This window comes from Pseudomonas sp. NPDC087598 (assembly GCF_044743525.1).
Lineage (GTDB): Bacteria > Pseudomonadota > Gammaproteobacteria > Pseudomonadales > Pseudomonadaceae > Aquipseudomonas.
The window spans coordinates 1-54,965 of sequence record NZ_JBIUWQ010000007.1 but is presented as its reverse complement, the minus strand read 5'-3'; the positions used below and the strand labels follow the sequence as shown (position 1 = coordinate 54,965).

52 protein-coding genes, 3 tRNA genes, 3 pseudogenes and 1 riboswitch (1 of these 59 running past the window's edge) are annotated in these 54,965 nt (G+C 58.6%); of the genes and pseudogenes, 28 read left to right on the top strand and 30 right to left on the bottom strand.

The genetic code is table 11. From position 1 onward, the window contains the following. The 6 genes from ACIOWE_RS06190 to ACIOWE_RS06165 all read right to left on the bottom strand — a co-directional run. On the bottom strand, positions 1–1,461 hold the 5' portion of the coding sequence (locus tag ACIOWE_RS06190; RefSeq protein WP_401388642.1) for an ABC transporter ATP-binding protein. 114 nt of this gene lie to the left of the window's left edge; only the first 1,461 of its 1,575 coding nucleotides appear in the window; its start codon is at positions 1,459–1,461; its stop codon lies off the left edge, out of view. A 9-nt stretch (positions 1,462–1,470) separates the two neighbouring features. Then, positions 1,471–2,493 carry an ABC transporter permease gene (locus tag ACIOWE_RS06185; RefSeq protein WP_401388640.1) on the bottom strand — a complete coding sequence of 341 codons (1,023 nt, stop codon included), beginning with the start codon at positions 2,491–2,493 and terminating at the stop codon, positions 1,471–1,473. After that, positions 2,493–3,554, bottom strand: a complete 1,062-nt coding sequence (locus ACIOWE_RS06180; RefSeq protein WP_401388637.1) for a microcin C ABC transporter permease YejB — start codon at positions 3,552–3,554, stop codon at positions 2,493–2,495. Before ACIOWE_RS06180 ends, ACIOWE_RS06185 begins: the two co-directional genes overlap by 1 nt. Continuing rightward, positions 3,554–5,422, bottom strand: coding sequence for an extracellular solute-binding protein (locus tag ACIOWE_RS06175; protein ID WP_401388634.1), 1,869 nt, complete (start codon positions 5,420–5,422; stop codon positions 3,554–3,556). Before ACIOWE_RS06175 ends, ACIOWE_RS06180 begins: the two co-directional genes overlap by 1 nt. A gap of 133 nt (positions 5,423–5,555) precedes the next feature. Then, entirely contained in the window at positions 5,556–5,837 is a 282-nt protein-coding gene (locus tag ACIOWE_RS06170; protein ID WP_007912303.1) for a peptidylprolyl isomerase, read from the bottom strand. 96 nt (positions 5,838–5,933) lie between these two features. Further along, the gene (locus tag ACIOWE_RS06165; RefSeq protein WP_401388843.1) at positions 5,934–6,803 is read right to left on the bottom strand and encodes an esterase/lipase family protein; all 870 of its coding nucleotides are present in this window, start codon (positions 6,801–6,803) and stop codon (positions 5,934–5,936) included. 335 nt (positions 6,804–7,138) lie between these two features. On the opposite strand from ACIOWE_RS06165, the gene ACIOWE_RS06160 reads away from it, so the two are divergent. Further along, entirely contained in the window at positions 7,139–8,218 is a 1,080-nt protein-coding gene (locus tag ACIOWE_RS06160) for a hypothetical protein (RefSeq protein ID WP_401388631.1), read from the top strand. Positions 8,219–8,273: 55 nt separating this feature from the next. Here the strand turns inward: ACIOWE_RS06160 and ACIOWE_RS06155 are convergent, their stop codons facing one another. Continuing rightward, complete coding sequence (locus ACIOWE_RS06155) at positions 8,274–9,350, bottom strand: 3-deoxy-7-phosphoheptulonate synthase (RefSeq protein WP_401388628.1); 1,077 nt, start codon at positions 9,348–9,350, stop codon at positions 8,274–8,276. Positions 9,351–9,968: 618 nt separating this feature from the next. Between ACIOWE_RS06155 and ACIOWE_RS06150 the strand changes: the two genes are divergently transcribed. The 8 genes and pseudogenes from ACIOWE_RS06150 to ACIOWE_RS06115 all read left to right on the top strand — a co-directional run bounded on the left by ACIOWE_RS06150 (position 9,969) and on the right by ACIOWE_RS06115 (position 14,882). Further along, complete coding sequence (locus ACIOWE_RS06150) at positions 9,969–10,727, top strand: carbon-nitrogen hydrolase family protein (protein WP_401388625.1); 759 nt, start codon at positions 9,969–9,971, stop codon at positions 10,725–10,727. After that, the gene (locus ACIOWE_RS06145) at positions 10,728–11,171 is read left to right on the top strand and encodes a GNAT family N-acetyltransferase (protein ID WP_401388619.1); all 444 of its coding nucleotides are present in this window, start codon (positions 10,728–10,730) and stop codon (positions 11,169–11,171) included. Positions 11,172–11,298: 127 nt separating this feature from the next. Continuing rightward, positions 11,299–11,926, top strand: a pseudogene (gene uvrY, locus ACIOWE_RS06140) (UvrY/SirA/GacA family response regulator transcription factor). Between the two features lie 2 nt (positions 11,927–11,928). Continuing rightward, positions 11,929–13,752 (top strand): excinuclease ABC subunit UvrC, encoded by a 1,824-nt coding sequence (uvrC, locus tag ACIOWE_RS06135; RefSeq protein WP_401388616.1) that lies wholly within the window; start codon positions 11,929–11,931, stop codon positions 13,750–13,752. A gap of 32 nt (positions 13,753–13,784) precedes the next feature. After that, the gene (gene pgsA, locus ACIOWE_RS06130) at positions 13,785–14,345 is read left to right on the top strand and encodes a CDP-diacylglycerol--glycerol-3-phosphate 3-phosphatidyltransferase (RefSeq protein WP_008080159.1); all 561 of its coding nucleotides are present in this window, start codon (positions 13,785–13,787) and stop codon (positions 14,343–14,345) included. Between the two features lie 60 nt (positions 14,346–14,405). Further along, positions 14,406–14,481 (top strand) — tRNA-Gly (locus ACIOWE_RS06125). A gap of 45 nt (positions 14,482–14,526) precedes the next feature. Then, positions 14,527–14,600, top strand: a tRNA-Cys gene (locus ACIOWE_RS06120). A gap of 195 nt (positions 14,601–14,795) precedes the next feature. Next, positions 14,796–14,882, top strand: a tRNA-Leu gene (locus tag ACIOWE_RS06115). An 82-nt stretch (positions 14,883–14,964) separates the two neighbouring features. Here ACIOWE_RS06115 and ACIOWE_RS06110 read toward each other — a convergent pair. Next, positions 14,965–15,084: pseudogene (locus ACIOWE_RS06110) on the bottom strand (integrase); the annotation flags it as partial. Positions 15,085–15,166: 82 nt separating this feature from the next. On the opposite strand from ACIOWE_RS06110, the gene ACIOWE_RS06105 reads away from it, so the two are divergent. Beyond that, positions 15,167–15,562 carry a GFA family protein gene (locus tag ACIOWE_RS06105; protein ID WP_401388614.1) on the top strand — a complete coding sequence of 132 codons (396 nt, stop codon included), beginning with the start codon at positions 15,167–15,169 and terminating at the stop codon, positions 15,560–15,562. A gap of 37 nt (positions 15,563–15,599) precedes the next feature. On the opposite strand, the gene sseB is transcribed toward ACIOWE_RS06105, so the two are convergent. After that, on the bottom strand, positions 15,600–16,400 hold the full coding sequence (gene sseB, locus ACIOWE_RS06100; protein WP_401388611.1) for an enhanced serine sensitivity protein SseB: 801 nt from the start codon (positions 16,398–16,400) through the stop codon (positions 15,600–15,602). A 177-nt stretch (positions 16,401–16,577) separates the two neighbouring features. Between sseB and ACIOWE_RS06095 the strand changes: the two genes are divergently transcribed. Next, on the top strand, positions 16,578–16,877 hold the full coding sequence (locus ACIOWE_RS06095) for a hypothetical protein (protein ID WP_401388608.1): 300 nt from the start codon (positions 16,578–16,580) through the stop codon (positions 16,875–16,877). A gap of 353 nt (positions 16,878–17,230) precedes the next feature. Here the strand turns inward: ACIOWE_RS06095 and ACIOWE_RS06090 are convergent, their stop codons facing one another. Then, positions 17,231–19,357: a TonB-dependent receptor family protein gene (locus tag ACIOWE_RS06090; protein ID WP_401388605.1), complete on the bottom strand. Its 2,127-nt coding sequence runs from the start codon at positions 19,355–19,357 to the stop codon at positions 17,231–17,233. Positions 19,358–19,518: 161 nt separating this feature from the next. Beyond that, the gene (locus tag ACIOWE_RS06085; RefSeq protein ID WP_401388602.1) at positions 19,519–20,343 is read right to left on the bottom strand and encodes a suppressor of fused domain protein; all 825 of its coding nucleotides are present in this window, start codon (positions 20,341–20,343) and stop codon (positions 19,519–19,521) included. 165 nt (positions 20,344–20,508) lie between these two features. Between ACIOWE_RS06085 and ACIOWE_RS06080 the strand changes: the two genes are divergently transcribed. Next, positions 20,509–20,724: a hypothetical protein gene (locus ACIOWE_RS06080; protein WP_401388599.1), complete on the top strand. Its 216-nt coding sequence runs from the start codon at positions 20,509–20,511 to the stop codon at positions 20,722–20,724. Positions 20,725–20,755: 31 nt separating this feature from the next. Here the strand turns inward: ACIOWE_RS06080 and ACIOWE_RS06075 are convergent, their stop codons facing one another. Continuing rightward, a complete protein-coding gene (locus ACIOWE_RS06075) occupies positions 20,756–23,401 on the bottom strand; it encodes an EAL domain-containing protein (protein ID WP_401388596.1) in 2,646 nt (881 codons plus the stop codon). 298 nt (positions 23,402–23,699) lie between these two features. On the opposite strand from ACIOWE_RS06075, the gene ACIOWE_RS06070 reads away from it, so the two are divergent. Together ACIOWE_RS06070 and ACIOWE_RS06065 are read left to right on the top strand one after the other, a co-directional pair. After that, the gene (locus ACIOWE_RS06070; RefSeq protein ID WP_401388593.1) at positions 23,700–25,904 is read left to right on the top strand and encodes an OsmC domain/YcaO domain-containing protein; all 2,205 of its coding nucleotides are present in this window, start codon (positions 23,700–23,702) and stop codon (positions 25,902–25,904) included. 183 nt (positions 25,905–26,087) lie between these two features. Further along, positions 26,088–26,519 carry a hypothetical protein gene (locus ACIOWE_RS06065; protein ID WP_401388590.1) on the top strand — a complete coding sequence of 144 codons (432 nt, stop codon included), beginning with the start codon at positions 26,088–26,090 and terminating at the stop codon, positions 26,517–26,519. A gap of 33 nt (positions 26,520–26,552) precedes the next feature. Here ACIOWE_RS06065 and ACIOWE_RS06060 read toward each other — a convergent pair whose 3' ends face one another. Beyond that, a complete protein-coding gene (locus ACIOWE_RS06060; RefSeq protein WP_401388587.1) occupies positions 26,553–27,011 on the bottom strand; it encodes a GNAT family N-acetyltransferase in 459 nt (152 codons plus the stop codon). An 83-nt stretch (positions 27,012–27,094) separates the two neighbouring features. On the opposite strand from ACIOWE_RS06060, the gene mug reads away from it, so the two are divergent. Further along, positions 27,095–27,607 (top strand): G/U mismatch-specific DNA glycosylase, encoded by a 513-nt coding sequence (gene mug / locus ACIOWE_RS06055; RefSeq protein ID WP_401388585.1) that lies wholly within the window; start codon positions 27,095–27,097, stop codon positions 27,605–27,607. Here mug and ACIOWE_RS06050 read toward each other — a convergent pair. The 4 genes from ACIOWE_RS06050 to ACIOWE_RS06035 form a co-directional block, all read right to left on the bottom strand. Beyond that, positions 27,604–28,098, bottom strand: coding sequence for a PaaI family thioesterase (locus ACIOWE_RS06050; protein ID WP_401388583.1), 495 nt, complete (start codon positions 28,096–28,098; stop codon positions 27,604–27,606). The two genes, mug and ACIOWE_RS06050, sit on opposite strands and share 4 nt — an antisense overlap. Before the next feature lie 8 nt (positions 28,099–28,106). Then, on the bottom strand, positions 28,107–29,264 hold the full coding sequence (locus tag ACIOWE_RS06045; RefSeq protein WP_401388580.1) for a GGDEF domain-containing protein: 1,158 nt from the start codon (positions 29,262–29,264) through the stop codon (positions 28,107–28,109). A gap of 107 nt (positions 29,265–29,371) precedes the next feature. Continuing rightward, entirely contained in the window at positions 29,372–30,400 is a 1,029-nt protein-coding gene (locus ACIOWE_RS06040) for an NAD(P)-dependent alcohol dehydrogenase (protein WP_401388577.1), read from the bottom strand. A gap of 55 nt (positions 30,401–30,455) precedes the next feature. Next, positions 30,456–30,704, bottom strand: coding sequence for a hypothetical protein (locus tag ACIOWE_RS06035; protein WP_201238390.1), 249 nt, complete (start codon positions 30,702–30,704; stop codon positions 30,456–30,458). Between the two features lie 169 nt (positions 30,705–30,873). Between ACIOWE_RS06035 and ACIOWE_RS06030 the strand changes: the two genes are divergently transcribed. Both ACIOWE_RS06030 and ACIOWE_RS06025 read left to right on the top strand, forming a co-directional pair. After that, positions 30,874–31,512, top strand: coding sequence for an ATPase (locus tag ACIOWE_RS06030; protein WP_401388574.1), 639 nt, complete (start codon positions 30,874–30,876; stop codon positions 31,510–31,512). A gap of 86 nt (positions 31,513–31,598) precedes the next feature. Continuing rightward, entirely contained in the window at positions 31,599–31,940 is a 342-nt protein-coding gene (locus ACIOWE_RS06025) for a hypothetical protein (protein ID WP_401388571.1), read from the top strand. 115 nt (positions 31,941–32,055) lie between these two features. Here the strand turns inward: ACIOWE_RS06025 and ACIOWE_RS06020 are convergent, their stop codons facing one another. Both ACIOWE_RS06020 and ACIOWE_RS06015 read right to left on the bottom strand, forming a co-directional pair. After that, on the bottom strand, positions 32,056–33,054 hold the full coding sequence (locus ACIOWE_RS06020) for a zinc-dependent alcohol dehydrogenase family protein (protein ID WP_401388569.1): 999 nt from the start codon (positions 33,052–33,054) through the stop codon (positions 32,056–32,058). Next, complete coding sequence (locus tag ACIOWE_RS06015) at positions 33,051–33,809, bottom strand: phytanoyl-CoA dioxygenase family protein (protein ID WP_401388566.1); 759 nt, start codon at positions 33,807–33,809, stop codon at positions 33,051–33,053. Before ACIOWE_RS06015 ends, ACIOWE_RS06020 begins: the two co-directional genes overlap by 4 nt. Before the next feature lie 106 nt (positions 33,810–33,915). On the opposite strand from ACIOWE_RS06015, the gene ACIOWE_RS06010 reads away from it, so the two are divergent. Continuing rightward, a complete protein-coding gene (locus ACIOWE_RS06010) occupies positions 33,916–34,557 on the top strand; it encodes a LysE family translocator (protein WP_401388564.1) in 642 nt (213 codons plus the stop codon). A gap of 15 nt (positions 34,558–34,572) precedes the next feature. Here the strand turns inward: ACIOWE_RS06010 and ACIOWE_RS06005 are convergent, their stop codons facing one another. From ACIOWE_RS06005 to yghU, 3 genes are all read right to left on the bottom strand, one after another. Then, entirely contained in the window at positions 34,573–35,766 is a 1,194-nt protein-coding gene (locus ACIOWE_RS06005; RefSeq protein WP_401388561.1) for an ATP-binding protein, read from the bottom strand. A gap of 139 nt (positions 35,767–35,905) precedes the next feature. Then, the gene (locus tag ACIOWE_RS06000; protein ID WP_401388558.1) at positions 35,906–38,086 is read right to left on the bottom strand and encodes a TonB-dependent siderophore receptor; all 2,181 of its coding nucleotides are present in this window, start codon (positions 38,084–38,086) and stop codon (positions 35,906–35,908) included. A 278-nt stretch (positions 38,087–38,364) separates the two neighbouring features. Further along, positions 38,365–39,204, bottom strand: a complete 840-nt coding sequence (gene yghU, locus ACIOWE_RS05995; protein WP_401388555.1) for a glutathione-dependent disulfide-bond oxidoreductase — start codon at positions 39,202–39,204, stop codon at positions 38,365–38,367. Positions 39,205–39,349: 145 nt separating this feature from the next. Here yghU and ACIOWE_RS05990 point away from each other — a divergent pair, with 145 nt between their 5' ends. Beyond that, positions 39,350–39,787, top strand: coding sequence for a hypothetical protein (locus ACIOWE_RS05990; RefSeq protein WP_401388552.1), 438 nt, complete (start codon positions 39,350–39,352; stop codon positions 39,785–39,787). A gap of 17 nt (positions 39,788–39,804) precedes the next feature. Here the strand turns inward: ACIOWE_RS05990 and ACIOWE_RS05985 are convergent, their stop codons facing one another. The 3 genes from ACIOWE_RS05985 to ACIOWE_RS05975 are packed head-to-tail and all read right to left on the bottom strand — an operon-like array spanning position 39,805 to position 42,275. Beyond that, the gene (locus ACIOWE_RS05985; RefSeq protein ID WP_401388549.1) at positions 39,805–40,848 is read right to left on the bottom strand and encodes an alpha/beta hydrolase family protein; all 1,044 of its coding nucleotides are present in this window, start codon (positions 40,846–40,848) and stop codon (positions 39,805–39,807) included. A gap of 48 nt (positions 40,849–40,896) precedes the next feature. Further along, positions 40,897–41,307, bottom strand: a complete 411-nt coding sequence (locus ACIOWE_RS05980; protein ID WP_401388546.1) for a hypothetical protein — start codon at positions 41,305–41,307, stop codon at positions 40,897–40,899. Beyond that, positions 41,304–42,275, bottom strand: a complete 972-nt coding sequence (locus ACIOWE_RS05975; RefSeq protein ID WP_401388543.1) for a LysR substrate-binding domain-containing protein — start codon at positions 42,273–42,275, stop codon at positions 41,304–41,306. The genes ACIOWE_RS05980 and ACIOWE_RS05975 overlap by 4 nt, the downstream gene beginning before the upstream one ends. A 127-nt stretch (positions 42,276–42,402) precedes the next feature. Here ACIOWE_RS05975 and ACIOWE_RS05970 point away from each other — a divergent pair, with 127 nt between their 5' ends. Then, a complete protein-coding gene (locus ACIOWE_RS05970) occupies positions 42,403–42,678 on the top strand; it encodes a DUF2798 domain-containing protein (RefSeq protein ID WP_401388540.1) in 276 nt (91 codons plus the stop codon). A 21-nt stretch (positions 42,679–42,699) separates the two neighbouring features. Here ACIOWE_RS05970 and ACIOWE_RS05965 read toward each other — a convergent pair whose 3' ends face one another. Then, a complete protein-coding gene (locus ACIOWE_RS05965) occupies positions 42,700–43,470 on the bottom strand; it encodes an APH(3')-II family aminoglycoside O-phosphotransferase (protein WP_401388537.1) in 771 nt (256 codons plus the stop codon). Positions 43,471–43,668: 198 nt separating this feature from the next. Here ACIOWE_RS05965 and ACIOWE_RS05960 point away from each other — a divergent pair, with 198 nt between their 5' ends. Both ACIOWE_RS05960 and ACIOWE_RS05955 read left to right on the top strand, forming a co-directional pair. Continuing rightward, a complete protein-coding gene (locus ACIOWE_RS05960; protein ID WP_401388534.1) occupies positions 43,669–45,456 on the top strand; it encodes a thiamine pyrophosphate-requiring protein in 1,788 nt (595 codons plus the stop codon). Between the two features lie 122 nt (positions 45,457–45,578). After that, positions 45,579–46,328, top strand: a complete 750-nt coding sequence (locus ACIOWE_RS05955) for a DUF72 domain-containing protein (RefSeq protein WP_401388531.1) — start codon at positions 45,579–45,581, stop codon at positions 46,326–46,328. Here ACIOWE_RS05955 and ACIOWE_RS05950 read toward each other — a convergent pair. The 4 genes and pseudogenes from ACIOWE_RS05950 to ACIOWE_RS05935 all read right to left on the bottom strand — a co-directional run. Continuing rightward, positions 46,288–46,398: pseudogene (locus ACIOWE_RS05950) on the bottom strand (short-chain dehydrogenase); the annotation flags it as partial. The gene ACIOWE_RS05955 and the pseudogene ACIOWE_RS05950 overlap by 41 nt on opposite strands. A gap of 22 nt (positions 46,399–46,420) precedes the next feature. Next, on the bottom strand, positions 46,421–46,984 hold the full coding sequence (mntP, locus tag ACIOWE_RS05945) for a manganese efflux pump MntP (RefSeq protein WP_201238373.1): 564 nt from the start codon (positions 46,982–46,984) through the stop codon (positions 46,421–46,423). 4 nt (positions 46,985–46,988) lie between these two features. Then, a riboswitch (yybP-ykoY riboswitch) is annotated at positions 46,989–47,161 on the bottom strand. A 213-nt stretch (positions 47,162–47,374) separates the two neighbouring features. After that, complete coding sequence (locus tag ACIOWE_RS05940) at positions 47,375–48,754, bottom strand: ATP-binding protein (RefSeq protein ID WP_401388527.1); 1,380 nt, start codon at positions 48,752–48,754, stop codon at positions 47,375–47,377. Next, positions 48,751–49,413, bottom strand: coding sequence for a response regulator (locus ACIOWE_RS05935; protein WP_201238371.1), 663 nt, complete (start codon positions 49,411–49,413; stop codon positions 48,751–48,753). The genes ACIOWE_RS05940 and ACIOWE_RS05935 overlap by 4 nt, the downstream gene beginning before the upstream one ends. Positions 49,414–49,583: 170 nt before the next feature. On the opposite strand from ACIOWE_RS05935, the gene ACIOWE_RS05930 reads away from it, so the two are divergent. The 6 genes from ACIOWE_RS05930 to ACIOWE_RS05905 all read left to right on the top strand — a co-directional run bounded on the left by ACIOWE_RS05930 (position 49,584) and on the right by ACIOWE_RS05905 (position 54,870). Next, positions 49,584–49,850 carry a PepSY domain-containing protein gene (locus ACIOWE_RS05930; protein ID WP_401388523.1) on the top strand — a complete coding sequence of 89 codons (267 nt, stop codon included), beginning with the start codon at positions 49,584–49,586 and terminating at the stop codon, positions 49,848–49,850. Then, complete coding sequence (locus tag ACIOWE_RS05925; protein ID WP_401388520.1) at positions 49,850–50,395, top strand: cytochrome b/b6 domain-containing protein; 546 nt, start codon at positions 49,850–49,852, stop codon at positions 50,393–50,395. The genes ACIOWE_RS05930 and ACIOWE_RS05925 overlap by 1 nt, the downstream gene beginning before the upstream one ends. Before the next feature lie 51 nt (positions 50,396–50,446). Next, positions 50,447–51,742: an exo-alpha-sialidase gene (locus ACIOWE_RS05920; RefSeq protein WP_401388517.1), complete on the top strand. Its 1,296-nt coding sequence runs from the start codon at positions 50,447–50,449 to the stop codon at positions 51,740–51,742. Further along, entirely contained in the window at positions 51,742–52,353 is a 612-nt protein-coding gene (locus ACIOWE_RS05915; protein ID WP_401388514.1) for a hypothetical protein, read from the top strand. The genes ACIOWE_RS05920 and ACIOWE_RS05915 overlap by 1 nt, the downstream gene beginning before the upstream one ends. 21 nt (positions 52,354–52,374) lie before the next feature. Beyond that, positions 52,375–54,402 carry an LTA synthase family protein gene (locus ACIOWE_RS05910; RefSeq protein WP_401388511.1) on the top strand — a complete coding sequence of 676 codons (2,028 nt, stop codon included), beginning with the start codon at positions 52,375–52,377 and terminating at the stop codon, positions 54,400–54,402. 69 nt (positions 54,403–54,471) lie between these two features. Next, entirely contained in the window at positions 54,472–54,870 is a 399-nt protein-coding gene (locus ACIOWE_RS05905; RefSeq protein WP_401388508.1) for a DUF1801 domain-containing protein, read from the top strand. The last annotated feature ends 95 nt before the right edge of the window (positions 54,871–54,965 follow it).

Below are 54,965 nucleotides of genomic sequence, written 5' to 3'. Positions count from 1 at the left end.
GTCGTGCGCCAGGGCGCGGACCACCGCGAGGTCGTGACTGATGAACAAATAGGTCAAACCGTGTTTTTCCTGAAGCTGGCGGAGCAGGGCGACCACCTGTTTCTGCACCGTGCGGTCGAGTGCCGAGGTCGGCTCGTCCAGCAGGATCAGCGCCGGTTTCAGTACCAGCGCCCGGGCGATGGCGATGCGCTGGCGCTGCCCGCCGGAAAACTCGTGCGGGTAGCGATGGCGGCTTTGCGGATCCAGACCCACCTCTTTCAACACGCGGATCACTTGCTCATCGCATTCATCGGCGGTCGATTCGCAATGCACTTCCAGGCCTTCGCTGATGATCTGCGCCACCGACATCCGTGGGCTGAGGCTGCCGAACGGATCTTGAAACACCACCTGCATCTGCCGCCGCCACGGGCGCAACTGTTTCTGGTTGAGACCATCGAGCGCTTCGCCCTGGAAGCGGATGCTGCCTTCGGAATCAAGCAGGCGCAGGATTGCCTGGCCCAGCGTCGACTTGCCTGAACCGGACTCACCGACAATGCCCAGGGTCTTGCCGCGCTGGATGTTCAAGCTGATGCCGTCCACTGCGCGCAGGTATTGTTTGCGCTGAAACAGGCCGCCACCGACAACGAACTCAACCCGCAGATCTTCGACTTCCAGCACGTTTTCACGCTCATCCCGGGGCAGGGCTTCGCCCTCGGGTTCGGCGTTCAGCAGAACGCAGCTGTAAGGATGTTTCGGCTCGGTGAACAAGATTTCGCAAGGCGCTTGCTCGACGATCTCGCCGGCCTTCATTACGCAGACGCGCTGAGCAATGCTGCGCACCAGATTAAGGTCGTGGCTAATCAGCAGCAGCGACATTCCCAAGCGTTGTTGCAAGGATTTGAGCAGCAGCAGGATCTTGCGCTGCACGGTGACATCGAGGGCTGTGGTCGGCTCGTCGGCGATCAACAATTCCGGTTCGCAGGCCAGCGCCATGGCTATCATCACCCTTTGCCGCTGACCGCCAGACAGTTGATGCGGATACGCCTTGAGCCGTTCCTTGGGTTTCTGGATGCCGACGAGGTCGAGCAGTTCAAGAATCCGTTGTTGTGCCGCCTTGCCACCGAGGCCGCGGTGCAGCAACAGGGTTTCACCGATTTGCTTTTCGATGGTGTGCAACGGATTGAGCGAGGTCATCGGCTCTTGAAAGATCATGGCGATGCGATTACCGCGCAGTTCGCGCAAGACCTTGGGGTCAGCCCCGACCAATTCCTGCCCGCGATAGCGAATGCTGCCGGTGGTCTGGGCTTCACTGTCGGGGAGCAATTGCAGAATCGAATGGGCCGTTACCGATTTGCCCGAACCGGACTCGCCGACCAGTGCCAGACACTCGCCGGCGCGGATATCCAGGCACAGGTCGCGGACCACGGTCTGGCCATGGAAGGCAACATTGAGATTTCGGATTTCAATCAGGTTGTCAGTCATGGCCACGCTTCAGGATCGGGGGTCGAAGGCGTCACGTAACGCTTCACCGATGAACACCAGTAAAGAAAGAATCAGCGCCAGGGTGAAAAACGCTGTCAGCCCGAGCCAGGGTGCTTGCAGGTTCTGCTTGCCCTGGCCGATCAGTTCGCCCAGTGAAGCACTGCCGGCGGGCATGCCGAAGCCGAGGAAGTCCAGCGCCGTGAGCGTGGAAATGGCCCCGGTCAGAATGAACGGCAGGTAACTCAGCGTGGTATTCATGGCGTTTGGCAGGATGTGCCGGACAATCACTTTACGGTCAGTCAAACCCAGGGCTCGTGCGGCTTTGACGTATTCCAGATTGCGCCCGCGGAGGAACTCGGCACGCACCACATCGACCAGCGCCAACCAGGAAAACAAGGCCATGATCCCCAGCAGCCACCAGAAATTCGGCTCGACGAAACCGGAGAGAATGATCAGCAGATAGAGCACCGGCAATCCCGACCAGACTTCCAGCAGGCGTTGCCCGATCAGGTCGACCCAGCCCCCGTAATAGCCCTGCAAGGCACCGGCTGCGATGCCGATCAAGGCGCTGACAAACGTCAGCATCAACGCAAACAGAATCGATACCCTCGCACCGAAAATCACCCGCGCCAACACGTCCCGCGACTGATCGTCGGTGCCTAGCCAGTTGACCGAAGTCGGCGGACTCGGTGCCGGTTTGTTGAGGTCATAGTTCGGCGTGTCGTCACTGAACGGAATCGGCGGGAACAGCAGCCAGCCACCGTCCTTGTGGATCAGGTTCTGTACATAGTCACTGCGGTAATCAGCCTGGAACGGCAGTTGCCCGCCGAACTCCTGCTCGGTGTGGCGCTTGAAGACCGGGAAATACCATTGGCCCTGATAGCTGACCACCAACGGTTTGTCATTGGCGATCAACTCGCCACCCAGCGTGACGACGAACAGCCCGATGAACAGCCACAAAGACCACCAGCCACGGCGGTTTTTCTTGAAACGCTCGAAGCGACGACGGCCCAACGGCGAGAGCTTGAACATCAGGCGTTCCTCGCGGCGAAGTCGATGCGCGGATCGACGAGGGTGTAGCACAGGTCGCCGATCAGTTTTATCAGCAAACCGAACAGGGTAAAGATAAACAGCGAACCGAACACCACCGGATAATCGCGCGACACGGCGGCTTCGTAACTCATGCGGCCGAGGCCATCGAGGGAGAAGATCACTTCGATCAGCAGCGAGCCGGCGAAGAACACGCTGATGAACGCCTGGGGTATGCCCGACACCACCAGCAGCATGGCGTTGCGGAATACGTGCCCGTACAGGACGCGACGCTCGCTCAAGCCTTTCGCCCGGGCAGTGACGACGTATTGGCGGGTGATCTCATTGAGAAAAGAGTTTTTGGTGAGGATAGTCAGTGTCGCGAATCCGCCGATGACCAGCGCTGTCACCGGCAAAACCAGATGCCAGAAGTAGTCGGCGATCTTGCCAAGGGTTGACAGTGATTCAAAGTTGTCCGACACCAGGCCGCGCACCGGGAACCAGTTCAGCGAAGTGCCGCCGGCAAACACCACGATCAGAAACATCGCAAACAGGAACGCCGGCATTGCGTAGCCGATGATGATCGCCGTGCTGCTCCAGATATCAAAATGACTGCCGTGATGCACAGCCTTGCGGATACCTAGCGGGATCGACACCAGATAGGTAATCAGCGTCGCCCAGAGACCGAGCGAAATGGTCACCGGCATTTTTTCAAGGATCAGGTCGGTGACCGTCGCGCCACGGAAGAAGCTTTTGCCGAAATCCAGGTGGGCATAGTTCTTGAGCATCAGCCACAGGCGTTCATGGGCCGGTTTATCGAAGCCGTACTGCTTTTCGATGTCCTTGATCAGTTGCGGATCGAGGCCACGGCTGGCGCGGGAGGTGCTGCTCATGGTTTCGCTTGAGCCACCACCGACATTGGTCCCGCCAATGCCTTGCAAGTGTGCGATCGCCTGCTCGACCGGGCCGCCGGGTGCAGCCTGAATGATGACGAAATTGACCAGCAGAATGATCACCAGCGTCGGGATGATCAGCAGCAGGCGCCGCAGTATGTAACCCCACATCAGCGCGGCCCTCCGGGTCTGCCACGGGCGATTTTTTCCGCCGTCATCTGTTGATTGGTCAGCGCCGTGCTACTGATTTCCCACCAGCTCTCGATGGCTTCGTCATTGCTCGCCTGCACCGACGGAATGCCGAAACGGTTCCACCAGACAGTCGAGGTGCCCGGCGGGTAGTAATTGGGAATCCAGTAGTAGTTCCACTGCAGCACCCGGTCCAGCGCGTGAGCGTAGTGCAGCATGTCGGATTGGGTCGAGGCGCGGATCAGGCCATTGATCAAGGTGTCGACCGCCGGGTTTTTCAGCACCATGTAATTGTTGGCGCCCGGGTCATTGGCTGACGCCGATCCGAAGTAGTTGAGCAATTCGCCGCCCGGAGAGGTGGTGACGGGATAACCGGTGACGATCATGTCGTAGTCACGGCTCATCAAGCGGTTGACGTATTGCGAGGAGTCGATGCGGCGGATATTGAGGTCGATGCCGATCTGTTTCAATGTGCGTTTGTATGGCAGCAACAGCCGGTCCATGCCGTTCTGGCTGACCAGAAAGGTGAAGCTCAGCGGCTCGCCCTCGGCATTCACCAATTGATCGCCATCCGGTTTCCAGCCGGCCTGCTCAAGCAGTTCAAGGGCCTGCAACTGTTTGTCGCGGATCAGCCCGCTGCCATCGGTTTTCGGCGCCTCGAAGACTGTTGTGAAGACTTCCTCGGGAATCTGTCCGCGCAGCGGTTCAAGAATTTTCAGCTCTTGCGCATCGGGCAATTGCCGCGCCGCGAGATCGCTGTTGGAAAAATAGCTTTGCTGGCGGATGTACAGGTTGCGCATCATCTGCCGGTTGCTCCACTCGAAATCCCACAGCATCGCCAGTGCCTGGCGTACGCGACGATCCTGGAACATCGGTTTTCGCAGGTTGAACACAAAGCCTTGTGCCGATTGCGGTGCTTCGGTGGCCAAGTGAGCTTTTTGCAGGCGGCCGTCGCTCAGGGCGGGGCTGTCATAGCCGATCGAATAACCGGTGGCGGAAAACTCGCGGTTGTAGTCATAGGCGCCGCCGCGCAGCACTTGTCGCGCAACATCGGTGTCGCCGAAGTATTCGATGCTGAAGTGGTCGAAATTATAGAGGCCACGGCTTACGGGCAAATCCTTGCCCCACCAGTCAGGGTTGCGTTCGAACGTGATGCTGCGCCCCGAATCGACTTTGCCGACGCGATAGGGGCCACTGCCCAGTGGCGGTTCGTAGCCACCGCCGCCAGCGAAATCGCGGCTCTTCCACCAGTGTTCGGGGAATACCGGCAGGGTCGCGATATCGAGTGGCAGGGTGCGGTTTTCGTTGCTTTTGAAATCGAAACGCACGGTCAGCGGCGCTTCCACTTCGACGCCTTTGACGTCGGCAAACTGGGTGCGATAACGCAGGCTGCCCTGGGTCATCAACAGGTCGTAGGTGTAGCGCACATCTTCGGCGGTGATCGGTTTGCCGTCAGCGAAGCGGGCCTTGGGATTGATGAAGAAGCGCAGCGACAGACCGTCGTCCGAGCGCTCCATCTTCTGTGCAACCAGGCCGTAGACGGTGTAAGGCTCGTCCATCGAACGCTGGGCCAGCGGCGAATACAGCATGCCGTCGATCTGGGTGACGCCGATGCCTTTGTCTATATAAGGAAGCAAGTGGTCGAAGTGACCGATTTCGATCGCCGAGCGGCGCATCGTCCCGCCCTTGGGGGCTTGCGGATTGGTGTAGTCGAAGTGACTAAAGCCCGCGGGGTATTTGGCAGGTTCGCCATACACGGTCAACGCATGTTGCGGTGCAGCGTTCACACCGGCGGCACCCGACAGCAGGGCGAGGGCGGTGAGCATCAATGTGGGGAAAACCAGTCGCATTGTCAGCCTTGGAACGGTTCGTCGATATGCGCAAGTTGTACGCGAGAGGCGCGCCTGTCGCCAGTCGTATGTGTTGCTGAAACACAACGGCCCACCGAAAGGCGGGCCGTTGGTACAGCAATCAGGCGACGGATCAGTCCTGACGGCTGGTGACTTCCAGCAGGTGATAACCGAACTGGGTCTTCACCGGGCCTTGCACGACGTTGATTGGCGCGCTGAATACCACGGTGTCGAATTCCTTGACCATCTGGCCAGGACCGAACGAGCCCAGATCGCCACCCTGACGGCTGGATGGGCAGGTGGAGTTGGCCTTGGCGACTTCGGCGAAATCAGCGCCGCCTTCGATCTGGGCCTTGAGTTCGTTGCACTTGTCTTCGCTGGAAACCAGGATGTGGCGGGCAGTGGCTTTAGCCATGGGAAAACTCTCCAATCTATTTCAGTAAAGTGCGGAGCCTACCGGATTCAGTGGGCGAATTCTCGGCAAAGTTCCGTTCGGTTGTCAGCAGCCTGTTCAGAGATTCACTGCGCGCAGGCGAGCGGCATGTTCGACGTAAAGCGCAATGGGGTCGAGCAGGTTGGTGACGGTGCTGGCACTGCGGCGCAAAGTGCTCAGGTGGTCCAGCGGATAGTCGGAACGGATCACCTGGCCCAAATGCGAGCTGAAGCGCCCGACGAAGCCGTCATTCTGATCTCCTTCGGTCATGAAATATTGCGAAAGCGCCTGACAGGCATTTTGAATCGGGTCGAAGGATGGCAGGACTGTTGCCGGCAGGACACCGCTCCAGGAGTAATAGCGCACACCATTGACCTGTGCGGCGCCTTGCCCGCCCCACGTGGGAGGAAGACCCTGAGGAAACCTGTCGTTGAAGGCGCCCACCCCCTCGGTTGTCAATGCATTGAGTGCCGCCAATGCGTTCTGCGGCAGTGCGCCCCCTCCACTGAGCAGAGAAATGAAATCAGCGAACAGCGTCGCCACGTTTTGCGCCACCACTTCCGGCAATCGGCCAGGCACCAGCGCCTTGCGCAGGAAGTCAGCCAGTTCCGAACCGTGGTTGGGGCCGCTGACCGATGTCACCGAGGCTACGGCGTGTGGCGCAAGCGCCGCAGCATAGCGAGCAGTCAATGCACCCTGACTGTGTCCAATGAGGTTGACTTTGCTGGCGCCTGTGCCTCGCAGGACGCTTTCGATTTGCTTCAGTAATTGCTCACCTCTCACTTCGTTGTCGTGAGTGGCGGAGAGGTGGGGAACAAACACTCGGCTGCCTGCTGTTTTCAGGGCGTCCTTGACCTCGTGAAACAGCTCGAAATGGCCGATACGCTCAAATCCGAACAGGCCATGTACCAAAAGCACGGGATAACGAGTTGTAGCATTCCGTTGCATGTTCTTACCTTTTTCGCAGAAGTTCATCGGGGAAATCTGTGGGCCACTCTAAAACACCCGTCCCGCTGATGAAGTACGAAGAGGCTTCACTTGGCCGTTGAATATGGACTAGGGGTTGTACGAATTTTCGGATACATGTGAAGTCCGAATCGGAAGTTCTAGCCGTCTTCCGCCTGATGTGAGTCGATTTTGCGTTGGTTGCCTACTGCGCTCGTAGCCTTTGCGCCATGTCTGCGGCGTATTGGGCTGATATCGAATGCATCACCAATCGCGTTCAATGTGGGTTGTCGACGCCGTCATGAAGGCAGCGTTTTGTCCAAGGAGTGGAGCCACGAATGAACACGCATGAAATCGAGTTTTGCTACCGAATGCGCCACCCTGTCAGTCCATCTACAACCCAACAATTGTTGCCTGCCGCGACACTCGACGCACTGGAAGGCGATGTGCTCGATCCTTCGCTGAGCCAGGTCGTTGTTCGTATTGCCCCTTATACAAATATGGCGTGTGGCGATCGGTTGTTGCTGAGCTGGGAGGGTCTGGATCTCGAGGGCTTTGTTTACCAGCATGAAAAGGTTCGCTATGTCAGCGAGGCTCAGGTTGGCAAAGACGTCATTTTCGTGATCAAAGGCATGCACGTTGCCGCTTTGGACGGCGGCGCTCTGGATATCTACTGGACGCTTGCCAGCGCGGGTCTGGCCGAGCCCGCATTGTCTGCGCCCTTGCAATTGACTGTCGGAGATACGCGTGCGCAGTTGCTTGCTCCGCAAATCGAAGGTGCAGTCGGCGGAACGCTGGATCCGGCGCGGGTGGTGGAAGGTGTACTCATCACGCTCCAGCCGTACGGCAAAATGGCGACAGGTGACCAGGTGTCGTTGATGTGGTCGGGAGAGGCATCGCCGTTGACGTTCAGCGATCGGCTGAAGGTCGAGGCCTTTGCTGTCGCAGAAGTCCTGTCATTCTGGGTGCCTGCCGAGTACGTCGTAGCTCACCTCGATGGCGAGGTGACGGTTCGCTACCGAGTCGAGCAGGCGAATGGTGCGGTTCGCGAGTCCGAGTCTGCGAGAGTCCTCATCACCCCGTTCTTGCAGAGTGAGCTGGACGCTCCCGATGTGCTTGAGGCTGAAGATGGCGTGCTGGTAGCAGAAGATTCAATTGATGGCGTAACCGTGGTGATCGGTAATGCCCGGACGCAGGAGGGTGAGTTGGTTTACCTCAAGTGTGACGGTGATTTCTTCAGTCACAGGGATGATCGCGACATCACTCGGGAAACCGCAGGGAAACCGCTGATTTTTATCGTCCCGCAGCGCTTCTGGCGCGAGCACCAGGGATCGACCGTACGTGTTTCCTACACGGTAGAGCGGTTGGACGATGTCAGTCAGGTGTCTGCGGCGGCACAGGTGCGGGTAGAGGCGTAGGTTGAACCTGGCCCATCCTCCGGTTTTCTTTTGAGCCGGAGGGTGGGCACTGCGATCAGTCTCTGTTACACGCGCCAAGACGTTGCGCTGCCTTGAGCAGAAGTTGCTCCGTTGCGCTGAAACCAAGGCAACCATCGGTAATCGAAACGCCGTAGCGCAGCGATGCACTCAACGGCTGACAGCCTTCGAACAGATGGGACTCCAACATCATGCCGATCAGCGAACGATCACCCTGCAGGCGTTGCTCCAGAACCTCATTGAAGACTGCCGGTTGGCGCAGTGGATCCTTGCCGCTGTTGGCGTGACTGCAATCGACCATGATGCGGCTGGGGATTTTCAGTCGGTTCAGGTCAGCGTTTATTCTCGCCACGCTCTCACGATCATGGTTCGGTCCGTGATGGCCTCCGCGTAATACCAGGTGAGTGTCCGGGTTGCCTGGCGTCTGAATAATCGCCGGGTGTCCCTGGCTATCAACCCCGAAATGCCGATGTGGATGGGCTGCCGAACGCATAGCGTCGACAGCAACGGTCGCTCCGCCGTCAGTACCGTTCTTGAAGCCCACCGGCATGCTCAGGCCGCTGGCCATTTCACGATGTATTTGTGATTCGGTGGTACGTGCACCAATGGCAACCCAACTGAGAAGGTCATCGAAGTAACCTGCTGCCATCGGTTGCAACAGTTCGGTGGCCACTGGCAAGCCGAGGCGGATCATTTCCAGCATCAGCTCGCGGGACAGTGTCAGGCCGCCGGCCATGTCATCACTGCCATCCAGGTGCGGGTCGTAGGCCAGGCCTTTCCAGCCGACAGTGGTGCGCGGTTTTTCGACATAGGCACGCATCACCAGGAGCATCTCCTCGCTGACGGCTTCAGCCAGTCGGGCGAGCTTGCCAGCGTACTCAAGGGCGGACTGAGGATCGTGGATGGAGCAAGGGCCGACGATTACCAGCATGCGCTGGTCTTCACCGTTGAGAATCGCACGGACCGCTTGGCGGTGTGCGGCGACTTGGTGGCTCAAGGCGTTGCTCAGTGGCAACTGCTGTTTGAGTTGCAATGAGCTGGGCAGACGCAGAGTCAGCGCTTCGTTGGCGGAATTCAGGGTGGACAGCGGCAGAGCAGAAACGGACGAGTTCATATTCGGTCTTCCTGGGCAGGCGGCGGGTTGTTCCCGCTCGCTCAGCCCTACTGGGGTGTTCGACAATTGGCCGTATTGGCTACATGGGTGTGTTTGCCACCTGTGGGTGACCGATCGGAGGCGGCAGGCTGTCCCGAGCGGAGGCTGGTAAATCGCCAGGCGCTAAAGCTGTCGTAACGGTAATAAGTGGCGTAGTTCATTGGGTGAATCCTCAAAGTGTCTGGTGTGTTGCGAAAAAGTTTGGGGCCTGAAAAAACAAAACCCCCGGTCGGGAAGCCGACCGGGGGTTGAGAAATCTCTGGTAGGCGACCCGTATTCATGGGCGCCGTGTGGGTATCAGGCGCGCCAGTGGCTAAACCAATACCCAAAATAAAAGCTGACCGGAGCGCAAACGTCGTTCACCCGGGCAGCCGCAACCGAGCGCAGGGCGCTGGCGGTAAGAAGCTGTGCAGGGGCGTTGAACATGGTCTGTCTCCGATGAATGCGCCGAGCTTACTAGAGGCCGATGCGCCTCAGCAATCAGAAATTGCTATCGAATGAGTAACAAAACGCCTATTGCTTGAGCGTAGCAACAGTTGTGACACACTCGGCTCTTTGCCTGATGACCAAGGATGACTCATGTCGACACTGACCATTGCCGCTGCTCAGGCAACTTCCATTGCCGGTGATCTTGCAGCCAACATTGCCCGGCATATGCGCTTCATCGAAGTCGCGGCGGGGCAGGGCGTGCAGTTGCTGGTTTTTCCGGAATTGTCTTTAACCGGCTATGAAGGCGAGGCGGCCGCCGCATTGGCCATCGACCCGCAAGATGCAGTCCTTCAACCACTGCACGATGTCGCCCGTGAGCTCGGCGTAACGACTGTCGTCGGCATGCCAGTTCGGCTAAAAAATCATCCTGGAGTGTTGATTGGTGCTCTGGTCCTGGGGGCTGATGGTTCGCTCGCGGTGTACAGCAAACAGCATTTGCACTCGGGCGAGGAGCTTGTTTTCGCTCCCGGTCTCGGAGGGCCGATCCTGGACATCGGCAATCACAGGGTCGCGCTGGCGGTCTGCGCTGATTTTTCCCACGCCAGTCATGCGGCTGCGGCGGCTGACCAAGGGGTTGACCTGTACGCAGCAGGTGTATTGATCAGCGAGAAAGGTTACGCGGCAGACACCGCGCTGCTTCAGGGTTATGCGCGGCAACACACGATGGCTGTATTGATGGCCAACCACGCAGGTCTTACCGGCGGATGGCAATCGGCAGGGCGCAGCGCGATATGGTCCGAAAGCGGTTCATTGATCGTTTCTGCGCCGGGGGCGGGTGACCTTTTGCTGGTTGCCCAACGCGACGCCGGAGCGTGGCAGGGGCGGGTCGTTCCTGTGATGGTGGGCTGAATGACATTCCAGTTGCGGCAGGCGACGTCAGAGAATCTGACATTTTCACGCAATCTCACTTGTCAAAACATGCTGCGTTACTACATTCACCATGATCTGTTGTGGCAGGACGAAGCATTCGACGTCGCCTGGTCGGGCCGCGAGAGCTGGCTGATATTGCGTGATGATGTGGCGATCGGTTTTTTCAGTCTCAGCCGGGACAGGCGGGCGCTGTACATTCGTGAACTGCAGATTGCTCAAGCCTTTCAGCGACAGGGCGCGGGTTCCTGGGCGATTGATCAGGTTATCGCTATGGCCAATGAGGAGCGGCGGCCGGCTTTGCGCCTGACAGTGTTCGAAAATAATCCGGCGAAACATTTGTATGAAAGAAAAGGGCTACACATACAAGGCGAGGACGAGTGTTTCCTGCGAATGCAGCTGGATATCAGTACACCTGTGCTCTGAAACCCACGGCCGGCAAGCCTTCGATGATGAATTGAAACTTTTTAAATGCTGCTTGCCGCTAGGTCTGTCGGGCACTTTTTGCTAAGGTGTCCGGCATCCCAATAAGACCATATCGCGAGGTGTCTGCTTGATTAGGGTGCTAGTGGTCGATGACCATGATCTGGTTCGTACAGGCATTACACGGATGCTGGCCGATATTGATGGCTTGCAGGTAGTGGGCCAGGCCGAGTCCGGGGAAGAATCCCTGATCAAGGCCCGAGAGTTGAAACCCGATGTGGTCCTGATGGACGTCAAGATGCCTGGCATCGGCGGCCTGGAAGCCACGCGTAAACTGCTGCGCAGCCATCCTGACATCAAGGTGGTCGCGGTTACGGTGTGCGAGGAAGATCCTTTTCCTACGCGCTTGCTGCAGGCCGGCGCCGCGGGTTATCTGACCAAGGGTGCAGGGTTGCCGGAGATGGTGCAGGCCATTCGGCTGGTGTTTGCCGGGCAGCGCTATATCAGCCCGCAGATTGCTCAGCAACTGGCGATCAAGTCCTTTCAGCCGTCCAACCGCGTTGTCCGAGCGAGAAATCCAGATCGCATTGATGATTGTCGGCTGCCAGAAGGTACAGATCATTTCCGACAAGTTGTGTTTGTCGCCAAAAACCGTGAACACCTATCGCTACCGCATTTTCGAGAAGCTTTCGATCAGCAGCGATGTCGAGTTGACACTGTTGGCGGTTCGTCACGGCATGGTTGATGCCAGCCTCTGACCATGACTGAAACATTCGATTCCAGCGCCTTCCTGTCGACTGTCAGCGGGCGCCCCGGCGTGTATCGCATGTTCGACAGCGATGCGCGTCTTTTGTATGTCGGCAAGGCCAAGAACCTCAAGAAACGCCTGGCGAGCTACTTTCGCAAGACCGGGCTGGCGCCGAAAACCGCTGCGTTGGTCGGTCGTATTGTTCAAGTCGAAACGACCATTACCTCCAACGAAACCGAAGCGCTGCTGCTTGAGCAAACGCTGATCAAGGAATGGCGGCCGCCGTACAACATCCTGTTGCGCGACGACAAATCCTATCCTTATGTTTTTCTCTCGGACGGGCAGTTTCCGCGCCTCAGCATCCATCGCGGTGCGAAAAAAGCCAAAGGCAAGTATTTCGGGCCTTATCCGAGCGCGGGTGCCATCCGCGAAAGTCTGAGCCTGCTGCAAAAGACGTTTTTCGTCCGTCAGTGTGAAGACAGTTATTACAAGAATCGAACCCGCCCATGCCTGCAATATCAGATCAAGCGTTGCAAGGCGCCTTGCGTCGGGCTGGTCGAGCCTGAGGTTTATGCCGAAGATGTGCGTCACTCGGTGATGTTTCTAGAAGGACGCAGTCACGCATTGACCAATGAGCTGTCCACGGCGATGGAAGAGGCGGCGATCAACCTGGAGTTCGAGCGCGCCGCCGAGTTGCGGGATCAGATCGCATTGTTGCGCCGCGTTCAGGATCAACAAAGCATGGAGGGCGGCACTGGCGATATCGACGTCATCGCTGCATTCGTCAACCCGGGTGGTGCCTGCGTGCATTTGATCAGTGTCCGTGGTGGACGAGTATTGGGTAGCAAAAACTTCTTTCCGCAAGTCGGCATCGAAGAGGATGTATCGGAAGTCATGGCCGCGTTCCTTGGCCAATACTTCATCAGCAGTCCGGAACGCGATTTGCCGAGCGAACTGATTGTCAACGTCGTGCATGAGGATTTCCCGACGTTGATCGAAGCGATTCATACATTGCGCGGCCGCGAACTGGCCATCAGTCATCGGGTGCGAGGCACGCGTGCGCGTTGGCAGCAACTGGCGGTCACCAATGCGGAACAAGCGTTAGGCGCGCGGCTGGCCAACCGTCAGCACACCGCGGCACGATTTGAAGCCTTGGCTGAAGTATTGAAGCTGGATGAGCCTCCGCAACGACTGGAGTGCTACGACATCAGTCACTCCAGTGGTGAGGCAACGGTCGCGTCCTGCGTGGTGTTTGGCCCGGAAGGCGCCATCAAGTCGGACTACCGCCGCTACAACATCGAGGGTGTCACGGCGGGGGATGACTATGCGGCCATGCATCAGGCCCTGACGCGTCGCTTCAGCAAACTCAAGGATGGCGAGGGCAAGTTGCCGGATATCCTCTTGGTCGACGGCGGCAAGGGTCAGTTGTCGATGGCTCGTGATGTGCTCAACGAACTGGCAGTGCCGGATCTGATCTTGCTGGGTGTTGCCAAGGGCGCGACCCGCAAAGCTGGTTTTGAAACTTTGTATCTGAATGATGCGGCGCACGAGTTCACTTTGCGCGGTGACTCCCCGGCGCTGCACCTGATCCAGCAGATTCGCGATGAGGCCCACCGTTTTGCAATTACCGGACACCGGGCCCGTCGCGGCAAAACCCGTCGGACGTCAACCCTGGAAGGCGTTGCCGGCGTTGGACCGACCCGCCGTCGCGACTTGTTGAAACATTTCGGTGGATTGCAGGAGCTGTCTCGTGCAAGCATCGAAGAGATCGCCAAAGCCCCGGGGATCAGTAAAAAGCTCGCAGAGTCGATTTATGCAAACCTGCATAGCGAGTAGAATGCCCCTTCACCTCGTAGCCAGTTGTGCCGATGAATATCCCTAATCTGATTACCGTTCTACGCGTCCTGCTCATCCCGATCTTCATTTTGCTGTTCTATCTGCCTTATCAGTGGAGCTACATGGCCTCCGCCTCGGTGTTTGCCTTTGCGGCAGCCACGGATTGGCTGGACGGTTATCTTGCCCGCCGTCTCGAACAAAGCACTCCTTTTGGTGCGTTCCTTGATCCGGTTGCCGACAAACTCATGGTTGCGGTTGCTCTGGTATTGCTGGTGCAAGAGCACGGCAATCTCTGGCTCACGTTGCCAGCCGCCGTCATCATCGGTCGCGAGATTGTCGTGTCGGCATTGCGCGAGTGGATGGCCGAACTCGGCGCCCGTGCCCATGTAGCCGTTTCAAACCTCGGAAAGTGGAAAACCGCGGCGCAGATGCTCGCGTTGGTAATTCTCTTGGCCAATCCAAGGGATTTCAGCTTCTGGGTCGTGCTGGGTTACGCCTTGCTGATGGTGTCGGCGGGTCTGACTTTGTGGTCGATGGTTCAATACCTTCGTGCCGCCTGGCCGCATCTGAAAACCGATGTTGAAAAGAAATAAAACTTTTTTGAATCAAAGGGTTGACGGGGCTTCTGAAATCTATAGAATGCGCCACACCAAGCGGGAATAGCTCAGTTGGTAGAGCACGACCTTGCCAAGGTCGGGGTCGCGAGTTCGAGTCTCGTTTCCCGCTCCAAGTTGTATGTGTTTGTTGTTGTGCTACTGACAGCAAATACTTTGAGGCCGAGTAGCAAAATGGTTATGCAGTGGATTGCAAATCCACCTACGCCGGTTCGATTCCGACCTCGGCCTCCACTATAAACAAGCTCCGTAGATCCATGATTTACGGAGCTTTTTTATTTCCAGTGCGCTGCAAGATTTAGTCTTGAAAATCGGCCATTGCGAACTTGCTTCACCGGGGAGTGATGTATATATTTCCCGCACTGCCGTTAGAGCCTGATCCTGTCAGGATTACGACTCGGCAGTTCAACAGAGCAACACCGCGCTACCGCCCGAATGGCGAAACTGGTAGACGCATGGGACTTAAAATCCCCCGCTCGTAAGGGCGTGCCGGTTCGATTCCGGCTTCGGGCACCATCTTGAATCAAGGGTTTGCGGGCGAAAGCTGATGCAAACCCTTGTTTGTTTCTGGTCCGCAATTTTGGACTTGGTCCGCAATTCACTTGGTAGGCATGACCTTTTTACCCTTTCGATTGCGGATGTACTGCTCGGTCATAACCACGGTCGTATGCCCAAGTTGATCTCTGGCTTGCAAGATGTCACCGCTGGATTCCGCCTTTCATTTACCGGCTGTATTGACTCGCGCGCTTTGGCGTACGATGCCGACCTGCGTTCACGCTGTGACAAAACCGGGAGGATGGATGAAAGGAAGCTGCGCCTGTGGAGCTGTAGGTTACGAGATCGACAGCATTGATATGCCAATCAGCCATTGTCATTGCACAACTTGCCGCAAGACCCATGCGGCGGCATATGTCTCCACAGCGGGAGTTCTGAGAAAACACTTCAGGTGGACTCAGGGGCTTGCGGCGCTGAAGGCTTTCGAATCATCTCCGGGGAAGATCCGACATTTCTGCTGCCACTGCGGATCGCATCTCGCGGCTGAGCGAGTCGGCTCAGCCGCAATGATCGTACGAGTGGCCACGTTGGACGAAGACCCTCGCGCCAGAGCTGAGTACCACATCTGGACCGAACATGACGTCGCCTGGCTGGACGGGGAAGGGCTCCCCAGGTACTCACAGTGGCAGCCCGACCGGTAACGGTGACGTTACCGGGGGCCAGGCTACGCGGGCTCCATCAGTCTTTGCCAAAACCAAAGATCGAACGCCACTTGCTCACGTGTTTGCGTTCATAGAACGGCGTCGTCTGTTTAAGGAAATAATCGCTAAGCCCTGATTCGCTTGCAGACACGCGATAGAGGTCTACCGGCTCACCGTCAGGGGCGGTATCGCCTGCGACATTACCTGCCTCGCGCAAGACCCTTTCAATATCGCCGTCAGCCTCAATACCCACGATCAGGTGCGGTTTTTCGTCAACCGAGGTGTCGTGCATCAGCGCAAGAAACGCACGCTTTACGTTGCGATGTCTGGCCAGTAGTTGCGTAAGGGACTGCACCATTTTCGACGGGTACTGGGCCGGTTGCCCGAGCAGCACTTGGGTTTCTTTTTCTACCGTGCGGACTGTCGCCTTTTGGCCAACTTGATCGGACAGCAGATTTTGCACTTCTTCCGGGAAGAACTCTTTTCCATACGGCGATTTCGGATTCAGGAAGAGGTGGGCGCCTTGTGTCATTTCGAACAAGGATCTGGCTGGTAGCTCGATGTAGGACTCCTCGCTTTCTATCGACTTCTGCAGCGTTTGCAGCGATGAAAAAAACGGAATCACAGAAGTCCCGTCCGGTTTTTCCCAATGCGCGATGCTGACTTTGCTGCCCGACTCCAGATCCACTGCGCCGTCCCCAGTGCCAGTCGAGCCGAGAACGTAGATCGCAGAGTTCAGCAAGGTCCGGAAGAACTCAGGCCGATGGGCAGGCTCGTCGGCGGCCAGTCTGAGCGATTGCTCCAGTGGGTTTTCCTGCTGGTGATGCGTGATGTCCATTCGACAACTCCCTAAAATCAGACATGAACGGGAAAGCAACAACGGATCTTTATTCTGCCTGTCGTCGTTCACGAAAAAAACGTATCTTGAGCTTCTGGATAAAGATATTACTAATTGTTGCCGCAGCGCATAGTTGTTTGTTAGATTGCGCGCCTCAAAAATTAGCAGGGACGCGTTATGTTTCTTATCTGGCAAGGCTGGGGCATTCTTTCTATTCTGATTCCATTGGTGGGTCTGATTTCTTTTGCCGGACTTCCTAATGGGATGGGCGTCGGTGTTGGCTTGCTAGTTGCGGCCGCGGCTAACGCCTATATTGGCCACAAACTGAATAATGCACCGGGCAAGACGTACATTGATCCAGCCACTGGCGGCGAAGTCGTATTCCGCAAAAAACACACACTGTTTTTTGTACCGATGCAGTACATGTCGGTGCTGATGGTTTTGGTTGGGCTGTTTGCCTTGCTTAATCTGCACTAAGAGCGACATGTAGAATAATTATTTTATTGTGAGTTTCAGCTCGGTCGTGGACTTGCTGATTGTTTCAATCATTACAAAAGACTCAATCAGCTTACTCCGACATTGACCTGTTCATTGGGCGGGGATATGGAGTTTCCCTCGGAACATGCTATCGACATAAAAGCCGAAGGCCGTGTCGAGGGAAATCACCAGAGCACTTCCGGCCATGAATTTTCGACTGAGTTTGTTTTTTATAACGTCAGGCCAGACGTAACTCAAGGCTACCTGGCTGACTACAAAACCATCAGGTTTTTACTGCTCAAGCAATCGTTTATTCCGTGCAAAGTGCGTATACGGCCTATGCCTACGGTGCCCTAGAGCAAACTCCACGAAACCCCGAGATAAACCCCCATTCCTTCCCCCGGTGTAGACCGCGCGGCATCCAGCCCTTTGTCGTCATACCCCGGAGTCACCGTGGCCGCATAACGTTTGTTGGTCAGATTGCGCAGGTCCAGCCAGGTTTGCCAGTCGCCCTTCGGGGCGTTGTAACCCAGCGTTGCGCCAAACAGCGCATACGGATCGGCGTAGTAGCTATTGGCGTAATCCACGGCAACTTTCGACACCAGTTGCGTATTCACCCCCGCAAAGAACCCTTGCGGCCAGTCGTAGCGCAATTCGCCCTGGTAGTAGTGCATCGGTAACCCCGGCAAGCGGTTGTCACCGAAGCGATCATCATCGCGGTAGTGGAAGTCGCTGAAGGTATACGCCTGACGCAGACTCAACTGGCGGCCGTCATCGGCTGACCAGAGCTTGCTGTTGAGACTGGCTTCGACACCTTGGTGCACGGTGGGGCTGGCGTTGAGCTCATAAGGCGTGACCGCGTTGGCATCCGGCAGCACCGAAAGCAATTCGTGACGCACTTGTGCGTAATACCAGGCCAGGCTCCATTCGCCGAATGCGCTGTCGCCGCGACCGCCAAGTTCTAAGGTGGTGGCGGTCTGGTTTTGCAGTTTGATCGGGTCACGCTGGGTGCCGGTCGCCGCACCGCTGCCGGTCGGGAAGCGTACGTTGGAGCTGTAGATCAGCGACCACGGGTGCGGGGCTTCGACCGAACGGCTGAGGTTGCCGAATACTTGCAGATCAGGCGTTACCTGATAGCGCAGGCCGAGGCGAGGGGCGTAGTCCCAGTCGTTCATGCTGGTTTTGCCACCGCCTTGCGGGTAGGTAACGGCGCTTTCGCGGCGGGTGTAAATGGCGGCGAGACCGGTGGTCAGCCACAGGTCATCGGCGATTTCCAGATCGTTGCCGAAATGCAGGACAGTGTCCGAGCCCTGATAAGTGAAGTTGCGCATATGGGTGCCGGGCGCGTAGCCGGCGGTATTGCCGGTAGGGATGCGCACCAGTTCGCTCGCGCCGTCATTGGGCAAATGTTTGGTCACGCGCAGGCCGACATTGCTGCGGCTTTCCATGCCCCACAAAGTGTCGCGGCGCTTGTAGTCGAAGGTGCCGCTGACATCGGTATAGGCCACCTTCAAGCGATTGGGGCCTTCGCGCAGGTCCATCGGATAGTCGTGATAGACGAGGCCGGTCTGGATGCTCGAATCGTCGTCGATGTAGAACGTGGTCTTGTTGCCGATGAAGGTACTGCCCGGTTGTTTGCGGCTGTCGTCGCGCGATACATAAGCCGGGTTGGCCGCGCGCGGATCGTGTTCGATGGAATGCTTGGTCACGCGTCCGGCGAGGTCGTTGTCGGTCTGGCGATAACGAATATAGAAGCGCGTTTCCAGGTTCGGATTGAAGCGATAACCGAAGTTGGCGATCACGCCCTGGCTCTCGCTGGCGGTGTGATCCTGATAACCGTCGGCGTTCGAATCGGTCAGCGACACGTAGTAATCGAAGTCGCCCAGCACCTGCCCGGAACTGACCTGACGCTGCTGATAACCATGGCTGCCGGTTGCGTAACGCACTTGCAGTTTTGGCGCGTCGTAGCCGGTGTGGCTGACGTAATCAATAGCGCCGCCCAAGGCCAGAGAGCCACGATCAAAGCCGTTGGCACCGCGCAGCACTTCCACATGGTCGATCCACAACGGTTCGAGTAATTCGTAGGGCGTGCCGCCAGGCCCCGTCAGCGGCAAGCCGTCGAGCATCGTGTACAGCCCCGAGGCATGAGCGCCCGGCGCCCGGTTGATGCCCGAGCCGCGAATCGAAATCTTCACCCCTTCATTGCCTGCCGACTGTGCGTAAACCCCGGGCTGATAGGCCAGCACATCCTGATTGCTCGCCACGCGGCCCTGCAACGGCTGGCGCATATCGACCACGTTGGTGCCGCCGGGTACTTGCCCGAGTCGGGACCTGGCGTCCTCGACGGCTGCGTCGGTGCCGCTGCGATCCTCGGCTGAAATCAATACTTGCCCCAGCTCCATGCCTTGAGTCTCGGCCATGGCCGGACAGGCAAGGGCCAGCCCCAACAACGCGGTGGGCAGGGAATTGGGCGCGGGCATCGAGAAACTCCAGACAGACAGGGACGGGCAATGAACATTGCGACGTAATAAAGGACGAAGGAAACACATGGGAATTTGCTTTTATACCGCTAATACCGAGGGGCGCAGTCAACTCACTGCGCGGCGGCAAACGTTCTCTCGCGGCTGAGCAATGCCCCCTGTCACACCACACTGGCGCGATTGAGGCGGCTGATATGCCCGACACCTGCGTCCTTCAAGCGCGCGACCAGATCATTGCGCGCATTTTGCCCACCGGTACGGATGTATTCGAGTTCGGCGGCGGTAATCAATGTCACGCAGACCAGTTTGACCGGTGACAAGGGCATGTCATCGATTCGGGTCGGGAAGTCCGGCTCGGGGGCGCCAATCACCATGCCGGTCATGTCGTCGGCGGTGACGAAATGCGCGGGCAGTTGCTCGCTCATGTAATCCGATTTGCTGAATCCCGGAATTTCGTAAGACATCGAGCCGTATTTCTCCAGCCGATGGATGAGCCCGCCGGCGTGCGCCACCTCGGCCGCGAGGTGCTTCAACAGCTCGAATGCCCAACTGCGTTTGAACGGGTCAACGTCACCCGGAGCGCCGAGTGCATGTTCGGGGATGTCCGATGTTTCGATGAACAGTTCCATCTCGAAACCATTGCCCAAACCTTCGGCGCCATCGAACGGGTCTGACATGCCTTCGGTGGCGAGGATGATCGAGTCACCACGACGTACCACGCGGTAGGCTTGCCGGGTCGATGGCCAGTCGGGACCGCCCATGAAACTCGGGCTGATCATGTAGCCAAGGACGTCTTTTTCGCTGGTGCCGACAGCATTCCAATGCCGGTCCAGAGCTTTCTGGCTGGCTTCTCGCTCGGCCATGTTGGCTTTCTCGGCCTCGCTCAGGTCGTCATAACCGAACGACTCGATAAGTTCTTCGGGTTGTTCCGGGGCTTGGAGGGCGGTTTTTTTCGCTGAAGTGAACAGCTTTTTGAAGAAGTTCATGCGCGTTCCTTGCGGGTCTGGCGTGCGGCATCGGGTGGGTGCCGAATCATACAAAGCGCCGGATGCGGGCGGAAGATCGCGGGTGCAGACTCCACCCGTCGACTGCGCTGAACCTCCAGGTGCGCGCGTCTTTCTATCAAGGGGAGTCCTTTACGAGAAAACTCTATGTTCGATCAGCGCAAGAAAGAATCACTGGCGGCATGGCGCAAACTGGCGACGCAGTCGCAACTGCGGATGGACCCGGAGCAGCAGTACGACGAGTTACTGAAGGCTGCCGATGAAATGGAAGAGCAGGGACTGATCACCAGCGCTGAATGGCGGCAATTGGTACGGGATGCCGGCAGCGTGTTCCGGGGTGAGGCGGATCAGACTCTCAGCTGAAGAATTTCATGAGAATACAGGTTGATCAGCACTACAGACCCTCCAGATTAAGGCCGCTACGGGAGCGGTCTTTTTTCGGTTTTGGCTTTTTCGGCTGCGCGCTTCTCGACGTGTGCAACAGGTGCGCGAACGCCGTTTTGTCGATCGGGCGGCTCATGAAGTAACCCTGTACTTCGTTGCATTGATCCGCGCCGAGAATATCCAGTTGCTCTTCGGTTTCGACGCCTTCAGCGGTGACCGTCAGGCCCATGGCTTTGCCCAGGCCGATGATGGCTTGCACCACCGCGCGGTCATTGACGCCGCTGCTGATCGAAGCGATGAAACGCTTGTCGATCTTGATCCCGTCGAAGGGGTAGGCGCGCAGATAACCCAGCGATGAATAACCGGTCCCGAAGTCATCCATGTTCAGGCGCACGCCGAGTTCTTTCAGGGCGTTCATGGTGGACAGCGCACCGTCGGTATCGTTGAGCATGACGTTTTCGGTGATCTCCAGTTCCAGTCGACTTGCCGGAAAGCGCGTGGCGATCAGCACGTCACGGACATCTTTAACTACGTCGGTCACGGCAAACTGCGCCGGGGAAAGATTGACCGACAGCAGAATATCTTCCGGCCAGGTCAACGCCGTCTCGCAGGCTTCACGCAACACCCAGCGCCCGAGCGGGACGATCAGGTCAGTCTGCTCAGCCAGCGGGATAAACAGGTCCGGCCCGAGCAGGCCCCTGGATGGATGTTGCCAGCGCACCAGCGCCTCGACCGAGACAATCTGCTTGCCGTCGACCTTGTAGCGTGGCTGATAGTGCAGGACGAATTCGTTGTGCTTGAGTGCATGACGCAGATCGTCCTCCAATTCCCGGCGCGTCTGGATTTGGTCGCTCATGTGCGCCTCGAAATAACACCAGGTGTTCTTGCCCTCGGATTTGGCCTGATACAGCGCGATGTCGGCGTAGCGGATCAGCTCGCTGGGGGTGAAACCATGGTGGCGGCTGAGGGCGATGCCGATGCTGGCGCCGATGTGCAGCGGATGATCTTCGAAGATCACCGGTTGGTGCAGGCTGCCGATCAGACGCGTGCAGAACTTGTCGATTTCGTGGTGGCTGTCCATGCCATTGAGCACCACGATGAATTCGTCGCCGCCGAGCCGGGCGACGATGTCGTTGTCGCGAGTGCATTCATGCAAGCGCACGGCAACTTCCTGCAACACCGCATCACCGGCCGGATGCCCGAGAGAGTCGTTGATCGGTTTGAAATTGTCCAGATCGATCATCAGCAGAGACAACGCTGGCGCATGCTCGCGCAGCATCAGCGCATCATCCAGATAGCGCGCCAGTTTGTTGCGGTTGGGCAGGCCAGTCAGGGCGTCGTGCATGGACAGGTGCTGGATCTGCGCATGGGCGGCGACTTCGTCGGTGATATCGCTGGCAGTGCCGCGATAACCGATGACGGCATGCTTGTCGAAGATCGGACGCGCTGAGAGGCGACAGTGACGCTGCTGATCGCAGTGGTCGCGGTAGGTGCAGCGCAGATCGCTGGCCTGGCCTTCTTCGGTGAGCTTTTTCAGCCACAGTTCCAAAGGCGTGGTGTCGCAAAACAGCAGTTGGCCGATGTCTTGTCCGAGCCAAAAGGCTTGCGGATAACCGGTCACTTCACTGAACCGTGCGGACAGGTAAGTCAGCGCCAGATCCCGATCAACCTCCCAGATCCAGTCCGAAGCGGCTTCCGCCACCGCGCGAAAACGTTCTTCACTGGCTTCAAGTCCGCGGTTGGCGCTTTCCAGTGCGAGGTTCGAGTTCTGCATCACTTCAAAGCTTTTGTCTACGTATTGCGATGAGCGCAAGGCGTGGCGGAAGAAGTACGCGGTCAGCAGCATCAGCACCACCATTGTTGCGCCAAGGGGCGGCAACAAGGACCACAACAGCTGTTGCCCCGGCCGTTCCAGATCGGCGATCAGGCTGTAACCGGTGTTGTCCAGCGGTACCCGTGGCCGGGCCGGATCAAGGGTTTCATCCGGCGCGAGGGTCAGGTTGTTCAAGCCATAACCGCTGCCGATCTTGCGCAGCTTGGTCGGCGTGAGTTTTTCGACGAATACCAATACAGAGGTTTTCTGCGCAGGGTCCAGTGGTCGCTCATCATTGGGCAGGATCGCCGCCGCCGAGACCAGCGCCGGCCAGCCCTCGAACAGTGAGTAGCTGCTGACGGCCTGGGTTATGTCGCTCTGGCTTTGCACCTGATCCAGCAGCGACGCGGCGCTGGTCCCAAGAAACGCCGAGATGTCCGTATCGAGCATTTGCCCACGAACCACGGCGTATTTGGTCCGCTCGCGGTCGAGCACAAAAACGCCGTCATAACCGTCCGTGGTGAACAGGGTTTTGCCGACATTTTGCTCGGTATAGGCCCAGTTCGTGTCGACCTGATCGCTCAAGTGTTCATACGCCGTGGTCCAGTTGGCGTAACTGGTGATGTAGTTTTTTGACGTGCTGATGCGATTTTCCACGGCGCGGGCCGAAAAGAACCTGGTTTTGTTGATTTCTTCGTTGTCGAGCCGGTTGGCGATGCCGAGGAGGGCGCCGGTCGCGGCAATTACGCCGGTGACGAAAAGCGCGCCGACAGCGATCGCCAGGCGGCGAGTGACAGCGCTTTGCCGAGGGGGAGCAGGCGCCGCATAACTGGAAATGTCCATTCGCTCGTCCTTGATCCGCAGTCTTCTGAATCTGGAACAGTGGCGCAAGCGCAAGGTTCAGATTCTTTTTCGCGATTGCACTGATCCGAATCTGTAGAAGCGTAGTGAACCCTTCGAGTCTTTGCCTTGGCGTGTTTGCAACAAGTGACGACTGACCCGCAAAACTCGCTGCGGGCATGGATCGGCGGCCCGCAGACCCCGCGGCGCCGGTCAGCGGCGATTCCCGAAAGCACAAGACTTCCCGCTCAAAAACCGGATAATGGCCGCCATTCGTTTAGCCGTATTCTGGTAATCCCGCATGGAAATCAAGGTCAACTTTCTCGACAACCTTCGACTTGAAGCCAAGTTCGACGACTTCACGGTGATCGCCGATCAGCCTATTCGCTACAAGGGCGATGGCTCGGCACCGGGTCCGTTCGATTACTTCCTGGCGTCGTCGGCCTTGTGCGCGGCTTACTTTGTGAAGTTGTACTGCGACACGCGCAACATCCCCACCGAAAACATTCGTCTGTCGCAGAACAACATTGTCGATCCGGAAAACCGCTACAACCAGATCTTCAAGATCCAGGTCGAACTGCCGGCGGACATCTCGGAAAAGGATCGCTTGGGCATCCTGCGCTCCATCGACCGTTGTACAGTGAAGAAGGTTGTGCAGACCGGTCCCGAGTTCATCATCGAAGAAGTCGAAAACCTCGACGCCGACGCTCAGGCCTTGCTGATGCCGCATTCGACATCGGAGGCGGGCACCTACATTGCCGGCAAGGACCTGCCGCTGGAGCAGACCATCGCCAACATGTCGGGAATTCTCGCCGACCTGGGCATGAAGATCGAAATCGCGTCGTGGCGCAACATCGTGCCCAACGTGTGGTCGCTGCATATCCGCGATGCGCACTCGCCAATGTGCTTCACCAACGGCAAGGGCGCGAACAAAGAGGGCGCGCTGGCCTCGGCGCTGGGCGAGTTCATCGAGCGTCTCAACTGCAACTTCTTCTATAACGATCAGTTCTGGGGCGAAGAGATCGCCAACGCAGAGTTCGTGCATTACCCGGACGAGCGCTGGTTCAAGCCTGGGCCGAAAGACGCGCTGCCGAGCGAGATCCTCGACGAATACTGCCTCGGCATTTACAACCGTGACGGCGAGCTGCTCGGCTCGCACCTGTACGACACCAACTCCGGCAACACCCAGCGCGGCATCTGCTCTCTGCCGTTTGTGCGCCAGTCGGACAATGAAGTGGTGTATTTCCCGTCCAACCTGATCGAAAACCTGTTTCTCAGCAACGGCATGAGCGCCGGCAACACGCTGGCCGAAGCCCAGGTGCAGTGCCTGTCGGAAATCTTCGAGCGTGCGGTCAAACGCGAAATCCTCGAAGGAGAAATGGCCCTGCCGGATGTGCCGCAAGCCGTGCTGGAGAAGTACCCGAGCATTCTGGCCGGTATCCAAGGTCTCGAAGAACAGGGCTTCCCGGTACTGGTCAAGGATGCTTCGCTGGGCGGTGAATTCCCGGTGATGTGCGTCACGCTGATGAACCCGCGCACTGGCGGTGTGTTCGCCTCGTTTGGCGCGCATCCAAGCCTGGAAGTGGCGCTGGAGCGCAGCCTGACCGAATTGTTGCAAGGTCGTAGCTTCGAAGGTCTGAACGACTTGCCGCAACCGACCTTCTCGGGTCAGGCCGTAACCGAGCCGAACAACTTCGTCGAGCACTTCATCGACTCCAGCGGTGTGGTGTCGTGGCGTTTCTTCAGTGCCAAAGCGGACTTCGAATTCGTCGAGTGGGACTTCTCCGGTCAAGGCGAAGACTCCAACGCCGAGGAAGCCGCAACCCTGTTCGGCATCCTCGAAGACATGGGCAAAGAAGTCTACATGGCGGTCTATGAGCACATCGGTGCCAAGGCCTGCCGGATTCTGGTGCCGGACTACTCGGAAATCTATCCGGTTGATGACCTGATCTGGGACAACACCAACAAAGCGCTGCAATTTCGCGCCGATATCCTCAACCTGCACAGCCTGAGCAAAGTTGGTCTGCGTAACCTCGCCCAAGGCCTGGAAAACAGCGAGCTGGACGATTACACCGAGATCACCACGCTGATCGGCATCGAGTTCGACGACAACACGCCGTGGGGCAAGCTGACCATTCTCGAACTGCGCCTGCTGATCTACCTCGCCTTGCAGAAGTACGATCAGGCGAAAGACCTGGTCGAAGCCTTCCTGCAATACAACGACAACACCGTCGAGCGCGGCTTGTTCTACCAGGCGGTGAATGTGGTGCTGGAGATGGAACTGGACGAGGATCTGGAACTGGCCGACTACGAAACCAACTTCCGCCGCATGTTCGGCGACGAACGCATGGACGCGGCGATTGGTTCGGTGAACGGCAGCGTGCGTTTCCATGGTTTGACCCCGACCAGCCTGAAACTGGAAGGTCTGGACCGGCATTTGCGCTTGATCGAGAGCTACAAGAAGCTGCATTCGGCGCGGGCTAACGTCGCGGGTTCAATGCAATAAACTGTGGCGAGGGAGTTTGCTCCCGCCGAGGCGCGCAGCAGCCCTTGTTTTAGAAAAAGAGGGCCTGCTGCGCAGTCCAGCGGGAGCAAGCTCCCTCGCCACAATTACGGTGCACGGGCCGGCGGTTCACCGTGTGCGGAAACGTCTGAACAATGGAATGCCCCCTGTGAAGGAGACACACAGATGGTTGGTGAAGTACTGAAGTCGAAGATGGTCAACTTTCTGGTGACCAATGTAGACGTGAACTACGACAGGATCGGCGACCTGTATGACGCTGTCGGCAGCGGCAATGTGAATGTACTGGCCAGCGTGATGAAGTCCTTCGAAAAAGCCTACGGTGGACTCTGGGTCGGCGGCAAAATGCTCCTGACCCAACGAGCGATCCATTTGAATGCCAATGCGTTGAATCGCGTGGTTCAAGACGGGACGCTAGACATTGAAATTCCTCTGGATTTAATCCGTGGTGTGACCAATGAAGGTGGTTTCTTTACCAAGGTCATCCGTCTGAACACCGATGCTGGCTGCGTGAAATTCCGCTGCTACGGTGCAAAAGAAGTGGTCGCGTTGATCGAGAAGACAATCGTCGCGAGAGTGTCGAATCCTGTAGCGGGTTGACCCAAAGCTCCCTCGCCACGGTTCTGCGTGTCGTCACGACCGGCTCAGCGGTTTCTCCATGATGATCGTGCGTTCGGCACCGTGAAACTCATCGCGGACTTTCTCGAAACCCAGTGAGGCATAAAAACTTTCAGCGGTGATGGAGGAGGGCACGCGTAAACGCGGTAATCCTTCCTTTATCGCGACTGATTCCAGGGTGTCCATCAGCATTTTCCCGAGTCCGGCGCCTTGATGAGTCGGAACAACAAACACGCTTCTAACCACATCCCGATCAAGACTGGCTGTTGCAACCACGTGTTGATTGACTGTCGCTACAAACACCCGACGTTGATTCAACAACTGCAGGATCGCCGCAGGAGAGAAGTTTTGCTCCACCCGGTCGATGATTTCTGGCGAGTAGTGTTGGGTGTTGGACTCACGCAGGGTAGCGATAATGATCTCGCTGATTGTCGGGGCATCCTCACGGGTTGCGAGTCGAATCTGTTGACCCATTTGAGATGGTTCCATGCTTTACGCTACCTTCCCTGGCTCTATACGGGGCAATACCCGAGTGAAAATAGCAAAAAAGGAGCGTTATGGCAGACGAAGGGCTTGAGGACATTCTTGTGAATGATCTTTCGGTGATCTTCTGTGGCATCAACCCCGGCCTGCTGGCCGCCGCACAAGGCCATCACTTCGCCGGCCGAGGTAATCGGTTCTGGCGCACGCTGCATCTGGCCGGGTTCACGCATGAAGAATTACGCCCGGAACACGACCGCAGGATTCTGGACTATCAGTGTGGATTGACCGCTGTCGTGGATCGCCCGACGGCGCGAGCGGATCAACTGTCCCTGGACGAATTCAATGCCGCTGCCACAATCTTTGAGCTGAAGATCAGGCGTTACGCCCCCGGGTTTGTTGCTTTCCTGGGCAAAGCGGCGTTTGCCGCGTTGTCCGGTCAACGTGAGGTGCAGTGGGGGCGTCAGGACAGCACCTTCGGCGGGGCGGCGGTGTGGGTGTTACCCAATCCGAGTGGGCGCAATCTGGCGTTCACGCAGGAGCAATTGGTCACGGCGTATCGAGCTCTTCGTTTGGCAGCCAAGCCTTAGCGTCCTTGCGCCGCCGCTGCCAGCTGCGCTGTGTCGACCCGCACAAAAACCGAGTCACCCACCGCTGTCAGCACATCCCCTGCATACACCTCGCAGATCACCCGGGTCTTGCGTCCGACTTCACCTTCGACTTTCGCCTTGAGGGTCAGCGTTACGCCCATCGGCGTCGGTTTGATGAATTTGATGCCGAGATTGCCGGTGACGCAGTCAATGCGGGGCAGGGTGCCGGGCTGGCGATTTTCTGCACGGTAGTGATAAGCCATTGCGGTCCAGTTGGAATGGCAATCGACCAGCATTGCGATCAGGCCGCCGTAAACCAGTTCCGGCCAGCCGCAGTATTGGGCGTCAGGCAGATGTTGCGCGACAACGTGGATGCCGTCTTCGTGCCAGTGGCTTTTGATGTGCAGACCGTGCGGATTGCGGCCGCCACAGCCATAGCAAACGCCTTCAGGCGCGGCGCTGTCTTGCAGTGAGGTGTCGAAGCTGGACATGGGGATGGTCATCCTGGAGTGGTGAGCCCGGTCAGGCGAATGCGGTTGCGCCCGCCGCGTTTGGATTCATAGAGCGCGGCGTCGCCTTGTTCGATCAGTGCGGTGAGACTGGCGGGCGGTGTGGCGAAAACCGTGGCGCCGATGCTCAGCGTCACGGCGTCAGGCGTCGGGAATGTCTGTGAAGACGTGGTCAGGAACTGCTCGCGCAAGGCGTTGCCCAGTTCAACAATGCGTTCATTGGAGGCGTTCGCCAGCAGGATCACGAACTCATCCCCGCCCAGACGCGCCGTCAGCGATTCCCGGGGCAGAAGCGCACGGATCAACTCGCTCAATGCGATCAGCAAACGGTCGCCGGCGGTGTGACCGTACTGATCGTTGACCAGTTTGAAGTTGTCGATATCGATCAATAGTAGGGCGCCAGGTTGTTTCGGCGAGACGCCCTCCAACAGGCGCGGTGCGCGCATTTCCAGGGCGCGGCGGTTGTACAGCGCGGTCAGCGGATCGCGGGCGGCGAGACGGGCAATCTCTTTTTCACGGCGGTAGCGCTCGGTGCCGGTCATCGACAGCGCAATCAGCATGATCGCCATGGCGCCTTCGACCAGCGATATCTGAATGATCTCGCCGCGAAACGCCGCCAGATCAATGAGCGTGCCTGGAATCATCACGGTCAGCGCTTTGAGCACATAGAACATCCCGTGGGCCAGCAAGACGTAGCGCAGTTGCACCGCACCGACGCTCAGCGACTTGCCGTGGGGGCGCAGCAGCAAACTCGCCTTGAGCGTCGACAGCGCCACCAGCAGCGAGTTGGCCGCCAGCATGACCTTCGACCAAAGTGGCCCGTCCGGTAATAACAGCATGACCAGCCAAATGACAAAGATCAGTGACCAGGCGCGAGACAGGCGGGTTTGGGTGAAGCGCGCAACACCCAGCAGAAACAGAAAATGGGCGGTCACCAGCAGACCGTTGGCGAACCAGATGCCGATCAATAGAAAGCCACTGCTGCGCAGCAGGGCCAGGGTTGAACCCACGGTGATCGTGGCGAAACCGGCGCTCCAGAACAGTAGCGAAGGCTCACGAATACTGCGCCACTCGATCGCCAGATACAGCGCGGCGGCGGCTGCGAGTGCGATCGAGATAGTCAACATCGTAGGAGGGTCGAGCGGCATTTCTGGCAGAGCCTGTCTGATTGGCAGTTAGACGGGCGATTGTAAGCGTTCGGGGCGGTTTTGGCAGGAGGGGCGGCGCGTACGGCACTGGCCGACGCGCCGCTGTTTTATTGGCTGGCGTCCAGTACCACGCGGTAGCGCGCCTTGCCGCTACGCAGGTGATCAACCGCCTCGTTGACTTTGCTCATGGGAAACATCTCGACCTGCGGCAGGATCTGGTGTCGCGCACAGAACTCCAGCATGGTCGCCATGGTGCCAGGCGAGCCTACTGGCGAGGCGGACAGCGATTTTTGCTGCGGAATCAGATCGAACACATGCACCGGGATGGCGCTGGGCACAATGCCGACGAAGTGCAACCGGCCGTTGCCGCGCAGGGTGGCGAGCATGGCCGGCCAATCGAGGTCGGCATTGGCGCTGATCAACAGGAAGTCCAGGGTGCCGGCAATCGCCTTCAACGCTTTGCTGTCGGTGGAGGCAACGACGTTATGCGCACCAAGACGTTTGGCTTCGTCCTGCTTGTTCAGTGATGAGGTGAATGCGGTGACTTCGCAGCCCCAGGCATTGAGAAAGCGCAGCGCCAGATGGCCTAGGCCACCGATGCCGACCACGCCGACGCGGTCGGTGGGTTTGACGCCGAACTGCAGTAGCGGGTTGAACACCGTCGAACCTGCACAGAACAGCGGCCCGACCAGCGCCGGATCAAGCTTTTCGGGCACCGGAATCGCCCAGGCCCAGTGCGCGCGCAAACGGTCGGCGAATCCGCCGTTGCTGCCGATGATGGTCGGTTGCGCAGTGCCACACAGTTGTTGTGAGCCGGAGATGCAGGACGAGCAATGCATGCAACTGCCCTTGTACCAACCGATCCCGACCCGCTGACCGAGTTCGAGACCGCGCACCTGTGGACCCATGCGCACGATTTTGCCGACGACTTCGTGACCGGGGACGAACGGATAGCGGCTGATGCCCCAGTCATTGTCGATCAACGACTGATCGGAGTGGCAGACACCGCAGTATTCCACAGCGACTTCGACATCTTCTTCGCCCAATGCGCCTGGGTCATAGCAGTAACGTTCCAGCGGCGCGCCGGCAGCGGTGGCGGCCCAGCCGTTGAAAGTTGTAGGTTCGGTGTTGCTCATGGGACACCTCCGGGTAAACAGACAGGGACATTGGCAGCCCGGAAAGTCTAGTCGGTCATTTGTCTGGCGCGAGCCACGTATCAACGACTCGTCGATCCAGCTCCTCCCAATACGCCATACCCAATACCCGCGTGGTATTCAGGCCGCGCAAGTAACCGCGCAACTCATGGGCAGTGTCCCGAATGAGCTGCGGGTCGGCGTGGTTTCTGTCGAGCAATACACTTTCGTACTGGACCAGGTATTCAGCCACCCGCTCGCGAAAGTCGGGCAGAACGGCGTCTCGGATCAGGTCGAACGTTCTCAAGGAGGGTTCCTCATTCATGTTTTTCTAGTTGTGTTTGAGTGTGTACCAGTCTGCACGTCACGCAACTATCGCTAGAAGTAATAGTGACCATCACGAAACGCAAGTTCTGCTTTCGCGACAATGGGCGGAAAATCGCCTCTATCGAAACGCAGCTCAAGGAATTTGCGCGATGAACATTCTGACTCGACTGGCGCTGGCCGCACTGCTGACAGGCGCTGCTGCTGCACCGACCTACGCAGACGATGCCCGGTCGTGTCATTTTCAAACCATTACTGGCAGCAGTGCCACGTTGCAGCACTCGCAGACCGTCGGCGTGCTGTACAGCGAAACCACTTTGGATAACCTGCAATACCTTGAGCGTTACCACGACATGGCGGTCAACGGCGCGAAAGATGCGCTCGATTCGCGGATTCGCGAAGCCTTCGTCGAAAGCTCCGATCCGGAATTGGCCATCGACTGGCTGGTGAGTTCGTTGCAGCAACAGTTCTTGTCGGTGACCGTCTACGACAGCCTTGATGCGTTGGTCCAGGCCCACCCGGATGTGGTGGTGAAACTCGACACCTTCAATCGCTTGCTGACCCAACGCAATAGTCTGGTCGAAGCGCGTTTCACTGCACGTTTCTACGATGCCGACCTGCAATACATCGGCAAGGCCGAAGGGGCGGTGGAAAAACAGCTGCCATCGGTTTGGGTCCACAACCAGGCAGCGCCGCAAATCGCTGCGCAGATCGAGAAACAACGTGACCTGCAACTCAACGCACTGAAGCAGTTCGACAACTCACTCAAGGCGTTGGTGTCCGCAAGCTGAACACCTAAAACATAAATGGCAGCGGCCGCGCCGTGAAGCTGGACCGTTGCCGGTTGAACCGAACCTTTATTTTCAGGATTACACCGATGCGTCTTTTATTCGTGCCTGCCACGGCTTTTGCTTTTTTGTTGCTCGCCGGTTGCGCCTCCGCGCCGAACGATCCGACCCTGACGTTGCATACCAGCAAAACGCCTGCACAGTACGCCGATTGCGTAGTGCCGAAGTTGCAGGGCAGCGCGCTACACCCGACGGTTTCGCAGACCCAGCGCAGCTACCGGATCGTGGTGCCGAGCAAGGTGTCGGCGGACAACGTGCTGGAAGCCTACAAGGCCGGCAGTGGCGGCAAGGTGTTTCTCTACGAGCGTCACCTGTTGGCCTCGAATTTCCTGCCATCGACTTTTGAACAGGCAGCTCAGGACTGCATCTGATTTCACCCGGTCACCGTATCTGACAGAGCTCCTTTGGTTGGCCGCAACCAACCAATTCTTTGCCCCGTGCCTTCATTCGGTCACGGGGCTTTTTTTTGCTCGCAATCGTTGAGGTTCAGGCGATATCAATCACCACCTTGCCGACGCCCGTGCCTTGCTCGACGGCATCATGGGCCTGACGCGCCTCACTCAGGGTAAAACGCTGCGGATGCATCAATGGCTTGACCTTGCCTTCCTCGATCAGCCGCGTGGCGTAACCGAGAATCTCTGCGTGGTGCTTGCGTCCGGTGCCGGTGAGCATCGGCAGCAACACAAAAATCCCCGACAACGTCGCACTGCGCAGCGAACCGGTAGCGAGGTTGTGGGTGCCGAACGCCGCGCAACTGGTGACATGGCCATACAGGCGAATCGCCGCAAAGGCGTCATCGAGGCTCTTGCCTCCGACCGTGTCATAAATCACATCGAAACCTTTGCCAGCGGTGTACTGGTTTACGTATTGCTCGACCGGTACGTCGCGGTAGTCGATGGCGGTGGCGCCGTAGCCTTCGACAATCGAGCGCTTGCCCGGCGACACCGTGGCGAACACTTCGGCACCCAAGGCCTTGGCGATCTGCACGGCCATGTGACCGACACCGCCGGCACCGCCATGTACCAGCACTTTCTGCCCGGCCTGGACATGGGCGCGATCCACCAGACCTTCCCACGCCGTCAGGAACACCAGCGGTATCGCCGCTGCTTCGCGAAAGCTCAGATTTTTTGGCTTGCGCGAAAGCAGATCGGCATCCACCGCGATGTATTCGGCGAGTGAGCCGGGCAAGCCACGCACGCCTCCGACCATCCCGTAAACCTCATCACCCACGGCCAGATGCTGGATGTCGGCGCCCACGGCCTCGATCACACCGGCCATGTCCGTGCCGAGAATCGCCGGCAGTTCCGGCATGGCGTACGGCGCGTTGCCGGAGCGAATCTTGTAGTCGATCGGGTTTACACCACTGGCGACGACACGTACCAGTACTTCATTGGCTTTTGGTCGCGGGCAACTGATCTGCGCGTCACGAAAGGCGTTAGTGGCGTAGTCATCCAGGATCAACGCACGAATAGTCGATTGGCTCATTGCAACGCCTCGCTGTCATTTTTAAGGAGAGGGCAATGGTGGTGGCTGAGCGCAGGTTTGTCGATCCCCGAAGGTGGACGCGACGTGTAGGCAAAGTCCGAGGGGTGGAAGCGCTCAGTTGTGTCCATGCGGACACTGCGCAGGCTCAGTGTTTCCAGGTGCGATGCGTAGAGAGGCTCCGCCCAGTAACTGATCAGCACCGAGCGCCGACGTGCGCCGCTGGGGTTCAGGCTACCGGCGTGTACCAGATCGACGTCAAACAGCAGGATGTCGCCGGCGCAGCCAGCAAGTTGCACCGTTTGCGATTCGTCATTGAAGTCGAAGGGGGCCTCGTCAGGCTTCTGGCGATGACTGCCGGGGACGATACGCGTGGCGCCGTTATCGGGGCCGTAATCGTCGAAATAGGCGAGAGCGCTGATGCTGTCGCCCGGCCGCTGCGCCGAGAGGTCGCGGTGCAATAACTGAAAACCGCCCCCCGCCAGTGGCTCGCGACCTTCCACTTGCGCGAGAAAAAACCTTTCTGCGATCAGTTCTCCGGCCACCGCCAGTACCTGAGGCAGGCGGCACACGGCCTGAATCGTTGGATCAAGGTCCAGTTGCGAGTGACGCCAGTCCATGCCCCGTGGGACTGGCCATTGCGCTGATGGCTTCACCCCGGCATCGAACGCGGCGCGCAGGGCATCCAGCCATTCGGCGGGAATCGCGCCCCGGAGCAGGGCGTAGCCTTGGCGATGCAGTTGTTCGCGGTCAGTCATGGTTTTCTCGGCAGGGGCGCAGTACAGAAGAAGTTATAGCCGCGAAAAGCGACAGCGTGCCCGGCTCCTGTAATATGCAGCCCATCACTTACCACGAGCATTGAAAATGGATTCTCACTCGATTCTGGCGTTTACCCTGGTCGCTGCAATCGCCATTGCAAGTCCCGGCCCCGCGACGCTGATGGCAATCAATAACAGTCTGGCCCATGGGCAGCGCAGCACGATCTGGTCGTCACTGGGCAATGCCAGTGGTCTGTTTTGCCTGTCGGCCGCGGCCATGCTCGGGTTGGGTGCCTTGCTGGCGAGCTCAGAGTGGCTGTTCAACGCAGTAAAAATCATCGGCGCCGGCTATCTGTTCTATCTCGGGGTCAAGCAGTTGTTCAAGAAAGGCCCGATGCTTGCGGACGGTATTGAGGGCGACGCGAGCAAGCCGCGTCCGACTCGCGGCAAGCTCTACAAGTCAGCCTTTCTGACCGCCGTGACTAATCCCAAGGCTACGATGTTTTTCACCGCACTGTTCCCGCAGTTCATCGATCAGGAGGCAGCCTTGTTGCCGCAATTCCTGATCCTTACCGCGATCTTCATGGCGTTGTCGGTGTCGTCATTGAGCGTCTATGCCGCGCTGGCATCGCGGGCCAAAGGCGTATTGACCCGGCCAGCACTGTCCCGTTGGGTCAGTCGGGTCGTGGGCACGACCTTTATCGGCTTTGGTGCGGCGATCCTGACGATGCGCCGGCAGACGGCTTAACGGCTGGGCGGCAGCTCAGAGCCATTTGAACTGCGCCGGGAACCGCGCCACAAAGCGTGTTCCCGACTCTGCGTCTGAAGTGACGCTCAAGGTGCCGTTGTGCGCCGTAGTGATCTGCGACGCGATGTAAAGCCCCAGACCCAGGCCTTCGCAACGCTGCCCGGCTTCGGACCGGGAAAAAGGCTCGAACAACAGCGGCATCAATTGCGCCGGAATCGGCGTGCCCTGGTTGGTCAGCGAAATGACAATCTCGTCATTCTCGGCGTAGGCCTTGAGGATGATCGGCGCGTGGGTTGAACCATGGGTGGCCGCGTTGCCCAGCAGGTTCGAGAGCAACTGGCTGATGCGCAATGCATCGCAGTAAATACCTGCCGGCACCTCCAGCGAATGAATAAAGGTCGCCTTGGGATGGGACACCTTGATTTCCTCAAGGGTCGACAGCAGCGTGTCCTGCAAGTCATCCACCAGTTTGCGCTGCAGCGGAATCCCGCCACCAAGCCGTCCCCGGGCAAAGTCGAGGATGTTTTCGATCAGCACCCCCATGCGCACCGAGCTGTTGCGGATCGCCGCAATGAAATTGAGCGAGCGCTTGTCTTCGGTTTTGCTCTCCAGCAGGTCGGCACTCATGCGAATGGCGCTCAGCGGGGTGCGCAGGTCATGGCCGAGTACCGCGATGAACTGCTCGCGCAACCGGCCCAGCTCATTGGCACTTTCCAGCTCGGTTTTGGTGGCATGAAGGCGACTTTGCGTGTCGAGGCTCATGGCGATCAGCTGGGCGAAAAGCGTCAGCGTTTTCACGATGGCCGGTTCGTCGAGGTTGGCCGGAACGGAGTCGATCGCACAGAGCGTGCCGAAAAAATCGCCGTTGGCTTTGACGATGGGAATGGAAATGTAGCTCTCCAGCCCATAGGTTTTCGGCGTGTGATGCCGCGAAAACAGCGGATGCTGGCTGGCATGGCCGAAGACCACGGGCTGTTTGTGTTGGCGGATTTCGTGACAGATGGTCGATTCGAGTACCAGTTCGCCACCGGGTTCGAGCCCGAATTCGATTGAGTCGTCGACCGCGCACGCCACCCAGTTCTTTTCGGTGACCCGGGCCACGGCGGCGAAGCGCATGCCGGTCAGGTGCTTGACCATGCTCAGGATCACGGGCACCGCATCAATGCTGCGGATGGCTTCAATGTCTGATGCGAACTCTGGGCTGGTCATGGGCGTGCTTCGAAATGATGTCGGTCGGAGATTATCGTTTCTTGTCGCTCATTGCTAATGGGCCTGTTGCACAAAAGCCAAGGGCGCCGCGGATTTCCCGGGGCGCCCTTGGCCTGTGTTGTCGCGGGTGGTGCGCGGCTTAGAACTTGTATTTGGCGGTCAGCATATAACTGCGCGGATTGCCGTAGTTGTCGTTGGCACCCCAGGTGATGTTGCTGCCGATGGCCGAGTAGTAGACGCGATCAAAGATATTGTTCGCGTTGACTTGCAGGTCGAGGTGTTTGGTGAGTTCGTATCCGGCCATCAGGTCGGTGGTCGCGTAGCTGCCTTGTTCGAGTCGATAGCTGCCGCCATTGGCAAGTGCGACGTCGTTGTACATGCGGCTCTGCCAATAGACGTTGCCGCCGACGCGGAGTTTTTGTAACGGCCCCTGGAAGCGATACACCGTCGAGACTTTGAACAAGTGCTCAGGCGTGTCGGTTTTGAATTGCTGATTATTGTTGGCCGGTTTTTCGTCCTTGATGTAGTGCGCGCGGGTATAGGTATAGCCAGCGCCGAGCTGCCAGTTTTCGGTCAGCGCGCCTTGCAACTCCATGTCGATGCCCTGGCTGCGCACTTTGCCCGAGCCGGTGTAGCAGGTCATGACCGGGCAACCGAACTGGTTTTCCGCCAGGGTTGCGCGGTTGCTCTGGTCCATCTGGAACACGGCCAGACTGGCGTTGAGGGCGCCGTTGAAATATTCGCCCTTGATGCCGACCTCGTAGTTTTCACCGACGATCGGGTCCAGCACTTTGCCGGAGAGATCCTTCGAGGTTTGCGGGGTGAAGATGTCGGTGTAGCTGGCGTAAACGGAATGATGCTCGTCCAGCTTGTAGATCAGGCCGGCGTAACGTGTCAGGTTACGGGTGACCTTGTAGTCGCCGTCGCCGCTGCGGTCATCGTAGTCATACCAGTCCAGGCGACTGCCGAGGATCAGCGTCAGCGGATCGGCCAGGCTCAACCGGGTGGTGAGGTAAGCGGCATCCTGAGTGGCCACGCTGCGCGTCTTGCCGTCACGCACGAAGTCGGGTTTGGGCGCACCGATCGGCCAGGCCGTGGTGTACGGATCGTATTCCTTGGACGTCGCATCGTAGACGCGATGGCTGCCACCGACGACGAGTTCGTGGGTGCGGCCGAAGGCTTCGAACGGACCGCTGGCAAAACCGTCGAAAGCGTTCTGTTTGTCGGTGTTGTGCGATTGGTAAGCGGTGGTTTCCAGCGGGCCGTTATAGCGCGACAGGTACGTGCCGGAGAACTCGCCGTTGAGCGTCGAGGACGAGCCGGCGACGTGCAGTTTCCAGTCGTTGTCGAAGCGATGCTCGACTTCGCCGAAGACCGTGTCGATCTGCAGTTTCTTGTTTTCCCAATCGGTACCGGGGTAAGTGGAGCGGGGCAGATCAAGGTGATGGCCGTTGGTGCCGATTGGCAACCCGCCCCAAAAATAGTTGGTCTGTTCATTTTGCCGGGAGAAACCCAGGGTCGCGGTGGTGCTGTCGCTCAGGTCGGCTTCACCGATGGCGTAGAACAGGCCGTGATCGTTTTGTTCCTTGTCGCGGAAACTGTCGGCGCCCTGATAGGAACCCACCACACGGCCACGCAGCGTGCCACTGTCGTTCAGCGCACCGGAAGCGTCGATCTCGCCGCGATAATCATCCCAACTCCCCGCCGCGCCGGTGAGCGTCACTTGCGGCGTGGCCGTCGGGCGTTTACGCACCATGTTGATGGCGGCTGACGGATTGCCGGCGCCCGTGACAAGGCCGGTAGCACCGCGAACGATTTCAACCCGGTCGAACATCGCCAGATTCGGTTGCACCGCCATCGAATACGGCTGATAGGAGCTGGGCAGTCCGTCGTACATGATGTTGTCGATGTCGAAGCCGCGTGCGCTGTAAGCCTGTCGACCCGGACCGCTGGACTGGTTGAGGAACAGCCCCGGCGTGCCCCGCACCACATCGTTGATGCTGGTCATGCCCTGATCGTCCATGCGTTGCCGGGTGATGACGGTGACGGCTTGCGGCGTTTCGCGCATGGTCAGCGACAGCTTGGTCGCGGTCTGCATGGGGCCGGTGGTGTAGGACTGCGAACCCTCGGTGGTGCTGCTCATCTGGGTGGCACCGATCTCGGTGGCGCCAAGTTCCAGGGTGGCGGGTGGGGCAGCAGTTTCAGGCGATGGCGCTGGAGGCTCATCGGCTGAAACGGACGAGAGGCTGACCATGCCAATGGCGAGCGCCAGAAGGTTGGGTGAGAGGTTCGAACGGCGGTGGCGGGTGTGAAACGACATCAATCTGCTTCCCCAAAAGTAACCAAAACGAATCTGATGCACATGCTTGTAAGAACTATTCGCATTAGCATGTCAGATTGATTTCGGCGAAGAAAGCCATTCGCTTCAATTGGTTAACAAATTTTTCACATTTGTGATGAGGAGACGCGATCCCCACAGCGGCAGAAATTGGCGCTACCAGTGGAAATCAGCAGACTCAGGCGAGGGGGGTAAAATGACTGCGCCCGATCAACAAGAAGTCTGCTCGGGCGCGGTCGGAGGGAGGGAAAACGTGTGGATCAGCTCAGGTCTTCAGCGTCATGCCGTTCAGGCACCTGACTCGCTTCATCACCCCAAGTGCGGTTGACGCGCTGACCACGGATGACCGCCGGACGCTGGGCGATGTCCTCTGCCCAGCGCTGCACATGGGTGTATTCCTCGGCCGCGAGAAACTCTGCCGCCGAATAGACATTGTTACGCACCAACTGCCCGTACCAGGGCCAGACCGCGATATCGGCGATGGTGTAGTGCTCGCCGGCCAGATATGGGGTTTCGGCCAAGCGCCGATCAAGCACATCCAGTTGACGCTTGGCTTCCATGGTGAAGCGATTGATTGCGTACTCAATTTTTTCCGGCGCATAGGCATAGAAATGCCCGAATCCGCCGCCCAGAAACGGTGCCGCGCCCATCTGCCAGAACAACCAGTTGAGCGTCTCGGTGCGTCCTGCCGGATCCTTGGGCAGGAAGGCGCCGAACTTCTCGGCGAGATACAGCAGGATCGAGCCCGACTCGAACACCCGAACCGGCGGCTCGACACTACGGTCCAGCAGTGCAGGGATTTTCGAGTTGGGATTGATCTCGACGAAACCACTGGAGAATTGATCGCCCTCACCAATGCGGATCAGCCACGCGTCGTATTCGGCGGCGCTGTGCCCCAGCGCCAGCAGCTCTTCGAGGAGGATGGTGACTTTCACCCCGTTGGGCGTAGCCAGCGAGTAGAGCTGTAATGGATGTTTGCCGACCGGTAGCGTTTTCTCATGCGTCGGCCCGGCAATCGGCCGGTTGATGCTGGCGAACTGACCACCGGACGGCGCTTCATTTTTCCAGACCTTGGGCGGAACGTAGGGCGCTTTGCTCATGAAACGGACCTCATCGTGACTGGCTGAGAACAGAGGAACACCGTAGGGAAAAATTCCGATTCATGCCAGCACGATTTATCGTTTCGTCTCGATATACACAGGCGTCGAGCCTTTTCTGGTCACGGACAAGTAACCCAGAGTCCAGATGATTTCTTTTGCCATCAAGCGGTTACAATCGCCGCTTTTCACCCTCAAGGATGCTGGCGCTGTCGATTGGAGCGCCGGGCGATTGGATTTACGGATAGAACCAGCAATGCGAAGCAAGCTTCCCCTCAAAGCCATTTCCTTTTTGATCGCCCTCACATTGACGCTGACCGGTTGTGTCGGAGCCTCGGTTTCAACGCTGGAACCGGTGCCGCGGTCTGCGCCGCAAAACAGTAGTGTCGAGACAAAGCGAGAATGGTGCGGGGTCACGCTCTGGGCAGTGGTCGTGCCCGTTCCATTGAAGTTGCCGGTGTGCAAGCTGCAGAACGGGCAGCACCTGTCCGATCCACTTTATGCGTGTGGGCCGTTGATGTTTTGGGGGCCGCTCCTGCATGGTTATGAGGGAAATGCCCTGTGTGGCGTGTTCCCTTATTGGTGATAAACCCCTTACCGATTTCAACCCGCAGCAGAGCGCGCCAGAAACTCGCTGATCAGCGAAATCGTCTGCTGCTGAATTTCAGTTCGGCCGCGTTCACCGTCGCCATCGGTGCAAATGATGCCGTCGCCGGGTGCGTCTTCTTCCAGCATTTCCATCGCGCCAGGCTTGCATGGCGACATGAAACTGAAGTGGCTGGCGTCGCTGATCTCGACGTATTGGCTCGATGATTTTGGCAGTCGTTTGGCCAGATCGGCGGACTCAAGCTGAGCGGGCAGGTCTTGCGACGGCACGCCCGCTGCGATGACCAGCACCGGAACAGGCAGTGCCGCAAGGCTGGTATCTGTGAAACCACGCGACAGACCAAGGTCCAGTGACACCACGGCAGACACGCGTTTGTCACGCAAGTCGGCGGCCAGTCGTGTCTTCGAATCCGCTTGGCTGGCGGGATTCATCTGCTGATAAACGGAGCAACTGGACAATTGCGAATGGACTTTGCAGTCTTCGGCGAAACGCTCGGTATCGAAGCGCGCGCCAGCGATTTCCAGGCTGGTCCAGCCGCCGAGAGAGTGGCCTACGACGGCAATGCGCGATTTCGCGACCATACCGAACTTTTCCGGCTGAGCCGTCACCGCATCGATGGCTCGACTGACATCCGCAGGACGCAGCCATAACTGCGCCGCCGCCTGAGGGCTGCGGTCATGCGTGGTGCTGCCGGGGTGATTGACCGCCGCGACGATATAACCCTGGTGCGCGAGCGCGCTGGCCAGCCATGCCTGGTTGCTCCAGTTGCCGCGGTAACCGTGTGAGAGCACTACCAACGGATGCTCACCGGCAGCCGGTGGCGCATTTTCCGCGACCATTACACCGACAAACGCCGGGTTGTCGGCGACCAGTTTCGGTGCGGCAGTGGTTGCACCGGCTGGATACCAGACGACCATTTCCAACGGACGCTCATTGCTCGCGTCCGGCAGGGTCGAGCGCTGGAAACCGATAGGGGTGTCGTCAGCGAATACGTGGGTGGTCAGGCAGAAAAGAAGCAGAGCGCCGAAAGCATGTTTCATTGTTTTTATCTTCCGTGATGAGCCTCGATTGGCGAGGTGGACTTTGCCTTAATCCGAGCGTTTCAGCGAGTCCGGATTGAACATTAAATTGGCGATTTGGCTGGCATCAGGTTCTTGCTGCCATGTGCCAGAAGCGTTCGCACTTTCGCGCACCATCCATTGTTGCGAGCCGATCCAGGACAGCTCGATACAGGCTCCCGTCAGCTCTGCGTTGTCGATCAGCAAACCGACTTCATCCGCTGGACCGGGACACATGCCGCCGACCGAAAAAGGTACACGCGCAAGTATCAGGTCTTTGAGCATTCCCAGCAGTTCGTCGCGGGAGCAGAAGGGAATGTGACGGTCCCCGCAAACGCCGCCGGCAAAAACCAGATGGCCTGCCGCCGAATCCTCTGTATTTATCGAGGCCAGATGTACCGGAGGCCGACCGGAGCCCTTGGCATAACGTGATTTGCTCACAGCAATTCCTTGTCAGTGGAGGCTTGAAACGGTGCGGCCAAAGCATCTTCCTGCGGCCAGCGCACCTTCAGGTGTTCGATCAGATAGTCCATGAATGCCTTGACCTTCGGAGTGATCGCCGCACGCTCCTGCACACAGGCATAAATGTCCATTCGCTCGACAAAGCCGTGACCTGCGCCGTCATGGTTTTCGAACAGCGGCAGCAGTTGGCCGCTGGCGATGTACGGCGCCGCGACAAACTCGGCCAGTCGCGTGATGCCCGCACCGTTGACCGCCATCTGCGCCAGTGCATCGATGTCATCGCTGATGGTCGTGGCATTGATATTGGCCTCGTAACTCTGGCCGTCCCGAGAAAAAGTCCAACGTAGAAAACGCCCGTCCAATGGGTAACGGAACGCCAGGCACGCATGGTTTTGCAGATCGTCCGGCGATTGCGGCGCGCCTGCGCGCTCCAGATACGCGGGGGCGGCGCACATGACGAAGGGCAGCGAAACGATCCTGCGCGCAACAATGCCATCTTCCAGTTGCGGTTTGATCCGCAGGCTCAAGTCGATACCGTCCTGGATGTGATTGATCTTGCGGTTGGTGTTCGATAGCTCCAGCAGAAGACGCGGGTGCAGCGCCGCGAACCCGGCAATCAATGGCGCGAGCACATGCCGGCCGAATGCAGAAGTGGAGGCGATGCTCAGCCGTCCTTGCAGCTCGGTTTGCTCGTTGCTGATCGAGCTTTGTGCCGACTCCAGATCTGCCGCGATGCGCTTGACCTTGTCGTAGTACACCGCGCCGTTTTCAGTCAGCGCCATGCTCCGCGTGGTGCGTTGCAGGAGTCGCACGCCCAGATGCGTCTCCAGACGATTCAGCGTTTGGCTCACCGCTGCCGCACTGACGCCCAGGGCTTTGGCGGCGCCGACAATGGAACCTGCTTCAACCACTTTGATAAAACTGGCAATTGCCGCTAACAGATTCATCCATAGCCTGCCGAGAACGGTTTGATTCGTAAGTTATGCTTTATAAAGTACCTGCGATTAGCCGTCTAGTTGAGGGGGATTTCGCTTGTTAAGGTGCCCGCTCCCTGTCAATGGATGGAAAAGCCCTATGAATCAAAGTACTGGCAGCGATGCGCTGAGTGTCAGCCGTCGCAAGCTTTCACCGCGTGCCACGCCCTATGTGTTTGCGTTGTACATGGCGACGATCATGGCGTTTCTGATGTCGCTGGTGATCACCGCCGCCAACTTCGGTATTGATAACGACTACTTGAGTAATGCGTTGCACGCCTACAAGTTGGCGATGCCGGTGGCATTCCTGTGCATCCTTGTCGTGCGGCCCGTCGTGATCAAACTGGTGGCGTGGACGGTGCATCCGCATCGTTGAACGCTGAACCCTCGAGACACCTCAGAAAAACTCGTCGAGCAACTGATAAAAGGCTATCCGCTGCTGATCCGGTTCTACGCCATAGGCCTCGAAAAACACCGGCAGCCACTGCTCGCCGAGGTTGTCGGTGATGCTGTGTGCGGCCAAGGCCAGATCCTGATAACGGTCAGAGACGCCAAGTCGCCCGCAGTCGACAAAACCGCTGAACCGGCCATTGTCAGCGAGCAGATTGGGCAGGCACGCATCGCCATGGGTCACCACCAGATCCTCGTGATCAGGACGCTCGGCGAGTAGTTGCTGGAACACCTGTTCAGCGCTGAGACCCAGACGTGAATCGTCGAAATCTTCCTCGTCAATCAGGCCCGCCAGCAGATGCTCGCGGGCGAGAGCGATCTTCGCTTCGAGGCGGTGATCGAAAGGGCAGCTGTTGATCGCAACCGCGTGCAGTGATCGCAGGGCATCGGCCAGAAGCGTGACAATCTGCTCCGGCGCCAGGTGCACGCTGCTGGCCAGATCGCGACCGGGCACAGCCGTCATCAGCAACCAATTGCGCTCATTTTCGGTGGTGGTGTCGAGCACCCGTGGCGCCGGTAGATCCTGTTCGGCCAGCCAGCGCAGTCGCTGAATTTCCCCGGGTAATTCGCCCCAGGTCATCACCTGCTCAGACTTTACAAACAACGGCGCCGAACCCGCAGGCGTCACCCGCAGTACATCGGCGCGAGACTCGCCAATGGTCTGTTGTTCGATTGGTGTATCAGCGAATCGCGGGTGCCATATCGTTGGCAAGTCCATGTTGATTTGTCCCTTGTAAACCGATTGATGATGCGCATTGTGCCCCACCGGTGGTTTTGCGGACAAACACCGGGGCGGTGTGTTGTCCCGGCAAATCAATCGAAACTTCGCCGTCGCCCCGACTGTCCAGACCCTTACACTTCTCGGCGGATGCACTGCCGGGAATGCCCGATGCACCGGTGAAAGGCGAGGAACACGATGACGATGACAGTTGGAGATTTTCTGGTTGAGCGGCTCAGCCAATGGGGCGTCACGCGGATTTTTGGTTATCCGGGGGATGGCATCAATGGCGTGTTTGGCGCGCTCGATCGGGCGAAGGGCAAGATCGAATTCATTCAGGCCCGCCATGAAGAAATGGCCGCGTTCATGGCCTCGGCCCACGCCAAGTTCACCGGTGAACTGGGTGTGTGCATTGCGACTTCAGGGCCGGGCGCGTCGCACCTGATCACCGGGCTCTACGATGCGCGGATGGACCACATGCCGGTGCTGGCGATTGTCGGTCAGCAGGCGCGCACTGCGCTGGGCAGTCACTACCAACAGGAACTGGATCTGGTCTCGATGTTCAAGGATGTCGCCGGCGCCTTCGTGCAGCAGGCTTCGGCGCCGTCGCAAGTGCGCCATTTGCTCGATCGCGCGGTGCGCACGGCGGTCGGCGAACGCCGCGTTACGGCGATCATCCTGCCCAATGATTTGCAGGATCTGCCCTACGAAGCGCCGGCCCGAACCCACGGCACTGCGCATTCCGGTGTCGGTTACAGCAAACCGAGAGTGTTGCCTTACGAGGCGGATTTGCAACGTGCCGCCGAGGTGTTGAATGCCGGTGAAAAAGTCGCGATTCTGGTCGGCGCCGGCGCTTTGCAGGCCACTGATGAAGTGATCGCGGTGGCGGAAAAACTTGGCGCCGGGGTGGCCAAGGCACTGCTCGGTAAAGCCGCGTTGCCCGACGATCTACCGTGGGTCACGGGCAGCATCGGCCTGCTCGGCACCGAACCCAGCTACAAACTGATGACCGAGTGCGACACGTTGTTGATGATCGGCTCGGGTTTCCCGTATGCCGAATTTTTACCCAAGGAAGGCCAGGCGCGGGGCGTGCAGATCGATTTGCAACCCGACATGCTCAGCCTGCGCTATCCGATGGAGGTCAACCTGCAAGGCGACGCGGCGGAAACGCTCGCCGCATTGCTGCCGCTGCTCGAACAGAAAACCTCGGGCAAATGGCGCAAAAAGGTAGAGGGCTGGCGCGGCACCTGGGAAAAAACTCTGGAAAAACGCGCCATGGCCAAGGCAAACCCAATCAACCCACAACGGGTGGTGTATGAGCTGTCACCGCGCCTGCCGGATGCGGCGATCATCACCAGCGATTCGGGCTCGTGCGCCAACTGGTACGCCCGCGACCTGAAAATCCGCCGTGGCATGCAGTGCTCATTGTCCGGCGGCCTGGCCTCGATGGGCGCCGCAGTACCTTATGCGATTGCGGCGAAATTCGCCTACCCCGAGCGTTCGGTGATTGCCTTGGTGGGCGATGGCGCCATGCAAATGAACAACATGGCCGAACTGATCACCGTCGCCAAATACTGGCGCCAGTGGCAAAGCCCGAAATGGATCTGCGCGGTGTTCAACAACGAAGATCTCAATCAGGTCACCTGGGAGCAGCGGGTGATGGAGGGTGATCCCAAGTTCGAAGCGTCGCAGAGCATCCCGGACGTGCCGTATCACCTGTTCGCCATTTCCATCGGCCTGAAGGGTATTTTCGTCGACCGCGAAGAAGACGTCGCGGCTGCCTGGGAGCAGGCACTGGCCTCGGACGTACCGGTGCTGATCGAATTCAAGACCGACCCGAACGTGCCGCCACTGCCGCCGCACATCAAGCTCGAACAGGCTAAGAAATTCGCCACGACGTTGCTCAAGGGCGATCCGGATGAGGCCGGCATCATCGTCCAGGCCGCCAAGCAAGTGCTCAGCTCCGTACTGCCCGGCAAAAAATAACCCTGTAGGTTTCTCGCCAACCGTGTAGGAGCTGCCGCAGGCTGCGATCTTTTGATCTTGAAAAAACAACATCAAAAGATCGCAGCCTGCGGCAGCTCCTACATTGCAATGGAGGCAGACAATTGATTTTCATCGGTTGTGCAGGTTGGAGTCTTGCGCGTGAGCATTGGCCGGTATTCCCGGCTGACGGCACGCATTTGCAGCGTTATGCCACGCAGTTCAACAGCGTCGAAATCAACAGCTCGTTCTATCGCCCGCATCGCCGACAAACCTACGAACGCTGGGCAGATTCGGTGCCGGACGGTTTTGCTTTTTCAGTGAAGATGCCCAAACACATCACCCATGAACGGCGCCTTGCCGGCAGTGAGGCGACGGTGGATGAATTCCTTGGGCAGTGCAGCGGATTAGGCGATCGCCTGGGCTGCCTGCTGGTGCAGTTACCGCCGTCGCTGGCGTTTGATGCCGCTGTTGCCGAAGGTTTTTTCAGCGCATTGCGCCAGCGTTTCGCCGGGCCAGTGGTGCTGGAACCGCGACATGAGTCGTGGGTCAGCGCCGAGCCGCTATTGATCAAGTATCAAGTCAGTCAAGCGGCGGTTGACCCCTCACGTATCAGCAATGACGCTTCACCGAGAGGCTGGCAGGGCACGAAATATTGGCGCTTGCACGGTTCGCCGCGCATCTACCACAGCGCCTACGATTTGCCCTACCTGCAACAACTCGCGCAAGCGTTGCAGGTCGCGACAGAGCAGGGCGTCGCCACTTGGTGCATTTTCGACAACACCGCCAGCGGCGCCGCGATCGGCAACGCGTTGAGCCTGGCAAAAGAGCTGGTTATTGCGACGCCAGATCGCCGTACCAGTACGCCGCTGTAACGCCGCCATCCATCAGGAAATCGCTGCCTGTCACAGGCCCCGATTCATGAATCAACTCAGCCGAGACCGAGCTAGCCAAGGCTCGCGCTGAGTCAGACCGACAGATGCTCATACAGAATCGTCGCACCGACGATCATCAACACCACGCCACCGACGATTTCCGCACGTTTGCCGACCACCGCACCCAGCACGCGGCCGAGCATCACGCCAATGGTCACCATGGTCATGGTTGCCATACCAATCGCGGCGGCCGCCACCCAGATGTTGACGTCGACAAACGCCAGGCCCACGCCAACGGCAAGTGCATCGATGCTGGTGGCAAACGCGGTGACGGCGAGAATCAGAAATGAGTGCTGGCCGGGTTTTTCCTCTTCCTCATCTTCATGCTTCAGACCGTTGTAGATCATGTGCAGACCGAGGATCACCAGCAAGGTGAATGCGATCCAGTGATCCCATTCGGCAACCCAGCGCGTGGCGGCCTGGCCGATAAGCCAGCCGATGATGGGGGTGATGGCTTCGATGACACCGAAGATCAGACCGGTGCGCAGGGCTTCGCTCAGACGTGGTTTGTGCAGGCTGGAGCCTTTGCCGATGGCGGCGGCGAACGCATCCGTGGACATTGCAAGGGCGAGGAATATGAGGGAAACAGGATTCACGGCAACACTTCCAGTCGGGCTATGAGTCAACGACACAACCACACGCCCGACTTTAGGCATGGATGTGTCGTCGGTCTCACCAACCAAAAGGTGTTCGTACCACGGCAGGTTGCCGAGAATGTTGATACGAACGCTTCCGAGTGACTCGGAAACAGGCTACTCCCCAACGAGGACGGCGATCTTAAGCGGACAGAAATGAAAATTTTGTCAAAACACCCTGAATTGAAAAATCAGGTCAAAAGAGGCTTGCTTGAGTTGATATCTGCCTGTGATTAACTGTGGCGAGGGAGCTTGCTCCCGCTGGACTGCGCAGCAGGCCCCGCTTTTTTATGAAGAGCGAGGGCCGCTTCGCGACCCAGCGGGAGCAAGCTCCCTCGCCACAGGCCAGACTTAATTGCTTGGCAGGGTCTGATTAATCCGCAGCTCCGCACACAAGCCACCTTCCGGCAGGTTGTACAGCTTTAGCGTGCTACCGATCTTGCTGACGATCATCTGCACAATCGCCAACCCGAGCCCGGCGCCATTGGCGTGGCCGTGGCTGTAAAAGCGCTCGAACAGTCGTGCGTAATCCTCTTCATTGATCCCGGGGCCGGCATCTTCGACGCTGATGTGCACGGCGCCGGATGCTTGTGGCTGCACCTGGACCCGCACCTCGCTGCCCGGCGGGGCGAAGTTCAGCGCATTGGTCAGCAGGTTTTGCAAGGCGATCGCCAGTGCAACGGGGTCGGTTTCCACCGGGCAGTGGTGGTCGCTGTCGAGGATCAGTTCGACGTTTTTTTCCAGTGCCAACGGGGTCAGTTCCGCCAGTTCCTCGCGCACCAGTGCAGTCAATTCCACCGGGTAGTTTTGCGGATGGGCCAGACGCGGTTCGATCCGCGCCATAGTCAGTAGCTGACTGGCAATACGCGTGGCGCGGTCGACGCCGCTGAGGAGAAACTCCAGCGCCTCTTCACGTTGTTGCGGCGTGCCGGCCAGTTGCGCGTTTTGCGCGTGGATTCGCAGAATGGCCAACGGTGTACGCAGTTCATGAGCGGCATCGGCAATGAAACGCCGCTCGCGGGCCAGCAGATTGTCGATCTGCTGCAACAGCCGGTTGAGCGCCGTTTGCATCGGTTCAAGATCGTGGGGCAGGGGGCTGAGGTTAAGCGGTTTCAGGGTTTCGGTGTCGCGCCCGCGAATGCTCTGCGCCATGGCGCGCAGCGGTTGCAGGCCCCAGCCGATGGTCAGCCAGATCAACACGGCCAGCAGCGGCACACCGATCACGCTGGGCCACACGGTATGGCCGACGATGCGCTCGATCAGGTCCTGACGAATGTCATCACGCTCACCGACCCAGATCAGCAGGCCTTGCCGGCTATCCTTGAGCAGGAAGGCGCACCAGTCGCGGCCGTTTTCCATCAAGTCGTGAGAGCCGAGGGTCGTCGGCGGCGCTGCCAGTTCCGGAGCCTCGGCCGAGCGCATCAGCAACTGGCCGTCGCTGCGCCAGACCTGAAACGTCAAGCGCGTTTCATACGGATGTGCGGCCTCGCCATCGCCGACCCGGCTCATGGCTTCGTCGAACGCCTGATGCAGCCGGTCCCAGTCGTTGTCCCCCGGCGCACGTTGCGCGAGGACACCCTGCAACAGACGCGCACTTTGCGCGAGTTGCGCGTCATAGACCTCCTCGATTTCATGGTGACTGTCGCGCAGCACCAGCCAACTGATCAGCACATCGCCGATCAGTACCAGAATCAACACCGGCACCAGTATGCGTGCGCGTATGGAAATCATGGCTTGAGCTCCACGACATAACCAACGCCGCGTACCGTGCGGATCAGCTCATTGGAAAGTTTCTTGCGCAGGTTATGGATCAACACTTCGAGGGTGTTGCTTTCGACCCGTTCCTGCCAACCGTAAAGCGCCCGCGACAAGCGTTCGCGGGTGACGACTTTGCCGGGGCGAACCATCAGTTGATGCAGCAGTTGGTACTCCATCGGCGTCACCACCACGTCGTCGCCGTGCCAGGTCACTTGCTGGCTGACCGGATCAAGGCAAACGCCGGCGTGTTCCAGCAACGGTTGCGCACGGCCCTGGCTGCGCCGCAACAAGGCACGGATGCGAGCCTTCAATTCGTCGACATCGAACGGCTTGATCAAGTAGTCATCGGCACCGGCATCCAGCCCGGCAATACGCTCGGCGGTGCCGTCGCGGGCGGTAAGGATCAACACCGGCAGATCCTGCTGTTCGCCACGCAATTGTTGCAGCAGCGCCAGACCGTCGAGCCGTGGCAGACCGAGATCGAGCAACAGCAGGTCAAAACTTTCGCTGCGCAAGGCATGCAAGGCGCTGACCCCGTCCTGCAACCAGTCGAGGGTGTAGCCTTCGTTGCTCAATGCAACGCGGATGCCTTGCCCGAGGGCACGATCATCTTCGACCAGAAGTAGACGCATGGACGGTTCTCGCTGGGAAACAGGACGTTTGATCGGCGGCATCATGCCGCTGCGCAGCGAGTCGTGGCAGTCGAGCCGACGGGAAAGATGTAACGACTCATTGCCAACTAAGCTTTCGCTAAGGTTGCTTTTGCACAGTGAGGCCTTCCTCATCGAGCGAGAGTGTTTCCATGCGCAAACTTCTGCTGTTGTCCCTGATTGTCGCCAGCCCGTTGGCCATTGCCGGCCCGCAATGCACCACTGCTGAACGTTCGCAATGGCAAGACCAGAAGGCGTTTCAGGAAAACCTGAAAAGTCAGGGCTACGAAATCAGCAAATTCAAAGTCACCGACGGCAATTGCTACGAGATCTACGGTTTCGACAAGGACAAGCGCAAGGTCGAGATCTACCACGATCCGGTCAGCGGTAAAGCGGTCAAGACCGAGATCAAGGGCTGATGCCGAGCGCGTCCCTGCGCCTGTGGGATCCCGTAGTGCGGCTGTTTCATCTGTCCATCGCAGGCGTCTTTGTCGGCAATTACTTCTTCAATGAGGCCGGCGACGACTGGCATGTCTGGCTCGGCTATTACGCCGTTGGCTGGCTGCTGGTGCGACTGGTGTGGGGATTCGTCGGGCCACGCAGTGCGCGCTGGGCTGACTTCTGGCCGACACCGGCAAGACTGGCGAGCCACATTCGATCGCTACTTGCCGGGCGGCCCGCACATCGCCTCGGGCATTCGCCGCTGGGTGCGCTGGTGATGATTTTGATGTTGCTGACGATGTTGACCACCGGCCTCAGCGGTTGGGCCATGGAGGAGGTCGACGCTTTATGGGGGGCCGACTGGCCGCTGCGAGTCCATGAAACCGCGGCTGACGGCTTGCTGGTGTTGGTCTGCATCCACATCGCCGCCGCGGTGTTTGAAAGTTTTCAGGTTCGCGACAACTTGCCGTTGTCGATGCTCACCGGACGCCGTCGCCGCTTGCCGGACGATTCGACGCGCTGACAAGGATGTCTTGCCGATTGTTACCCATCCTGCCTTTGCCGCGAGTCCACTATGCGTGCGTTGTCTTTTCGCTTGAAATTCATTCTTGGCAGTCTTGCCGTGAGCCTGGTTTTCCTCGCTGCATGGCGCAGCCACCCGGCCCATGTGCTGGCGCCGTTTGCGCTGGCGACACCGTCAGTCGACGCAGCGCTGCAAGCATCTGAACCGGTGTACAGCAGTCGTTTTGTATCTTCTGAACTGAAAGATTTTGTGCACTCGTCTTCCGTTACGGCGTTGCCCGGCGGGGACTTGATGGCGGTGTGGTTTGCCGGCTCACGAGAGGGTGCCGCCGACGTGCAGATCCGCACCGCGCGCTATGACGCCACCAGCGCGGAGTGGGGCGCCGAACAAGTGCTGGCCACCCGCGAATCGACCCGCGACGGCACTCGCCGCTACATCCGCAAGCTCGGCAACCCGGTAATCGCCCTGGCGCCCGATCAACGCCTGTGGATGTTCTACGTTTCGGTGTCCGTGGGGGGGTGGGCGACCAGTGCGATCAACGTCATGGTCTCCGATGACATGGGGCGTAACTGGACAGCACCGCGACAGCTGATCACCTCGCCATTCTTCAACATCAGCACGCTGGTGCGCGCCGCACCAGTCTTCCATGCCGACGGTTCGATCGGCCTGCCGGTGTATCACGAGTTCATGGGCAAGTTTGCCGAATACCTGTACCTGAGCGCGGACGGCGCAGTCATCGATAAATTCCGCATCAGCCGTGGCAAGCATTCACTGCAACCGACCATTGTGCCGCTGGATGAACGCCGCGCCGTGGCGATGTTGCGTTATGCCGGTGACACCCATCACCGCGTGTTGGCCAGTCGCACCGAGGACGCCGGGCAAACCTGGAGCGAACCCTATCCACTGGAACCGGCCAATCCCAATTCGTCACTGGCCGCCGTCGGCACCGCTGACGACGGTTTGCTGGTGGCACTCAACGATCTGCAGGACGGCCGTTTCAAGCTCAGCCTGTACGGCACCGATGCCAATCTCAACAACTGGCGCAGTGTCATCGAACTCGATCAGTCACCGGACCCGCTCGGCCAGCCGTTCTCGCCGCAGGCATACAAGGCGATCATCGGCGAAGGCTTTCGCGCTTCCAGTGGAGCGCGACGGCTGCCACTCGAACAACGTTTCCTGAGCAATCTGGATTATCGCGTGTGCAAGCCGCAGGGCTGTGACTTCGAGTACGAATACCCGTACTTCAGCCGTGGCACCGATGGTCTCTATCACCTGGTGTATTCGTGGAATAACACCTTCATCAAACATGTCAGCTTCAACGATGCCTGGCTGGCGGAGCGCCTGTGATGCCGTTTTTGTGGCAAGCCCATTTGAGTTTCATCCTGCTCGGTTTTGTCCTGCTGGGTTCGTTGCGTGTTACCCGGCGTTGGCGCCCGTGGTTGCTGCCGGCGTTGGCGATAATCAGTTTCATTCCGCTCAACGAACTGCCGCTGGCCGCGTATGTGCGCAGTTTTACCGATGATCTGGCAATCACCACACTGGTGTTGCTGGGCTGGGCCAGCCTGTTGCGACTGGGTATTGTCGAACCGCTGAAACCCTCGGCGCACCTGCAGCTGTTGTTGCTGTTTGGCCTGCTGGCGGCGGTGTTGTACCCGGCGACGATGGGCCTGACCTATGTCGATCCTTATCGCTGGGGCTTCAATCCCCGACCGATGATCGTGTGCATCGGTCTGGCTGCGTTGGCGTTGTTGTGGCTGCGCAACGGCTTGGCGGTGTGGATGCTCGCACTCGGCACGCTGGCGTTTGCCCTGAGGCTCAAAGCGTCGGAAAACTACTGGGATTACCTGATCGATCCGCTCTTGGTCGGTTACTGCCTGGTGGCCACCACGCTGCTCTGCATGAAAGCGGTCTGGCAACGGCTGCGGCGCAATTCCAGCGTCGCTGCATCTTCTATCTGAACGAATGACACAGAGGTAACGATGGGCTGGTTGCAATCGCGACGCTTGCGCTACGGCGTGGGTGCGGCAGGGTTGGCGTTTTTGCTGTTTGCCCTGCTCAGGCTGGTGTTTGTGCTGGGTTTCTCGGGTGTCGCTGTCAGCGAGTTTGTCGATAACCCGCAACTGCTGGAAACCCTCGGTATCGGCTTGCGTTTCGATCTGCGCCTGGCGGTGCTGTTGATATTGCCGTTGGCGGTGCTGGCGTGGCTGCCGCGCTGGAACCTGACCCGCGTCCCGTTATTGCGCGCTGTTGCGCGGGGATATTGGCTGTTGGCGGTGGGCCTTGTCGGCCTGGTGTACATCATCGATTTTGGCCATTACGCCTACCTTGGCGTGCGCATCAACGCGACGGTGCTGCGTTATCTGGAGGACGCGCAGATCTCGCAGCAGATGGTGTGGGAAACCTATCCAGTCCTGTGGATCGCGCTTGGCTGGCTGACGGCGCTGGGCCTGTGGTTCTACGGATTGCTGCGTCTTGAACGGCTGACGTTGGCGCGCGAACCGCAGGCCATTCGACGCTCTTCGCTGGCGGTCGGAAGCGGCATCGGACTGGTTGCCGTGCTCCTGGCTTTACTGGGTCGAGTGGAGAACCTCAATCTGGAGAACCCGGTGCCGCTGCGCTGGAGCGATGCGTTTTTTTCCGGCAACGCGCAGATTGCCGCGCTGGGACTCAACCCGGTGCTGTTTTTGTACGACACGCTCAAGGCCGGGCAAGCGCAGTTCGATGAGAGCCAGGTGCGCGCGCATTACCCGGTGGTCTCGCGCTATCTGGGCGTAGATCAGCCAGACGCACAAAGCCTGACGTTTGATCGCCGGCAAGCCGTGCAGCCTTATCGGGTTGCAGGCGCGCCGAACGTGATGTTCGTCATGCTTGAGTCCCTCGGCACCAGCGCCGTCGGCGCCTATGGCAATCCGCTGAACCCGACACCCAATCTCGACCGATTGGCGAGCCAGAGCTGGTTTTTCAAACACTTCTACGTCCCGGTCACCGGCACGGCGAAAACCGTCTGGGCGAGCATCACCGGTGTCCCCGACGTCACCCGCCAAGAGACTGCAACCCGCCATCCGCTGATCACTCGCCAGCACACGCTGATCAACGCGTTCAACGATTATCAAAAGCTCTACATGATCGGCGGCAATGCCGGCTGGGCCAATATTAATGCGCTGATCCAGCAAAGCATCGATGGCGTGCGGCTGTATCAGGAAAGCGACTGGCGCTCGCCGTTGGTGGATGTCTGGGGGATTTCCGATCTGGACCTGTTCAAGGAAAGCGACCGGATCCTGCGCGATCTGCCGAAAGACCAGGCGTTTTTCGCTTACGTGCAAACGTCGGGCAACCACCGGCCGTTCACCATTCCCAAGGACAACGACGGATTCCAGGTCAGCAACCTGTCGCTGGAACAGGTGCAGGCCGCCGGCTCACGCAGTGTCGAGCAATACAACGCCGTGCGCCTGCTGGATTTCAACATCGGCAAGTTGATGGACATGGCCAAGGCCGGTGGTTACTACGACAACACGATTTTCGTGTTCTTTGGCGACCACAACACACGTATCAGCCAGATCCCGCACATGCCGCCAGCCTTTGAGCAACTGGGGCTGGAAAGCAATCATGTGCCGATGCTGATTCACGCCCCGGGACTGCTCAAACCCCGGGTGATTGATGAAGCCGTGGGCCTGGCGGATCTGCTGCCGACCGTCGCCGGAATGGCCGGCATCCCGTTCACCAATGGCGCGATGGGCCGCGATATTCAGCAACCGGCGCCCGAGGGTGAACGGGTGGTGCCGCTGGTGCTGCGCGAGGGTACGTTCCCGCTGATCGGCGGCGTGACTCGCCATCATCTGCTGCAAATGCAACACGACGGCAGCGCGCCGACCCTGCACGACTTGCGCTCGGCAACGCCGCTGGAGAACGTCGCCGAACAACACCCGCAAGAGTTTCAGCGGCTGGTGGAGCTGACCCGAGGCTTGCACGAAAGTGCGCGATTGATGTTGTACCGCAACGTGCGTTGAGGCCGGAAACTGGCGGGAGGAAAGTGTCGAGTCTAGAGTTCTTCCACTCGTATCCGTAGAGGACTCGTCATGAACAAGGACAAGCAGGAAGAGGGCACGGAGTCAGCGTCGGCGCTGATCGATCAGCGCATCAAGGCGCTGGCTGACTGGCGCGGCGACACGCTCGCGAAGATCCGTTTGATCATGCGCAAGGCTGATCCCGAAGTGGTTGAAGAGTGGAAATGGCGCGTGCCGACGTGGTCGCATGGCGGGATTATCTGCACAGGCGAGACGTACAAGTCAGTGGTGAAAATGACCTTTGCCAAGGGCGCCTCGCTGGCAGATCCGACGGGATTGTTCAATTCAAGCCTTGAGGGCAATACACGGCGGGCTATTGATGTGCATGAGGGTGAGGTGATTGATGAAAAGGCCCTGGTGGCATTGATTCGTGAGGCGGTGAAGCTGAATACGTCAAAGCCCTCACCCTAACCCTCTCCCTGTATGTACCGGACACATGGTGGACAGGTGTTCGGACACATGGTGGACACTTTTTAATAGACACATTGCTCATCGCGAAGGAGATG

What these genes read in the sequence shown, in the direction of transcription:
- ACIOWE_RS06185 (WP_401388640.1), bottom strand. Translation starts at nt 2,493, where the DNA reads ATGTTCAAGCTCTCGCCGTTGGGCCGTCGTCGCTTCGAGCGTTTCAAG.
- ACIOWE_RS06180 (WP_401388637.1), bottom strand. Translation starts at nt 3,554, where the DNA reads ATGTGGGGTTACATACTGCGGCGCCTGCTGCTGATCATCCCGACGCTG.
- ACIOWE_RS06175 (WP_401388634.1), bottom strand. Translation starts at nt 5,422, where the DNA reads ATGCGACTGGTTTTCCCCACATTGATGCTCACCGCCCTCGCCCTGCTG.
- ACIOWE_RS06170 (WP_007912303.1), bottom strand. Translation starts at nt 5,837, where the DNA reads ATGGCTAAAGCCACTGCCCGCCACATCCTGGTTTCCAGCGAAGACAAG.
- ACIOWE_RS06165 (WP_401388843.1), bottom strand. Translation starts at nt 6,803, where the DNA reads ATGCAACGGAATGCTACAACTCGTTATCCCGTGCTTTTGGTACATGGC.
- ACIOWE_RS06160 (WP_401388631.1), top strand. Translation starts at nt 7,139, where the DNA reads ATGAACACGCATGAAATCGAGTTTTGCTACCGAATGCGCCACCCTGTC.
- ACIOWE_RS06155 (WP_401388628.1), bottom strand. Translation starts at nt 9,350, where the DNA reads ATGAACTCGTCCGTTTCTGCTCTGCCGCTGTCCACCCTGAATTCCGCC.
- ACIOWE_RS06150 (WP_401388625.1), top strand. Translation starts at nt 9,969, where the DNA reads ATGTCGACACTGACCATTGCCGCTGCTCAGGCAACTTCCATTGCCGGT.
- ACIOWE_RS06145 (WP_401388619.1), top strand. Translation starts at nt 10,728, where the DNA reads ATGACATTCCAGTTGCGGCAGGCGACGTCAGAGAATCTGACATTTTCA.
- uvrC (WP_401388616.1), top strand. Translation starts at nt 11,929, where the DNA reads ATGACTGAAACATTCGATTCCAGCGCCTTCCTGTCGACTGTCAGCGGG.
- pgsA (WP_008080159.1), top strand. Translation starts at nt 13,785, where the DNA reads ATGAATATCCCTAATCTGATTACCGTTCTACGCGTCCTGCTCATCCCG.
- ACIOWE_RS06105 (WP_401388614.1), top strand. Translation starts at nt 15,167, where the DNA reads ATGAAAGGAAGCTGCGCCTGTGGAGCTGTAGGTTACGAGATCGACAGC.
- sseB (WP_401388611.1), bottom strand. Translation starts at nt 16,400, where the DNA reads ATGGACATCACGCATCACCAGCAGGAAAACCCACTGGAGCAATCGCTC.
- ACIOWE_RS06095 (WP_401388608.1), top strand. Translation starts at nt 16,578, where the DNA reads ATGTTTCTTATCTGGCAAGGCTGGGGCATTCTTTCTATTCTGATTCCA.
- ACIOWE_RS06090 (WP_401388605.1), bottom strand. Translation starts at nt 19,357, where the DNA reads ATGCCCGCGCCCAATTCCCTGCCCACCGCGTTGTTGGGGCTGGCCCTT.
- ACIOWE_RS06085 (WP_401388602.1), bottom strand. Translation starts at nt 20,343, where the DNA reads ATGAACTTCTTCAAAAAGCTGTTCACTTCAGCGAAAAAAACCGCCCTC.
- ACIOWE_RS06080 (WP_401388599.1), top strand. Translation starts at nt 20,509, where the DNA reads ATGTTCGATCAGCGCAAGAAAGAATCACTGGCGGCATGGCGCAAACTG.
- ACIOWE_RS06075 (WP_401388596.1), bottom strand. Translation starts at nt 23,401, where the DNA reads ATGGACATTTCCAGTTATGCGGCGCCTGCTCCCCCTCGGCAAAGCGCT.
- ACIOWE_RS06070 (WP_401388593.1), top strand. Translation starts at nt 23,700, where the DNA reads ATGGAAATCAAGGTCAACTTTCTCGACAACCTTCGACTTGAAGCCAAG.
- ACIOWE_RS06065 (WP_401388590.1), top strand. Translation starts at nt 26,088, where the DNA reads ATGGTTGGTGAAGTACTGAAGTCGAAGATGGTCAACTTTCTGGTGACC.
- ACIOWE_RS06060 (WP_401388587.1), bottom strand. Translation starts at nt 27,011, where the DNA reads ATGGGTCAACAGATTCGACTCGCAACCCGTGAGGATGCCCCGACAATC.
- mug (WP_401388585.1), top strand. Translation starts at nt 27,095, where the DNA reads ATGGCAGACGAAGGGCTTGAGGACATTCTTGTGAATGATCTTTCGGTG.
- ACIOWE_RS06050 (WP_401388583.1), bottom strand. Translation starts at nt 28,098, where the DNA reads ATGTCCAGCTTCGACACCTCACTGCAAGACAGCGCCGCGCCTGAAGGC.
- ACIOWE_RS06045 (WP_401388580.1), bottom strand. Translation starts at nt 29,264, where the DNA reads ATGCCGCTCGACCCTCCTACGATGTTGACTATCTCGATCGCACTCGCA.
- ACIOWE_RS06040 (WP_401388577.1), bottom strand. Translation starts at nt 30,400, where the DNA reads ATGAGCAACACCGAACCTACAACTTTCAACGGCTGGGCCGCCACCGCT.
- ACIOWE_RS06030 (WP_401388574.1), top strand. Translation starts at nt 30,874, where the DNA reads ATGAACATTCTGACTCGACTGGCGCTGGCCGCACTGCTGACAGGCGCT.
- ACIOWE_RS06025 (WP_401388571.1), top strand. Translation starts at nt 31,599, where the DNA reads ATGCGTCTTTTATTCGTGCCTGCCACGGCTTTTGCTTTTTTGTTGCTC.
- ACIOWE_RS06020 (WP_401388569.1), bottom strand. Translation starts at nt 33,054, where the DNA reads ATGAGCCAATCGACTATTCGTGCGTTGATCCTGGATGACTACGCCACT.
- ACIOWE_RS06015 (WP_401388566.1), bottom strand. Translation starts at nt 33,809, where the DNA reads ATGACTGACCGCGAACAACTGCATCGCCAAGGCTACGCCCTGCTCCGG.
- ACIOWE_RS06010 (WP_401388564.1), top strand. Translation starts at nt 33,916, where the DNA reads ATGGATTCTCACTCGATTCTGGCGTTTACCCTGGTCGCTGCAATCGCC.
- ACIOWE_RS06005 (WP_401388561.1), bottom strand. Translation starts at nt 35,766, where the DNA reads ATGACCAGCCCAGAGTTCGCATCAGACATTGAAGCCATCCGCAGCATT.
- ACIOWE_RS06000 (WP_401388558.1), bottom strand. Translation starts at nt 38,086, where the DNA reads ATGTCGTTTCACACCCGCCACCGCCGTTCGAACCTCTCACCCAACCTT.
- yghU (WP_401388555.1), bottom strand. Translation starts at nt 39,204, where the DNA reads ATGAGCAAAGCGCCCTACGTTCCGCCCAAGGTCTGGAAAAATGAAGCG.
- ACIOWE_RS05990 (WP_401388552.1), top strand. Translation starts at nt 39,350, where the DNA reads ATGATTTCTTTTGCCATCAAGCGGTTACAATCGCCGCTTTTCACCCTC.
- ACIOWE_RS05985 (WP_401388549.1), bottom strand. Translation starts at nt 40,848, where the DNA reads ATGAAACATGCTTTCGGCGCTCTGCTTCTTTTCTGCCTGACCACCCAC.
- ACIOWE_RS05975 (WP_401388543.1), bottom strand. Translation starts at nt 42,275, where the DNA reads ATGAATCTGTTAGCGGCAATTGCCAGTTTTATCAAAGTGGTTGAAGCA.
- ACIOWE_RS05970 (WP_401388540.1), top strand. Translation starts at nt 42,403, where the DNA reads ATGAATCAAAGTACTGGCAGCGATGCGCTGAGTGTCAGCCGTCGCAAG.
- ACIOWE_RS05965 (WP_401388537.1), bottom strand. Translation starts at nt 43,470, where the DNA reads ATGGACTTGCCAACGATATGGCACCCGCGATTCGCTGATACACCAATC.
- ACIOWE_RS05960 (WP_401388534.1), top strand. Translation starts at nt 43,669, where the DNA reads ATGACGATGACAGTTGGAGATTTTCTGGTTGAGCGGCTCAGCCAATGG.
- ACIOWE_RS05940 (WP_401388527.1), bottom strand. Translation starts at nt 48,754, where the DNA reads ATGATTTCCATACGCGCACGCATACTGGTGCCGGTGTTGATTCTGGTA.
- ACIOWE_RS05935 (WP_201238371.1), bottom strand. Translation starts at nt 49,413, where the DNA reads ATGCGTCTACTTCTGGTCGAAGATGATCGTGCCCTCGGGCAAGGCATC.
- ACIOWE_RS05930 (WP_401388523.1), top strand. Translation starts at nt 49,584, where the DNA reads ATGCGCAAACTTCTGCTGTTGTCCCTGATTGTCGCCAGCCCGTTGGCC.
- ACIOWE_RS05925 (WP_401388520.1), top strand. Translation starts at nt 49,850, where the DNA reads ATGCCGAGCGCGTCCCTGCGCCTGTGGGATCCCGTAGTGCGGCTGTTT.
- ACIOWE_RS05920 (WP_401388517.1), top strand. Translation starts at nt 50,447, where the DNA reads ATGCGTGCGTTGTCTTTTCGCTTGAAATTCATTCTTGGCAGTCTTGCC.
- ACIOWE_RS05915 (WP_401388514.1), top strand. Translation starts at nt 51,742, where the DNA reads ATGCCGTTTTTGTGGCAAGCCCATTTGAGTTTCATCCTGCTCGGTTTT.
- ACIOWE_RS05910 (WP_401388511.1), top strand. Translation starts at nt 52,375, where the DNA reads ATGGGCTGGTTGCAATCGCGACGCTTGCGCTACGGCGTGGGTGCGGCA.
- ACIOWE_RS05905 (WP_401388508.1), top strand. Translation starts at nt 54,472, where the DNA reads ATGAACAAGGACAAGCAGGAAGAGGGCACGGAGTCAGCGTCGGCGCTG.